This window comes from Streptococcus sp. V913 (assembly GCF_054353455.1).
Genome location: NZ_JBTHHX010000001.1, coordinates 57,008 through 114,678 on the forward strand (window position 1 = coordinate 57,008; position 57,671 = coordinate 114,678).

Annotated in this window: 55 protein-coding genes and 3 pseudogenes (1 of these 58 cut by a window edge); 40 read left to right on the plus strand and 18 right to left on the minus strand. The window is 39.6% G+C overall.

Annotated elements, in window-relative coordinates:
* From glyA to ACXYSL_RS00415, 23 genes and pseudogenes are all read left to right on the plus strand, one after another.
* Nucleotides 1-1,209: the 3' portion of a serine hydroxymethyltransferase gene (gene glyA, locus ACXYSL_RS00305; protein WP_458623630.1), read on the plus strand. It extends 48 nt beyond the left edge of the window; the window shows 1,209 of its 1,257 coding nt (coding positions 49-1,257); the start codon falls outside the window, past its left edge; it ends in the stop codon at nucleotides 1,207-1,209.
* Nucleotides 1,210-1,216: 7 nt separating this feature from the next.
* Nucleotides 1,217-2,191: a nucleoid-associated protein gene (locus tag ACXYSL_RS00310; RefSeq protein WP_176553060.1), complete on the plus strand. Its 975-nt coding sequence runs from the start codon at nucleotides 1,217-1,219 to the stop codon at nucleotides 2,189-2,191.
* A complete protein-coding gene (locus ACXYSL_RS00315) occupies nucleotides 2,191-2,805 on the plus strand; it encodes a lysozyme family protein (RefSeq protein ID WP_458623631.1) in 615 nt (204 codons plus the stop codon). Before ACXYSL_RS00310 ends, ACXYSL_RS00315 begins: the two co-directional genes overlap by 1 nt.
* Nucleotides 2,806-2,879: 74 nt before the next feature.
* Nucleotides 2,880-3,854, plus strand: coding sequence for a DUF1002 domain-containing protein (locus tag ACXYSL_RS00320; protein WP_458623632.1), 975 nt, complete (start codon nucleotides 2,880-2,882; stop codon nucleotides 3,852-3,854).
* Nucleotides 3,855-3,927: 73 nt separating this feature from the next.
* A complete protein-coding gene (gene rlmD / locus ACXYSL_RS00325; RefSeq protein ID WP_458623633.1) occupies nucleotides 3,928-5,298 on the plus strand; it encodes a 23S rRNA (uracil(1939)-C(5))-methyltransferase RlmD in 1,371 nt (456 codons plus the stop codon).
* Between the two features lie 212 nt (nucleotides 5,299-5,510).
* Nucleotides 5,511-5,939 carry an aminoglycoside 6'-N-acetyltransferase gene (gene aac(6') / locus ACXYSL_RS00330; protein WP_458623634.1) on the plus strand — a complete coding sequence of 143 codons (429 nt, stop codon included), beginning with the start codon at nucleotides 5,511-5,513 and terminating at the stop codon, nucleotides 5,937-5,939.
* Nucleotides 5,940-5,996: 57 nt separating this feature from the next.
* Nucleotides 5,997-6,605, plus strand: a complete 609-nt coding sequence (locus ACXYSL_RS00335; RefSeq protein ID WP_458623635.1) for a Type 1 glutamine amidotransferase-like domain-containing protein — start codon at nucleotides 5,997-5,999, stop codon at nucleotides 6,603-6,605.
* 177 nt (nucleotides 6,606-6,782) lie between these two features.
* Nucleotides 6,783-7,526, plus strand: a complete 744-nt coding sequence (locus ACXYSL_RS00340) for a lysostaphin resistance A-like protein (protein WP_458623636.1) — start codon at nucleotides 6,783-6,785, stop codon at nucleotides 7,524-7,526.
* A gap of 154 nt (nucleotides 7,527-7,680) precedes the next feature.
* The gene (locus ACXYSL_RS00345; RefSeq protein ID WP_458623637.1) at nucleotides 7,681-8,487 is read left to right on the plus strand and encodes an alpha/beta fold hydrolase; all 807 of its coding nucleotides are present in this window, start codon (nucleotides 7,681-7,683) and stop codon (nucleotides 8,485-8,487) included.
* 11 nt (nucleotides 8,488-8,498) lie between these two features.
* Nucleotides 8,499-8,630: pseudogene (locus tag ACXYSL_RS00350) on the plus strand (ADP-ribosylglycohydrolase family protein); the annotation flags it as partial.
* Between the two features lie 210 nt (nucleotides 8,631-8,840).
* Nucleotides 8,841-9,221: a GntR family transcriptional regulator gene (locus tag ACXYSL_RS00355; protein ID WP_458623638.1), complete on the plus strand. Its 381-nt coding sequence runs from the start codon at nucleotides 8,841-8,843 to the stop codon at nucleotides 9,219-9,221.
* The gene (locus ACXYSL_RS00360; RefSeq protein ID WP_195321432.1) at nucleotides 9,214-10,062 is read left to right on the plus strand and encodes an ABC transporter ATP-binding protein; all 849 of its coding nucleotides are present in this window, start codon (nucleotides 9,214-9,216) and stop codon (nucleotides 10,060-10,062) included. The genes ACXYSL_RS00355 and ACXYSL_RS00360 overlap by 8 nt, the downstream gene beginning before the upstream one ends.
* Nucleotides 10,062-10,691, plus strand: a complete 630-nt coding sequence (locus ACXYSL_RS00365) for an ABC-2 transporter permease (protein ID WP_458623639.1) — start codon at nucleotides 10,062-10,064, stop codon at nucleotides 10,689-10,691. The genes ACXYSL_RS00360 and ACXYSL_RS00365 overlap by 1 nt, the downstream gene beginning before the upstream one ends.
* A 43-nt stretch (nucleotides 10,692-10,734) precedes the next feature.
* The gene (locus tag ACXYSL_RS00370; protein ID WP_458623640.1) at nucleotides 10,735-11,589 is read left to right on the plus strand and encodes an ADP-ribosylglycohydrolase family protein; all 855 of its coding nucleotides are present in this window, start codon (nucleotides 10,735-10,737) and stop codon (nucleotides 11,587-11,589) included.
* 46 nt (nucleotides 11,590-11,635) lie between these two features.
* Nucleotides 11,636-12,202 (plus strand): hypothetical protein, encoded by a 567-nt coding sequence (locus ACXYSL_RS00375; RefSeq protein WP_458623641.1) that lies wholly within the window; start codon nucleotides 11,636-11,638, stop codon nucleotides 12,200-12,202.
* A 105-nt stretch (nucleotides 12,203-12,307) separates the two neighbouring features.
* A complete protein-coding gene (locus ACXYSL_RS00380; protein WP_458623642.1) occupies nucleotides 12,308-12,550 on the plus strand; it encodes a phosphohydrolase in 243 nt (80 codons plus the stop codon).
* Between the two features lie 262 nt (nucleotides 12,551-12,812).
* Nucleotides 12,813-13,199 carry a hypothetical protein gene (locus ACXYSL_RS00385; protein ID WP_000814116.1) on the plus strand — a complete coding sequence of 129 codons (387 nt, stop codon included), beginning with the start codon at nucleotides 12,813-12,815 and terminating at the stop codon, nucleotides 13,197-13,199.
* Between the two features lie 45 nt (nucleotides 13,200-13,244).
* Entirely contained in the window at nucleotides 13,245-14,126 is an 882-nt protein-coding gene (locus ACXYSL_RS00390; RefSeq protein WP_458623643.1) for a diacylglycerol/lipid kinase family protein, read from the plus strand.
* Nucleotides 14,127-14,165: 39 nt separating this feature from the next.
* Nucleotides 14,166-14,687: an RDD family protein gene (locus tag ACXYSL_RS00395; RefSeq protein ID WP_414335442.1), complete on the plus strand. Its 522-nt coding sequence runs from the start codon at nucleotides 14,166-14,168 to the stop codon at nucleotides 14,685-14,687.
* A gap of 176 nt (nucleotides 14,688-14,863) precedes the next feature.
* Nucleotides 14,864-15,726, plus strand: a pseudogene (locus ACXYSL_RS00400) (DUF4300 family protein).
* A gap of 93 nt (nucleotides 15,727-15,819) precedes the next feature.
* Nucleotides 15,820-16,140, plus strand: coding sequence for a hypothetical protein (locus ACXYSL_RS00405; protein WP_458623644.1), 321 nt, complete (start codon nucleotides 15,820-15,822; stop codon nucleotides 16,138-16,140).
* 38 nt (nucleotides 16,141-16,178) lie between these two features.
* Nucleotides 16,179-16,490 carry a hypothetical protein gene (locus ACXYSL_RS00410; protein ID WP_000351658.1) on the plus strand — a complete coding sequence of 104 codons (312 nt, stop codon included), beginning with the start codon at nucleotides 16,179-16,181 and terminating at the stop codon, nucleotides 16,488-16,490.
* A gap of 48 nt (nucleotides 16,491-16,538) precedes the next feature.
* A complete protein-coding gene (locus ACXYSL_RS00415) occupies nucleotides 16,539-17,342 on the plus strand; it encodes a hypothetical protein (protein WP_458623645.1) in 804 nt (267 codons plus the stop codon).
* A gap of 30 nt (nucleotides 17,343-17,372) precedes the next feature.
* On the opposite strand, the gene ACXYSL_RS00420 is transcribed toward ACXYSL_RS00415, so the two are convergent.
* Entirely contained in the window at nucleotides 17,373-18,392 is a 1,020-nt protein-coding gene (locus tag ACXYSL_RS00420) for a hypothetical protein (RefSeq protein ID WP_458623646.1), read from the minus strand.
* Nucleotides 18,393-18,642: 250 nt separating this feature from the next.
* Here ACXYSL_RS00420 and ACXYSL_RS00425 point away from each other — a divergent pair, with 250 nt between their 5' ends.
* From ACXYSL_RS00425 to ACXYSL_RS00460, 8 genes are all read left to right on the plus strand, one after another.
* A complete protein-coding gene (locus ACXYSL_RS00425; protein WP_458623647.1) occupies nucleotides 18,643-19,659 on the plus strand; it encodes a hypothetical protein in 1,017 nt (338 codons plus the stop codon).
* A 591-nt stretch (nucleotides 19,660-20,250) separates the two neighbouring features.
* The gene (locus ACXYSL_RS00430) at nucleotides 20,251-21,711 is read left to right on the plus strand and encodes an aminotransferase class I/II-fold pyridoxal phosphate-dependent enzyme (RefSeq protein WP_458623648.1); all 1,461 of its coding nucleotides are present in this window, start codon (nucleotides 20,251-20,253) and stop codon (nucleotides 21,709-21,711) included.
* Nucleotides 21,712-22,572 carry a polyamine aminopropyltransferase gene (gene speE / locus ACXYSL_RS00435; protein ID WP_009730144.1) on the plus strand — a complete coding sequence of 287 codons (861 nt, stop codon included), beginning with the start codon at nucleotides 21,712-21,714 and terminating at the stop codon, nucleotides 22,570-22,572.
* The gene (locus ACXYSL_RS00440; RefSeq protein ID WP_000088775.1) at nucleotides 22,569-23,828 is read left to right on the plus strand and encodes a saccharopine dehydrogenase family protein; all 1,260 of its coding nucleotides are present in this window, start codon (nucleotides 22,569-22,571) and stop codon (nucleotides 23,826-23,828) included. The genes speE and ACXYSL_RS00440 overlap by 4 nt, the downstream gene beginning before the upstream one ends.
* Nucleotides 23,828-24,955 (plus strand): carboxynorspermidine decarboxylase, encoded by a 1,128-nt coding sequence (gene nspC, locus ACXYSL_RS00445; RefSeq protein WP_458623649.1) that lies wholly within the window; start codon nucleotides 23,828-23,830, stop codon nucleotides 24,953-24,955. The genes ACXYSL_RS00440 and nspC overlap by 1 nt, the downstream gene beginning before the upstream one ends.
* Nucleotides 24,952-26,037 carry an agmatine deiminase gene (gene aguA / locus ACXYSL_RS00450; protein WP_458623650.1) on the plus strand — a complete coding sequence of 362 codons (1,086 nt, stop codon included), beginning with the start codon at nucleotides 24,952-24,954 and terminating at the stop codon, nucleotides 26,035-26,037. The genes nspC and aguA overlap by 4 nt, the downstream gene beginning before the upstream one ends.
* A gap of 9 nt (nucleotides 26,038-26,046) precedes the next feature.
* Complete coding sequence (gene aguB / locus ACXYSL_RS00455; RefSeq protein WP_458623651.1) at nucleotides 26,047-26,922, plus strand: N-carbamoylputrescine amidase; 876 nt, start codon at nucleotides 26,047-26,049, stop codon at nucleotides 26,920-26,922.
* A 144-nt stretch (nucleotides 26,923-27,066) separates the two neighbouring features.
* Nucleotides 27,067-27,804, plus strand: a complete 738-nt coding sequence (locus tag ACXYSL_RS00460) for a TraX family protein (RefSeq protein WP_458623652.1) — start codon at nucleotides 27,067-27,069, stop codon at nucleotides 27,802-27,804.
* Between the two features lie 45 nt (nucleotides 27,805-27,849).
* Here the strand turns inward: ACXYSL_RS00460 and ACXYSL_RS00465 are convergent, their stop codons facing one another.
* Nucleotides 27,850-28,659 carry a Cof-type HAD-IIB family hydrolase gene (locus ACXYSL_RS00465; RefSeq protein WP_458623653.1) on the minus strand — a complete coding sequence of 270 codons (810 nt, stop codon included), beginning with the start codon at nucleotides 28,657-28,659 and terminating at the stop codon, nucleotides 27,850-27,852.
* A gap of 253 nt (nucleotides 28,660-28,912) precedes the next feature.
* Here ACXYSL_RS00465 and ACXYSL_RS00470 point away from each other — a divergent pair, with 253 nt between their 5' ends.
* The 5 genes from ACXYSL_RS00470 (at nucleotide 28,913) to ACXYSL_RS00490 (ending at nucleotide 38,108) form a co-directional block, all read left to right on the plus strand.
* Nucleotides 28,913-29,134: a hypothetical protein gene (locus ACXYSL_RS00470; protein ID WP_007521927.1), complete on the plus strand. Its 222-nt coding sequence runs from the start codon at nucleotides 28,913-28,915 to the stop codon at nucleotides 29,132-29,134.
* A 52-nt stretch (nucleotides 29,135-29,186) separates the two neighbouring features.
* A complete protein-coding gene (locus ACXYSL_RS00475) occupies nucleotides 29,187-29,858 on the plus strand; it encodes a CPBP family intramembrane glutamic endopeptidase (RefSeq protein WP_007521929.1) in 672 nt (223 codons plus the stop codon).
* A 128-nt stretch (nucleotides 29,859-29,986) separates the two neighbouring features.
* Nucleotides 29,987-33,262, plus strand: coding sequence for an ATP-dependent nuclease subunit B (rexB, locus tag ACXYSL_RS00480; RefSeq protein WP_458623654.1), 3,276 nt, complete (start codon nucleotides 29,987-29,989; stop codon nucleotides 33,260-33,262).
* On the plus strand, nucleotides 33,259-36,912 hold the full coding sequence (addA, locus tag ACXYSL_RS00485) for a helicase-exonuclease AddAB subunit AddA (RefSeq protein WP_458623655.1): 3,654 nt from the start codon (nucleotides 33,259-33,261) through the stop codon (nucleotides 36,910-36,912). Before rexB ends, addA begins: the two co-directional genes overlap by 4 nt.
* Before the next feature lie 17 nt (nucleotides 36,913-36,929).
* A complete protein-coding gene (locus ACXYSL_RS00490; RefSeq protein ID WP_033585250.1) occupies nucleotides 36,930-38,108 on the plus strand; it encodes a hypothetical protein in 1,179 nt (392 codons plus the stop codon).
* 33 nt (nucleotides 38,109-38,141) lie between these two features.
* Here ACXYSL_RS00490 and ACXYSL_RS00495 read toward each other — a convergent pair whose 3' ends face one another.
* Nucleotides 38,142-38,498, minus strand: a complete 357-nt coding sequence (locus ACXYSL_RS00495; RefSeq protein ID WP_000560798.1) for a type II toxin-antitoxin system PemK/MazF family toxin — start codon at nucleotides 38,496-38,498, stop codon at nucleotides 38,142-38,144.
* A complete protein-coding gene (gene mazE / locus ACXYSL_RS00500; protein WP_033585252.1) occupies nucleotides 38,482-38,697 on the minus strand; it encodes a type II toxin-antitoxin system PemI/MazE family antitoxin in 216 nt (71 codons plus the stop codon). Before mazE ends, ACXYSL_RS00495 begins: the two co-directional genes overlap by 17 nt.
* A 212-nt stretch (nucleotides 38,698-38,909) precedes the next feature.
* Between mazE and ylqF the strand changes: the two genes are divergently transcribed.
* The 4 genes from ylqF (at nucleotide 38,910) to xerS (ending at nucleotide 43,728) form a co-directional block, all read left to right on the plus strand.
* A complete protein-coding gene (gene ylqF, locus ACXYSL_RS00505) occupies nucleotides 38,910-39,761 on the plus strand; it encodes a ribosome biogenesis GTPase YlqF (protein WP_000201289.1) in 852 nt (283 codons plus the stop codon).
* Nucleotides 39,748-40,527: a ribonuclease HII gene (locus tag ACXYSL_RS00510; protein ID WP_458623656.1), complete on the plus strand. Its 780-nt coding sequence runs from the start codon at nucleotides 39,748-39,750 to the stop codon at nucleotides 40,525-40,527. The genes ylqF and ACXYSL_RS00510 overlap by 14 nt, the downstream gene beginning before the upstream one ends.
* A 12-nt stretch (nucleotides 40,528-40,539) precedes the next feature.
* Entirely contained in the window at nucleotides 40,540-42,090 is a 1,551-nt protein-coding gene (locus ACXYSL_RS00515; protein WP_458623657.1) for a ClC family H(+)/Cl(-) exchange transporter, read from the plus strand.
* A 567-nt stretch (nucleotides 42,091-42,657) separates the two neighbouring features.
* The gene (gene xerS, locus ACXYSL_RS00520; RefSeq protein WP_458623658.1) at nucleotides 42,658-43,728 is read left to right on the plus strand and encodes a tyrosine recombinase XerS; all 1,071 of its coding nucleotides are present in this window, start codon (nucleotides 42,658-42,660) and stop codon (nucleotides 43,726-43,728) included.
* A gap of 84 nt (nucleotides 43,729-43,812) precedes the next feature.
* Here xerS and ACXYSL_RS00525 read toward each other — a convergent pair whose 3' ends face one another.
* The 14 genes and pseudogenes from ACXYSL_RS00525 to ACXYSL_RS00590 all read right to left on the minus strand — a co-directional run bounded on the left by ACXYSL_RS00525 (nucleotide 43,813) and on the right by ACXYSL_RS00590 (nucleotide 57,593).
* Nucleotides 43,813-44,454, minus strand: a complete 642-nt coding sequence (locus ACXYSL_RS00525) for a hypothetical protein (RefSeq protein ID WP_458623659.1) — start codon at nucleotides 44,452-44,454, stop codon at nucleotides 43,813-43,815.
* Between the two features lie 244 nt (nucleotides 44,455-44,698).
* On the minus strand, nucleotides 44,699-45,688 hold the full coding sequence (locus ACXYSL_RS00530) for a lipoate--protein ligase (protein ID WP_458623660.1): 990 nt from the start codon (nucleotides 45,686-45,688) through the stop codon (nucleotides 44,699-44,701).
* A 195-nt stretch (nucleotides 45,689-45,883) separates the two neighbouring features.
* Nucleotides 45,884-47,587 carry a dihydrolipoyl dehydrogenase gene (gene lpdA / locus ACXYSL_RS00535; RefSeq protein WP_458623661.1) on the minus strand — a complete coding sequence of 568 codons (1,704 nt, stop codon included), beginning with the start codon at nucleotides 47,585-47,587 and terminating at the stop codon, nucleotides 45,884-45,886.
* A gap of 43 nt (nucleotides 47,588-47,630) precedes the next feature.
* A complete protein-coding gene (locus tag ACXYSL_RS00540; protein WP_458623662.1) occupies nucleotides 47,631-48,674 on the minus strand; it encodes a dihydrolipoamide acetyltransferase in 1,044 nt (347 codons plus the stop codon).
* Nucleotides 48,675-48,893: 219 nt separating this feature from the next.
* Nucleotides 48,894-49,886 (minus strand): alpha-ketoacid dehydrogenase subunit beta, encoded by a 993-nt coding sequence (locus tag ACXYSL_RS00545; protein ID WP_458623663.1) that lies wholly within the window; start codon nucleotides 49,884-49,886, stop codon nucleotides 48,894-48,896.
* A gap of 15 nt (nucleotides 49,887-49,901) precedes the next feature.
* Nucleotides 49,902-50,870: a thiamine pyrophosphate-dependent dehydrogenase E1 component subunit alpha gene (locus tag ACXYSL_RS00550; RefSeq protein WP_458623664.1), complete on the minus strand. Its 969-nt coding sequence runs from the start codon at nucleotides 50,868-50,870 to the stop codon at nucleotides 49,902-49,904.
* Nucleotides 50,871-51,046: 176 nt separating this feature from the next.
* Nucleotides 51,047-52,387 carry an MATE family efflux transporter gene (locus ACXYSL_RS00555; protein WP_458623665.1) on the minus strand — a complete coding sequence of 447 codons (1,341 nt, stop codon included), beginning with the start codon at nucleotides 52,385-52,387 and terminating at the stop codon, nucleotides 51,047-51,049.
* A 41-nt stretch (nucleotides 52,388-52,428) separates the two neighbouring features.
* Nucleotides 52,429-53,697 carry a dihydroorotase gene (locus tag ACXYSL_RS00560; RefSeq protein ID WP_167265589.1) on the minus strand — a complete coding sequence of 423 codons (1,269 nt, stop codon included), beginning with the start codon at nucleotides 53,695-53,697 and terminating at the stop codon, nucleotides 52,429-52,431.
* A 12-nt stretch (nucleotides 53,698-53,709) separates the two neighbouring features.
* On the minus strand, nucleotides 53,710-54,174 hold the full coding sequence (locus ACXYSL_RS00565; RefSeq protein ID WP_001135762.1) for an NUDIX hydrolase: 465 nt from the start codon (nucleotides 54,172-54,174) through the stop codon (nucleotides 53,710-53,712).
* Nucleotides 54,175-54,183: 9 nt separating this feature from the next.
* Nucleotides 54,184-54,837, minus strand: coding sequence for a uracil-DNA glycosylase (locus ACXYSL_RS00570; RefSeq protein ID WP_458623666.1), 654 nt, complete (start codon nucleotides 54,835-54,837; stop codon nucleotides 54,184-54,186).
* 61 nt (nucleotides 54,838-54,898) lie between these two features.
* Nucleotides 54,899-55,591, minus strand: a complete 693-nt coding sequence (pynA, locus tag ACXYSL_RS00575) for a pyrimidine 5'-nucleotidase PynA (RefSeq protein ID WP_167265587.1) — start codon at nucleotides 55,589-55,591, stop codon at nucleotides 54,899-54,901.
* Between the two features lie 34 nt (nucleotides 55,592-55,625).
* Nucleotides 55,626-56,174: pseudogene (locus ACXYSL_RS00580) on the minus strand (hypothetical protein).
* Nucleotides 56,175-56,262: 88 nt separating this feature from the next.
* Entirely contained in the window at nucleotides 56,263-56,766 is a 504-nt protein-coding gene (locus ACXYSL_RS00585) for a hypothetical protein (protein ID WP_458623667.1), read from the minus strand.
* Between the two features lie 284 nt (nucleotides 56,767-57,050).
* A complete protein-coding gene (locus tag ACXYSL_RS00590) occupies nucleotides 57,051-57,593 on the minus strand; it encodes a ClbS/DfsB family four-helix bundle protein (protein WP_458623668.1) in 543 nt (180 codons plus the stop codon).
* Nucleotides 57,594-57,671: the final 78 nt, after the last annotated feature.

Below are 57,671 nucleotides of genomic sequence, written 5' to 3' on the forward strand. Positions count from 1 at the left end.
AATGCTATTGCCAAAGAAGAAGAACGCCAACAAAACAACATTGAGTTGATTGCTTCGGAAAACGTAGTTTCCAAGGCTGTTATGGCAGCTCAAGGGTCTATCTTGACGAATAAATATGCCGAAGGCTACCCAGGCCGCCGTTACTATGGTGGAACTGATGTGGTAGATGTGGTAGAAACTCTAGCCATTGAACGTGCAAAAGAAATTTTCGGTGCTAAATTCGCCAACGTCCAACCTCACTCAGGAAGCCAAGCCAACTGTGCGGCTTACATGGCCCTGATTGAGCCAGGTGATACCGTTATGGGGATGGATTTGGCAGCAGGTGGACACTTGACCCACGGGGCTCCTGTAAGCTTCTCTGGTCAAACCTACAACTTTGTGTCATATAGTGTGGATCCTGAAACGGAACTCTTGGACTTTGATGCTATCTTGAAACAAGCCCAAGAAGTAAAACCAAAACTAATCGTAGCAGGTGCTTCAGCCTATTCACAAATTATCGACTTTTCAAAATTCCGTGAAATTGCAGACGCTGTTGGAGCTAAGCTCATGGTGGACATGGCTCATATCGCTGGTTTGGTTGCAGCTGGTCTACATCCGAGTCCAGTGCCATACGCTCATATTACAACAACAACGACCCACAAAACCCTTCGTGGACCACGTGGTGGTTTGATTTTGACCAATGACGAGGACCTAGCTAAGAAAATCAATTCAGCTATTTTCCCTGGTATCCAAGGTGGTCCTTTGGAGCATGTTGTGGCGGCTAAGGCCGTTTCCTTCAAAGAAGTCTTAGATCCTGCCTTCAAGGAATATGCTGCTAATGTTATCAAAAACAGCAAGGCTATGGCAGCTGTCTTCTTGCAAGATCCTGATTTCCGTATCATCTCAGGTGGCACTGAAAACCACCTTTTCCTAGTAGATGTGACTAAGGTTGTTGAAAACGGAAAAGTTGCTCAAAACTTGCTGGATGAAGTCAATATTACCCTAAATAAAAACTCAATCCCTTACGAAACTTTGTCACCATTCAAGACAAGTGGAATTCGTATAGGATCTGCAGCCATCACTGCACGTGGATTTGGTGAAGAAGAAAGCCGTAAAGTAGCTGAACTCATCATTAAAACCCTTAAGAATGCAGAAAATGAAGCTGTCTTAGAAGATGTGAGAAGTGAAGTCAAAGCATTGACAGATGCTTTCCCACTATACGAGGACTAATACTTTTATGGACATTTATATTAAGAAAGCTATTATCCATCAGTTCAGCCCAGATGATACCGAGCTGTTCTTAGCGGATAAGTTTCTCAATATCACTCCAAAAATCGAAGAATACTTGCGCAAAAAAATCGAACGTGTGTATTCAGATGAAGCAAAGACTGGGATTTTCGAGGAAGAAAATCCCTTCTTCAATCACATCACAGATGATTTGTTGGAGACATCAGTAACACTGGCTAATCTCTGGAAAGAGGAGTTCAGCATTTCTGAAAATCTCAAGACCAATGACTTGGTTTTTGTTGAGTTTTCTAAAGAAGGTGTAGAGCATTTCGCTTTCTTACGAATTGCCCTGCGGGAAACCTTGACCCATCTTGGAGGAGAAGTTGATAATCCAATCAAGCTGACTCAGAATAACCTGCCTGGATTTGGAACGGGGGCTGATGAGGCCTTGGTGGTCAATCTTCAAAGTCGCAAGTACCACCTGATCGAGAAACGAATCAAGTACAATGGGACTTTTTTGAACTACTTTTCAGAAAATCTCCTAGCTGTTGCTCCCAAGATTTCGCCAAAGAAATCCATCAAGGAACTGGAAAAAACGGCTCAGAGAATTGCGGAGTCCTTTAACACAGATGATTTTCAATTCCAATCCAAGGTCAAATCAGCGATTTTCAACAATCTTGAAGAAAGCAACGAACTGTCTCCTGAGAAATTGGCGAACGACCTTTTTGACAACAATCTGACAGCTCGTTTGAGCTTTATCGATCAAGTCAAGGAAGCCGTACCAGAACCAGTCCAGTTCGATGAAATTGATGCCAGTCGTCAGCTCAAGAAATTTGAAAACCAAAAACTTTCCTTGTCAAACGGAATTGAACTCATCGTTCCTAATAATGTATACCAAGACGCAGAATCTGTTGAGTTTATCCAAAATGACAATGGAACCTATTCTATCTTAATCAAAAATATTGAGGATATTCAAAGTAAATAATGTTTAAATTTATAAGAAGAATGCTAGTGCTAGCAGTCCTCCTTTTTGCTGGATACAAAGCCTATCACATTCGTCAGGATGTAAAGCAAGTCATGACCTATCAACCTATGGTTCGGGAAATCCTCAGTGAAAGAGATACTCCAGCCAATGAAGAGTTAGTTCTCGCTATGATTTATACCGAAACGAAAGGAAAAGAGCGGGATGTCATGCAGTCTAGTGAGTCTGCTAGTGGCGCTACCAATACCATCAAAGACGATGCCTCTAGTATTCGCCAAGGGATACAGACTCTAACAGATAATCTCTATTTGGCACAGAGCAAAGGAGTAGATGTCTGGACCGCCGTTCAAGCCTATAATTTTGGACCTGCCTATATAGACTTTATCGCTCAGAATGGTAAGGAAAATACACTAGCTCTAGCCAAGCGTTATTCCCGAGAAACAGTCGCTCCAATCCTTGGGAATACCACGGGGAAGACCTACACCTATATCACCCCTATTTCTATCTTTCATGGAGCCGAACTCTACGAAAATGGAGGAAACTATTACTATTCTAGACAGGTACAACTAAACCTTTATATCATCAAATGTTTCACTTTCTTTTCAACATCTGGCTAGACCAGGTGTTTTTTGCTATAAGTTTTCTTTAAGATTGTTTTATTACCCTAGAAAAGTAAAGGAGGGAATATCCCATGAGAAAGAAATTCTTTCTAACAAGTGCTGCAGTTTTGTGGGCCGCAACAGCTATGACGAGTGTCCACGCAGCAACCGATGTTCAAAAAGTAATCGATGAAACCTATGTACAACCTGAATATGTTCTAGGTTCTTCTCTATCTGAAGACCAAAAAAATCAAACTCTTAGCAAACTTGGCTATGACGCATCAAAAGACACCAAAGATATCAAAACAATGACCCCTGATATCTATTCGAAAATTATGAATGTAGCTAATGATGCTAGCCTACAGCTCTATTCGTCAGCTAAGATTCAAAAGTTAGGTGATAAGTCGCCTCTAGAGGTCAAGATTGAAACGCCTGAAAATATCACCAAGGTGACGCAGGATATGTACCGTAACGCAGCGGTGACGCTGGGAGTGGAGCATGCCAAAATTACAGTTGCAGCTCCTATTCCAGTTACAGGTGAGAGCGCCCTAGCTGGGATTTACTACTCGTTAGAGGCCAATGGTGCTAAAGTACCGCAAGCTAATAAAGACCTAGCCCAAGAAGAACTAAAAGCCTTGTCCGATATCAATGCTGAAAACAAGGACAAGTCAGGCTACGATGCCAATAAGCTCAATGCGGCTATGACAGATATCAAGGCAGGAATCGCAAAGGCAAAAGAAGCCAAAGGAAGTCTGACAGAAGAAGATGTCCGCAAAATCGTTGAAGATACGCTAAAAAACTACAAACTCGATCAGGTTATAACAGGAAACCAGATCAATATCATCATCAATTTTGCCCTCAACCTCTCAAAGAGTGACATTTTGAACAATGCTGATTTTACTAAAACTCTAAATGACCTCAAGGAAAGTATCGTTTCCCAAGCTGGAGATAGTTTTAAAAATATCAACCTCAACTTTGATGCCAATAAAGCGCTAGAAGAGGGGGGCAACTTTTTTAGCTCCCTTTGGCAAGCCATTGTCAACTTTTTCAAGAGTTTTGGTGCTTAGGTCATTTCATGATATAATAGATGGTAACAGAAATGTTGCCGTCTTTTTTGTCGGCCGATAGAAAGTGAAGAGTATGTTAAAGAAAAATGATATTGTAGAAGTTGAAATTGTTGATTTGACCCATGAAGGTGCTGGTGTTGCCAAGGTAGAAGGTTTGGTTTTCTTTGTAGAAAATGCTCTACCAACTGAGAAAATCCTCATGCGTGTCCTTAAGGTCAATAAAAAGATTGGCTATGGAAAAGTTGAAGAATACCTTACTTACTCTTCACATCGTAACCAAGACCTTGACCTAGCTTATCTACGATCAGGAATTGCTGACTTGGGGCATCTTGCCTACCCAGAGCAGCTCAAGTTTAAAACCAAGCAAGTCAAAGATAGTCTCTATAAGATTGCTGGTATTACCGATGTAGATGTTGCTGAAACGCTCGGTATGGAAAATCCTGTCAAGTACCGAAATAAGGCTCAGGTGCCCGTTCGTCGAGTGAATGGTATCTTGGAAACGGGCTTTTTCCGTAAGAATTCGCATGATCTCATGCCACTCAAAGATTTCTTTATCCAAGATCCGGTGATTGATGAGGTAGTAGTAGCCCTACGTGACTTACTCCGTCGTTATGATTTGAAACCCTATGATGAGAAGGAACAGTCTGGCTTGATTCGTAACCTCGTTGTGCGTCGTGGGCACTATTCAGGACAAATCATGGTTATTTTGGTGACCACTCGTCCGAAAGTTTTTCGTGTTGACCAATTGATTGAACAACTAATCAAGCAGTTCCCAGAGATTGTCTCTGTCATGCAAAATATCAACGACCAGAATACCAATGCGATTTTTGGTAAGGAGTGGCGCACCCTTTATGGACAAGACTATATTACCGACCAGATGTTGGGAAATGACTTCCAAATCGCTGGCCCAGCCTTTTACCAGGTCAATACTGAAATGGCGGAGAAACTCTATCAAACGGCCATTGACTTTGCGGAGTTAAAAGCAGATGATGTGGTGATCGATGCCTATTCAGGGATTGGAACCATTGGATTATCCGTTGCAAAGCATGTCAAAGAAGTCTACGGTGTTGAAGTGATTCCAGAAGCAGTCGAGAATAGCAAGAAGAATGCTGCATTAAACAATATTACAAATGCTCACTATGTCTGTGACACAGCTGAAAATGCCATGAAGAATTGGCTCAAGGAAGGTATTCAACCAAGTGTTATCCTAGTGGACCCACCACGCAAGGGCTTGACCGAGAGCTTTATCAAAGCAAGCGCCCAAACAGGAGCAGACCGCATCGCTTATATTTCATGTAATGTCGCAACCATGGCGCGTGATATCAAACTCTATCAAGAATTGAGATATGAGTTGAGGAAAGTCCAGCCGGTGGATCTGTTTCCACAGACGCATCATGTTGAGGCGGTATCACTGCTTGTACGAGCTGAGGCATCAGCGAAGTAGAAGCAGATGTTCTGCCCATGGGATAGACGTCGTAGAGTAAGGAGTTTACGACTAAACGATACGATAACAGCGAGCCGCTGAGTGCGTGGCTCTGCTCTTCCGATCTGAGACAGTCGAAAAGTAGAAGGGGATGGTATTGGTATCAATCAATGAGTAACAAAGTAACAGCATGATTCGAAACATTTGCTTGTAATTTGCGGAGGAACATCAATATGGATGGAATAACAAAAGATTCTATAAAAACGGCTAAGCTAATGAAACAATTATGGCCCCAATTGACCGATAAAGAAGCTATTGATGAAGTAAAAAGATATACGAATGGCAAAAATACTACAATCTTTACTGAAGTTAAAGGTGACACAATTGTAGGTCTAGCACTATGTTCACTCAGATTTGATTATGTTGAAGGTTGTAAATATAGTCCTGTTGGATTCTTAGAAGGGATTATTGTCGACGAGGAATATCGTTTAAAGGATATTGCTAAAAATCTCTGTACAAAATGTGAGGAATGGGCGAAAAATAAAGGATGTAAGGAATTTGCAAGTGACTGTACTTTAACGAATACGGATTCTATAAGATTTCATCTCAATATTGGATTTCAGGAGGCAAATAGAATTATTCATTTTACGAAGAAATTATAATTTAGAAACGTGAATAAACTTGTTTAAACTTTATGTATCTTTAGAAAGTGTGTTAACTTGAAAGAACAAATTTTTTTGATGGGTGGGAATCCCCCAATAACGAAATATAGCATTGTTGATAAAATTGTATTATCAAGCAAGATTGAAAGAATTGTTATTTTTACAGTTTTTCGAGACAATTGGCAACCCTATATGAAAAAGTACACGGAAGTTTTTCAAAGTCAATTTCCTAATCTAAACACTGATTACTTACTCTTGGACACTGAGCAGATTGATCTTGATAGTTATCTAGATGCTGATCTAATCATCATCGGTGGAGGAAATACGGAAAAATATATAGCTACTTATGTCAATCAGGAGTTCAAAAATTATATCGATCATATGCTTAATAAAGGGGCAAAAGTTATAGGGTTTTCTGCAGGAGCCCTATTATTAGGAGAAAAAGTCTATGTCTCACCTAATGATAATTCAGATCATCAGATAAAGATAAAAAATGGATTAGGAGTCTTTAGTCAGTTTTTAATTAGTGTTCATTATGATTCATGGAATGATAAAGCAAATAAGGATAGAGCTGAAGAACTCATTAATGTTCCCATAATTCCACTAAATGATCATTCATGTCTTGTATTGGATAAACTTGGAAATATCATAGAGAAAATTGACTAGTTTTAATCATGCGAATCTGAATCTACGAAACTAAAGTATTGACGAAATGAATAATGAAAAGCCTTGATTGTAAGGCTTTTTTGTATTTTTGTGATAGAATATAGGTAGTTATAATCGAGAGCAACTAAGAAGCAGTAAAAATATTATTCATAAAATAATCAAGATAAGGGCGATAAAATGACAGAAATTGACAAAAAGAATTTAAAAAATTATCTTTGTTTTACATTTGGAATTACTTATATAGCTTGGGGGCTTCTTGCCATATTTACACAATCTTATATTTTGGGATTAGAGACATTTATAGGAAGAATATTACATATAGTTGGTGCACTTGGACCAGCTATTGCAAGTGGCTTTTATTTGAAAAGGAATAATATAAAATTTAAACATTTTGTATTTAGTAAGAAAGAAAATAGTAGAATTTATTTCATTATTCATTTGTTAGCAATTTTGATACTATTCTCTGTATCTTCCTTAGAATTAAACGGAGTATCCATTTATCTGATGCCACTATTCTTTATTCAATTAATTTTTTTTGGTGGCGGACATGAAGAGTTAGGATGGAGAGGTATACTACAACCTTTACTTGATAAAAAATATACTTATTGGCAATCTAATTTGATTGTAGGTTCAATCTGGGGAATTTGGCATCTGCCTTTATGGTTTATAGTTGGAGAAAGTCATCAAGGATTTCCTTTTATTTTATTTTTTATATATACATTATTTTTAAGTTTTGTTTTAGGGCTTCTTTACCGTCAAACGAAATCTGTGGGATACTGTATATTATTTCATGCGTTCGCAAATTTGTTAAATCTCTATTTTGTGTTAAAAATTAATCTTATTTTTATTATCATTTTTATTGGTTATTTGATTTATACTATATTGGCGAGTAATAGAATTAGTAAGGAAACAACATTCTAAAATTTAGATCAGGATATCCATTATTGAAAGTAACGTGTGGTCATTCTAGATAATCAATGTTAGAGACTTTTCTATTTGATGAGGCATCACTGCTTGTTCAAACTGATTTAACAAGTATTTATCTAGTGAAAGTTCTACAGTAAGGAGTTTAAACATGAAATTCCATGAATTTGGTGATAAGAATTTGCCTCCTATTTTACTGATACATGGTGGTGGTAGTTCTTGGTGGAATTATCTTCGTCAAGCACGGATCTTGTCGGAGGAGTATCGTGTCATTCTACCCACCTTGAATGGCCACGGCGAGGAATATCAACTTGATTATGTTTCTACAGAAGATTCTGCTTTGGAGATTCTAGACTATATCAAAGCAAACTGTGGTGGGGAATTGTTTGCAATCGGTGGTGTTTCACTTGGTGGTCAAATTGCCATGGAGCTTTTGTCTTTAGACAGTGAAATTGCTGAGAAGGCCATCATAGATGGAAGCCTTTGTATTCCTCAACCAAGGTTAGCTAAAATCAGCATCTTTCTAGTGTCTCTATTTGGTAAACTGATGTTCAATAAATTCTCTTGCAAACTTCAGTTAAGCATGATGAACAAACTCTATCCTAAACTGGCTTATCCAGAGGAAATAAAAGCTTATTATTTGGAAGATTTGCCAAGGACGCCTATCAAAACATTGGTGACCATTTACAAAACCTATATGGAGCGCTATAAGCTCAAGGACACGATTTCTGCAAGCAAGGCGCAGGTTCTGTATATCTATGGTGAAAAAGAATTGAACTATGTGAAAGAGTCAGCTAGATTGTTTCAGCAGCTACATCCAAATACGATTTTGTATGAAGCAAAGGGCTATAATCACGGCTATTTGTCAGCTTACCTGCCTCAAGAGTGGATTGATTTGGTGGCACCATTTTTAAAGAGTGAACCATTGGAAATGTGTAATGAATCTGATATGTCATAAGGAGGAATCTGATGCTAGGAGCAATTGTGGGAGATATTGTGGGTTCAGTTTATGAATGGAACAATATTAAAACGAAGGATTTTCCTTTATTTCGTGAGGATTGTTTTTTCACGGGTGATACTGTCATGACCTGCGCTGTTGCTAGTAAAAACATTAAAACTTTGTAGCAAAAAATTATAAAAGCCTTAATTGTAAGGCTTTTTGTTATATTAAAAATTAAAAATGAAAAGTAATTAAATTAATTGATAATATGGCTTATACAGATTTTAATTATTGAATTTGCTCAAGTGTTATGATATAATATAAACAGTTAGAACAGAAGTAACAGTTATATGACTAGGAGGATATGGAGGGTGAATATACAGATTAATAATTCAAGCGATAATCCGATTTATTTGCAGATAAAAAATCAAATAAAGGCTCAAATTATTTCGGGAGAATTAAAGGTTGGCGAGCAATTGCCATCAATCAGATTTTTAGCAAAAGAGCTTCGAGTGAGTATGCTAACTGCTAAAAGAGCTTTTGATGAACTCGAACTTGATGGTTTCATTAATTCAGTTCAAGGTAAAGGTAATTTTGTTGCGGCTAAAAATAAAGAGCTTATTCGTGAAGAATATTTGAAACGAATTGAATCAAAGTTGCAAGATATTATTGAGCTTTCAGCAATTGCAGGTGTATCCAATAATGAGTTGCTAGAGATGTTGAGTAGTTATATGGAGGGAAAATATGAGTGATTATGCTATCGAAATCAAAAACTTGGTTAAAAAGTTTGATGACTTTACATTAGGACCAATAGATTTTTCTATTCCTAAAGGGACTATCATCGGATACATTGGTCAAAACGGTGCAGGTAAAAGTACAACCATAAAATTATTGTTAGGGTTACTTAAGAAAGATTCAGGAGAAATTAAAATTTTAGGTTATGATAATCTTAACAGTCTTGAATTGAAAGATAAAATCGGAGTAGTGTTTGATGATTTATTAGTGCCGGAAGAAATGACACTTGTTGATTTGGAAAAATTTTGTTCGAGGGTATATTCAAAATGGGACAGAGAATTTTTCTATCAATTAAAAAAGAAATTTAATCTATCTGAAAAACAAACTATTAAAAGTTATTCTCGTGGAATGAGAATGAAATTATCGATGGCAGTAGCTTTATCTCATAATGCAGAAATTCTTATATTGGATGAAGCTACGAGTGGCTTGGATCCGATTGTAAGGGAGGAAATTTTAGATTTTCTTCTTGACTTTATGCAAAATGAAAATCATACAATTTTAATTTCGTCACATATCCTATCAGATTTAGAGAAGGTGGCAGATTATATTGCTTTTATCAATGATGGTAAAGTTCTTTTTGTTGAACCAAAGGATGAACTCAAAGAAAACTATGGTATCTGCACTTTATCTAATGAAGAAGTTGAAAATCTTGACGAGGAAGCCATAATTGGAAGAAGGATACACTCATTTGGACAAGAGTTACTTGTTAAAAGAAATCTTGTTCCAGATGGAATCAGATTACAAAAACCGTCTATCGAAGATATTATGATATATTTTGTGAAAGGAGGTAAAAGATAATGACTGCATTGATATTAAAAGATATAGCTACTTTAAAGAAAACACTACTATTAACAATTACTCTCAGTATTGCACTCATTGTGTATGGGGTATATGAAAATGAAATTTTTATGATACCGCTTATTTGTACAATGATACCGTTAATTTTAACTGCAATCGCTTTTGGTTATGATACGAAATCGAAATTTGAACAATTTGCCTTTTCAATGCCTGTAAAAAAGAGTAGCTTTGTACTAAGTAAATTGTTTTTTGCATTTGTTTTTGGGTTAGTCGGTTCAGTATGTTTATTTGTTCAATTGGTAATAAAAAATGAGATGTTAATAGACAGCATCATATTTATCTCACTAATTACATTAGTTGCAAGTATTTTGATATCAGCTATTCAACTTCCTTTTATCCTAAAGTACGGTGCCGAAAAAGGTAGGCTTATCATGGTTATAACATACTTTACAGTATTTGCTCTATCTAGTCTTTTTAAAGCAAAATCAGATTTACTGACTAATGTTGTGGAGTTTTTCTTAAAGAATTCGAGGGTAATAATTTTTCTTGGAATAGTCTTTGTTAGTATTGTTATCATAGGAATTGCTATAAAAATATCTATTTTAATTATGGAGAAAAAAGAATATTAGAGAAGTTGAGAGTGCATTATAAAAACTTAGAAGGAGAAATCTTATGCTAGGAGCAATAGTTGGAGACATTGTTGGTTCTGTTTACGAATGGGACAATATTAAAACGAAGGATTTTCCCTTGTTTAGGGATGACTGCTTTTTCACAGATGATACGGTGATGACCTGTGCTGTGGTAGAAGCAATCATGAACGGTGGACAGAAGGATGACTTTATTGATTCCATGAAGAAGTATGGTAGGATGTATCCTGATGCTGGTTATGGTGCTAGGTTTGATGCATGGATTCATAGTAATGACCGCTCCCCTTATAATAGCTTTGGCAATGGCTCTGCCATGCGTGTTTCTCCATGTGCTTGGGCCATGGATTGTAGTTTCTGTGCACGAACGGGAGCCTGGCCGTCCAGAAGAGCTCTCGCGCGACTTTCTGCAGAGGTGACTCATAATCATACAGAAGGTATCAAGGGCGCTATGGCGACGTCTGATGCTATCTTTATGTGTCGGTATTACTTCGGAGGCTACTGTGGCGACTACGAGCAACCAATCAACGATAACCCTATAGAGTGTAAGAGACTCATAAAAGAGCATATAGAGCAGCAGTATGGGTATAACCTTTCTCAATCACTAGATGAAATTCGACCTACGTACCGTTTCAATGAAACGTGTCAGGATACGGTTCCTCAGGCCATCGTTGCTTTTCTAGAAAGTACAGATTTTGAAGATGCGATTCGAAATGCGATTTCTCTTGGTGGGGACAGTGATACTCTCGCTGCAATTACAGGTAGTATAGCAGAAGCAGCTTATGGAATTCCTGAGTGGATCAAAGACAAGGCCTATAGCTATCTCGCTGAGCCTTTGAAAGAGGTGCTTAGACGATGGGAAGAAACGGTTGTAATAAAATAATAGATAAGCGTTATGCGGACCGATACTGAATGACGGAGGGTTATCGATGGTTATATTGGAATTGTACCAAAACAATTATTCAAAGGATTTAGTCTTATTTGAGACTTTAGAAGAAGGACGGGAATTTGTAACTCAAATCCCGGGATATACTTTAGAAAACGAAGATGGGTTTGAAGCGGAGTATGTGAAACCCAAACAATTGCCGGATTATATGGAAATTGTCTTCAACGGCAACAATGTCCCTTTATCTAGGTTTTCGTTTAATTCTGAAGAAAACGTGGACATTATTTGGAAAGAAATTTCGAATCTATCCGTTAAAAACGATAAAGTGGTCGAAGGAGCTACAAAAATCGATGCTTATGTCGTGAATAACGATGAAGTGAAAGCATATGTCGAAGCACGAGAAGCAAACTTCCGCAAGGCAAAAGCTTTCTTAGAAAGCAAAGGGTACGAAGTCGACAGAAGCTTTTTCGGAAGTGAAGACGGTGAAGCGATTATCTACAGAAAACGCGACACCGAAGATTGGCACTTCCTATGTCACTTAGACCCGTTGTTTGTAGAGATTGAAGATGTCGAAGGATATGTGAAAGAAGCGATGGAAGATATTCAATAGTCAACCAAAGTTCTTTGTGAGTGTATGCCACTGCTTTAGTAGACGGATTGAGCAGTAAAGAGAAACATCTAGCACTATCTAGCTTCTTAAGGAGAAATATCTATCATGAAAATGGAAATCGGGAAAACCTATCTTGTAAAAAAAGATATTTTTGGTTTAACAAAAGATGAACTTTGGACCTTAGTTGACAAGGGTTATCAGGCTTATTTTGGTGAACATAATTTCGTATTTGTCAATGATGATAAAGTGAAGGTATTTGCAGTTTTGAAAGATGGTTCAGAAGAAGATATGCAAATCTACCATCATATGGATGACTATTTTGAAGAAGTTAATCGTGAAAATTTCTAAAGAATGTGAGAAGAAAGTTGTATCTGTGAGTTTTAAATTTTGCTTAGCCCCAATCTATCACTACCAAGTACAGGGAATTAATTTTGGGATAGACGTCCTTACAGAGGTTTTTCCGATTATCAAAAAGATCTAGACTGAGACAAAGGTAAGGGCCCGCTGGTTAGGTCTTTTTTTCTGTTTATGTAGTATAATAAAAGGTGTAGGGATTCAATTTTTTAATAGGATTATTCTAAGAACGAAAACATCTAGAAAGAGAAAAAATATGAAGCAATCACTTGAATTTTTAAGAGAAAGAATCACCGATAAGATGCCCTTAGAGGAAATGGTAGCAATCTTTGAAGACTTGTGTCGTGAGCCTATTGAGGATGAGATGATTTTATTTGAAACAGGGACATTTACAGCTATATCTGATAAGCCAATGTTTCAACTATCTTTAGTAAGGCAAGCTCCAAATGAAGATGAAGAGTTTTATCAGGTTCACCTCGATATTTTCTATGAATCATGTCAAGAGAATGAAATATTTCATGAATCGATCTGGGATGAAGATTTAGAGGAAAATATCTTTGATTACATTAGAGCTTCAGAGGTGTTTGCCTATGCTAAAGAGCAGGAATACCAAGCGATCAAAATTTATATGGACCAAACTTGAGATGGTTAGTTAAAGTAAGAAAATCTAATGACAGGAGAACAATAAATGAAAAAAATTATGGTAATCATCAACCCTACCTCTGGAGGTGAAAAAGCTCTGGATTATAAGGTCAAACTGGAGAATAAAGCTAGAGACTATTTTGAAGATGTGGAAATTAAAATTACGGAGAAAGCACAAGACGCCACAAACTTTGCAGAAGAAGCTTCTCAGGAGCACTATGATGCTGTTCTTGTTTTTGGTGGAGATGGAACCGTCAATGAAGTAATTTCCGGTATCGCTGAAAAAGACTATATTCCTAAACTGGCGATTATCCCAGGGGGAACTGGAAATCTCATTACGAAACTATTAGAAATCTCTCAGGATATTGATAGTGCTATTGACGAGCTTGATTTCAGTTCTACAAACAAGATTGATATTGGAAAATCAAATGGAAATTATTTTGGTTATATCTTTAGTATTGGCTCTTTGCCAGAAGCCATCCACAACGTTGGGATAGAAGATAAAACAAAGTTTGGTATGCTCTCCTATGCGATTAATACCATGAAGTCTGTGGTTACAGATCAAGCATTTAACATTACAGTTGAGACTGATAATGGTAATTACATTGGCCCAGCCAGTCATGTTTTAGTTCTCCTCACAAATTATTTCGCTGACAAAAAAATCTTTGATGAAGACAAGGATGGCTATGCCAATATTTTGATACTAAAAGATGCCTCAATCCTTACAAAATTGTCAGTTATCCCTGATTTATTAAAAGGGGATGTCGTCGTAAATGACAATATCGAGTATCTGAAAGCTCGACATATTAAAATTTCTTCAGATGTTGAGTTGGAAACGGATGTTGATGGTGACAAATCTGATGACCTACCAGTAGAAATCAAGGTGCTAGGTCAGCATATCGAGGTCTATTCTCAACCGAAAGAATAAAACTTTTGAAAAGAATAGTAGATAACAAAGGAGGAGATGATGAGGAAGATTTTAGCAATTAATTCTATTTCGTTTAAAAAAAGAATGATTGAATTACTATTTGATTATCTTTTCATTCTAGCTTATTTAGCACTTCTGTTTTTGGGTTCTATGCTTTTTTACACTATTTTTTTTAATGGTATTCCAGAGTTTACAGAAATTCAGTCGCAGTGTCTTGTATTTTTTACCTCTGTTTTGCCAATCATTCTACTTTTTACATTCTTAGATTATACAAAAAATGGGAGTTTCGGGAAGGCGAAAGCAGGACTTCAATTAGTTTACAAGAAAAAAACAGTGCAAGCTAGCTTGCTTAGAAACACCATTAAATTTTTTCCTTGGCAAATAGGTCATATGGGCACGATACATGGTTTCTATAGTGAGTTTGATTCCTTATCTATTATTCTCTCGTTTTTAGCTACTCTCCTCGCAGTTGCCCTACTTGTAATGATGGTTTTCAGGAAGGATAAGCGACATTTAGGTGACCTTATAGCACATACACAGGTACAGCTAAAAGGTGGCTAAAATTAAAGATTTCATAGATATTTCACTTATTAGGGAGCGTGCTGTGTGCCAGCTTCCTTTTTAATGATTTAAAATCTACTTTATTCAGCAAAATGCTTGGACTTAAAATAAATTTGAACTATAATATAAGAGAAGCTAATCGACCTGAAAAATCTTAGTAAATAAGAAAATATTTTATGAAAGTATCTAAAAAAATCAGATTAATGAGCTGCTGTGGTTTAGCTTTCTTTACTTTAGCTGCCTGTGGTACAAACCAAAACCAATCTACGGAAAAACAGAATAGTTCAACTACTAAGGTGGTTAAGGAACCTATAGCAACCTCAATAGCAAGGAAAGTTCAGAAGAAGTTCGAAAAGCCTTGGCTGCACATTTGGATAAAGATAGTGTCGATGCATTTTTTAACCTTGTCAATGATTACAACGCGACTGTCGGTTCAGTAGGCTTAACTGGAGATTTTTCTACATTTACCAAAACAGACTATGATGTTGAAAAGATAAGCAATCTTTGGGCTCCTAAAAAGGGTGATTTTGTCGGTACCAACTGTCGTATTAACAGTTATTGTTTATTAAAAAATTCTATCGAAATTCCTAAATTAGAGAAAGATGATTCTCTCTTGTTTGTCGATAATGATGCCATTGACAAAGGTAAGGTCTTTGATGCAGAAGACAAGGATGCTTTTGATATTTTATTCTCAAGAGTCAAGACCGAAGCAACGACAGATGTTAAGGTGCATGCTGCTAAGATGGAACAGTTCCTTTCTCAATTCAAGTTTAATGAAAATGCTCGAATGCTGTCTGTTGTAGTTCATGATGACTTGGATGGTCAATCTCTCTTTATCGGTCATGTCGGCATACTTGTGCCAAGCGAGGACAGTTATCTCTTTGTCGAAAAGTTAACCTTTGAGGAGCCTTATCAAGCTATCAAATTTGCAACCAAGGAAGATTGCTACAAATATCTAGATACAAAATACGAAAACTATACAGGTGAAGGTCTAGCGAAGTCCTTTATTATGGATAATGATAAGTGGGTTCAACTCTAAAAATAGTATTTTGGGGATGATTTGCCTAAAGAGTGGGATAAGAAGTTACCAACCGAATGATAGTTAAATTGATATGATTAGAGGACAGCAAGCATGGATGAATATACATTAAGAGTTGTAAAAATTGATAAGGAAGCTATTTTTGAGTTTATCTACGAAACTTTTATATCGCAAGAGCAAGAACTACTGGATCTGTCGCCTGTGGATGTTATCAATGATTGTGCTATGGATTGGGAAAAGGGAGAGTTTATCTTTGCAGCACATCTTCAGGAAAATAGTCTGGGAGAATTTAATCCTCCTCCCAATGATATTGATATCCAAGATTTGCTGGAAAAACTACCTGTTACAACAGATTCTGTTCTTGGGCAAGAGAGGATTTATAGAGATTTTTCATTCGACCAATTAAAAAAATAATATAATAGAAGTAAATAAAATACTCATAAGGAGACACAATGGATATTAAAGATTTTACAGAAAAAGAACAAGAGATGATTAAAAAGGGACTCACTTTCTCTAAGCTTAACGATAAGGAAACTGCCGATAAGATTATCGCATTAATTCCTCAAGATATGATTAAACGGATTCCATTTTTTGTTAGAAAACATGCCATTACACGTACTGTTAAGAGAATCTCGCTTGAGTATCCAGAGTTGTATGCTGTAGCTGAACAAGAAGGCCAACTTCCTGAAAAGGAAGCTCAAGAATTGCGACAAATTCTTACAGATATTTTCCAAGAGAAAATGAACAAGCATAAGATTAAATAAGTTTTGAGATTTATCAATAAGATGTTGATTGAGCATTAGGAGTTGAGTATGGCTATTGATGGCGTTAAAATCATTGACAGTGATCAAGGTTATGACATTTACAATGAGGTAGTTGGTCGCTATAGAGATGGTGAACATGTAGCAAATATCATCAAGGATATTCTCGATGCGGAAAAAGATTACTGTCAAACAGACTTTTTTACAGAAATTTATTGGACAGCTCTTGCCTACTCACTGTGGAAGATTGGTCACCTGACAGACGACATCAGAGATAAAACATTAGAGCTTATCAAAAAAGGGGCTGATCCATTTTGGTTGGAAATAGATCCAAAGGCTTTGAAGCAAAGGCAAAAGGTCTTGGAAAAACTTGCAGTTCAGTTGCAAACTGAAAATCCTAGACCTCTAAAGGTCCCTAAAACCAAAACTAAACGCAAACCTTATTTTGAAGAAGGGGATATCCTTGCTGTTAAGTTCCAAGATGAGTATGGTCTTGTCTTTGTATCTATGGTTGATCAGAGTCCTAGAAAGCTTGAGTACCATCTGGCTTGCACGCGCCTCTTACAGACAAAAAAGCCCACAATCGATGATTTTTTGACCAGTCATATCTCCTGTAAGATGGACAATACAAAGTTTGCTCTCGTTACAGATTGCTGGTTCAATCACAAAGATTTAGGGCAATTATTAGATAATATTGAAAAAATTGGACAGGTGAAACTTAGACCTTTTAGTCTTTGGATGCTAGCACCAGCCCAAAATTTAGAAGATATTTATGAAGAAATCACTAGAGATATGGGCTCTTCTGGCCTTCGCATCGAAACCTATAAACTTGTCGATGATGTTTTTTCAGTTTAATGCTTATGTGATAAAGGGGAAAATGGTCAATCATTCCCACATACTGTGTTGAGCTCTAACACCATAACTATCTATGGAACCATCTGAATTGAACTTGGCTTCAATCCTGTATCTTTTCCAGAGGTCGTAATCTGCCGTTTGAATGGTTAGGATGTAGTTTGAGTCAGTCTCAGCGACATTGTAATCAGCAGGATTGACTTCAAAGATATCGATTAATTTTCTTGTTTGAAAATCTTGGAGCTTGAGATTTGCTAAACTGACATGATTGATAGAAATTCCCTGCAATTGATGGGTATCCTTAAGCGTTCTATAGTAGGTAATGACACAGTTTTTGAGTTGATCAGTATCTTTGCCAGTAGGAGTAAGGGTCATAAAACCATAGGACTGATCTTCACGCTTGATTTCGAGAAGCTGGCCGTAGTAGAAATGGTCGTTTTTTGGATTGGTGATAGGACTATCTGCACTTTTATCTTCGAAGGTGAAACCTTGATCTAAAAGCTCGGAAGCCTTGGTCTCTCCGATAATGACAGTAGTATTTTGAATGGTTACAGGAATAGGTTGAGCTGGAAGACCACTCATCATGATGCAAAACATAAAAACATAACTCGTTAAAAAAGCTGTCCCGATAAAAGCGTTGGTTGATGCATAGACATGACTGTTATGAGTGTTTTTTCTTATAGCTAGTACAACCAATTTGCCGATACTTTTTAAAACCATACTAACAAGCACAATGAAGAATTGTTTTTTCAAACATTCATAAATGGCTTGAGGAAAGCTATTACCATGATAGTAGAAACCAGCCAATACGAGTAGATTTACGATTAAATAGATCAGCAAGAACCAATGAATCTCTTTTAGGGCATTGGTATCAGTGATTTCTTCATAGTCAACGTGAATTCTTCCTTGAACAGCATGACCAAGTTTATAAATCCATTTGGGAATTTCCTTGCCTTTATTTACTGCGATTACAAGTCTGATATAGAGATAAATGGTAAAGGATAAGGATAGAAAGAAAAGAGCATAAAATCCTAAAACAATAGTAGTGAACATGGCTACTTCCCCCGTTTTTCAATTGCTAGAGAACAATTTTGTTAGCTTCATTATAGCACTTTCTTTGGGAACAGAGCTAGAAATATCAGAAATATTCTTAAAGATAAAAAGATGGGAATGATTGCCATTTATGCTTTACCGATTGTACTGATAGAAGGCGGCCCCTTCTTCTTAATGGTTTTATTGATTGGGAATTGGACATTAAAGAGAAAGATAAGATTTGAGAGAGAACATAAAGGAGTAGAGAGCCATGGGTAGAACGGTGATTATAGGTACTTTAATAGCTTTTGCAATCTTTAATCTGCTGCTAGGTCTGGGTTTTTATCTCTTTCTAAAAAAGGGGAAAGAGAATGGACAGTCATTGTACGAAACTCCTGTAAATCAACAAACTCGAACTGAAAAGCTGGGTCTAGGTGAGATTTTGGTCTACCTGTCCCTGATTGCTATTGCAGGAGTCTTTGCTTTTCAGACCTTAAATAGAGGTGGTGTTGGGAATTCTATTTTAGCCAAAATGATCCTCCTCCCAGCTATAATGGCTCTTTTCAATGCAAGAAAAAGGACTGGAAAGTCTTTACTTGCCCTCCTTATAACCTTTATGGTCTTTCTGGTAGGAGTCATGTTTAATCTCACGATTGGTTTGCCACCTCAAGCACCAATTTTGCAAATTAATGAAAGTAAAATCATTTTAGCAGAAACTAAAGCCAGTGAGCTGATGGATGCTGGTTTTGACATCTATGTAAGACAGGGCGATGGTGGTAGCGACTACGAAGAGCTCCTGACAGATGGCAGTTTCCAAAAGTATCCTGGAGATAAAACAGTTACCATCGAAAAAGGCTTCAGGCTTGATAGCAATGCTGTTCCTTACGCTCCCTATCTCCTAGCAAAAGATGGCATAGTACTGGGAAGTATTTCCTTTTACGGTGCTGAGGACCATGATGTGGCTATAGAAGATTCTAAGGTTATTCAGGTTCGATTTAACAAGGACAGTATTGAGGCAGCGAAAAAACATTCTATTACTTTCAAATTAAATGAACTTGACTTGACTACACGACTGGATGTTTCTCTTGTTCAAGAAACTTTCAAGAAGCATCTATGGTCAATTCCGCCATCAAATACAAGTGATGTCACTCAACTATGGTATGGATTAAAGTGGTCCAGCAACAGTGATTCGCTATTTTGGAATGAGTACTATGGTCTCATCCGCCTAGATGAAAATTATATGATGACTGATTTTGAACTAGCTGTTCAAGTAGCACGAGATAAGTAGATAAGATTTTGAATAACTGACTATACTTACGATTCAACAAAGGAACTAATCGATTTAGTTCCTGTTTTTGTTTTTTGATTTCAATTTTAAACGGTTTCTTTTTATTGTTGAATACTATTTCGCGAACAAAAAAAGAAATTCTTTAAAAAAGTTTCACAAAATCCTTTACAAGCTCTTGTAAACATGGTATAGTTATAAGGCTTAGAAAATGAGAAGATGTTTTCTAGCAAATATAAACCCGAGTAAAAAATGCCTACGGACAGGCAGGGTTGAATGCCGAAGCGTGGTTGAAAAGCCACATTATTGATAGGGTTAAAAGCCTACTTTTATAAGTTGATGTTAGGACGCTTGTCCTAATTCATAAATTTTAGTGTGGTGAAAGCACACGTCATCTTGTGAAACGATCAATAAAGTACGTAATATTTGCTACTAGAGAGTTAGGAAACATCGGGAACAGACATACTCAACAGAAACCAAAATAAACACGTCAGAAGATTGCAGAGCAGGTGAAAACCTGCTCTTTTTTCATAAGTCAACCTTTAGTCGCCTTTATCTTCTTGTGGTGCTAAAAATATGGTAAAGGAGTATGTCTTGAAGAAGTTAGATCAAAACCAAGCCCCAATTTACGAGGCTTTGGTCAAACTACGCAAGAAAAGGATTGTCCCCTTTGATGTGCCAGGTCACAAGCGTGGGCGGGGAAATCCAGAACTTGTTGAACTATTAGGGGAAAAATGTGTTGGCATTGATGTCAATTCGATGAAACCCTTGGATAATCTCGGTCATCCCATTTCGATTATTCGGGATGCAGAGGAATTAGCTGCGGATGCTTTTGGAGCTGCCCATGCCTTTCTCATGATTGGAGGAACAACCTCATCAGTTCAAACTATGATTCTTTCGACTTGTAAGGCAGGAGATAAGATTATTCTTCCACGAAATGTCCACAAATCTGCTATCAATGCGTTGGTTCTATGTGGTGCCATTCCCATCTATATCGAGATGAGTGTAGATCCTAAAATCGGCATCGCTTTAGGTCTTGAAAATGACCGTGTTGCCCAGGCCATTAAGGAACATCCAGATGCCAAGGCCATTTTGATTAACAATCCTACTTACTATGGAATTTGTTCAGACCTCAAGGGTTTAACGGAAATGGGTCATGAAGCGGGCATGCTGGTTTTAGTGGATGAAGCCCATGGAGCGCATTTGCATTTTACAGACAAATTGCCACTGTCTGCTATGGATGCTGGCGCTGATATGGCGGCGGTATCTATGCATAAGTCTGGTGGGAGTTTGACTCAAAGTTCGCTTCTTTTAATCGGGGAGCAGATGAATCCTGAATACGTTCGTCAGATTATCAATCTTACCCAGTCAACATCTGCCTCTTATTTGTTGATGGCTAGTTTGGATATTTCTCGACGGAACTTAGCTCTTCGTGGCAAAGAGTCTTTTGAGAAAGTCATTGAGCTATCCGAATACGCTCGTCGTGAAATCAATGCTATCGGTGGTTACTATGCCTACTCAAAAGAGTTGATAGACGGTGTGTCTGTTTGTGATTTTGATGTAACCAAGCTGTCCGTTTACACTCAGGGTATTGGCTTAACAGGGATCGAGGTTTATGATCTCCTACGAGACGAATACGATATTCAGATTGAATTTGGGGATATTGGCAATATATTGGCCTACATTTCAATCGGTGACCGCATCCAAGACATTGAACGTTTAGTTGGTGCTTTAGCTGATATCAAGAGACTCTACTCAAGGGACGGAAAAGATTTGATTGCTGGAGAATATATCCAGCCTGAGTTGGTACTGTCTCCTCAAGAAGCCTTCTATTCAGAGAGAAGAAGTTTGACCCTGGACCAGTCTGTTGGACAAGTCTGTGGGGAATTTGTCATGTGTTACCCTCCAGGCATTCCTATCTTGGCTCCTGGTGAACGCATTACACGTGAAATTGTAGACTATATCCAATTTGCCAAAGAACGTGGTTGCTCCCTCCAAGGGACGGAAGATCCAGAAGTCAATCACATCAACGTTATTGATAGAAAGGAGAACTAGATGGATTTGTGGTTTTCTGAAGTTCATACTCCAGATGTGAAATTGTCCTTGAGAACTGCCAAGCAACTCTACGCTGGTAAAAGTGAATGGCAGGATATCGAAGTTTTAGACACACCAGCTTTTGGGAAAATATTAATCTTAAATGGCCATGTCTTGTTTTCAGATGCGGATGATTTCGTATACAACGAAATGACGGTCCACGTTCCCATGGCTGTCCACCCAAATCCCAAGAAAGTCTTGGTTATTGGAGGTGGCGACGGTGGTGTTGCCCAAGTTTTGACACTGTATCCAGAATTGGAACAAATCGATATTGTAGAACCGGATGAGATGCTGGTTGAGGTCTGTCGTGAGTATTTTCCAGACTTTGCTGCGGGGCTAGATGATCCTCGTGTTACCATTTACTACCAAAATGGACTACGCTTTTTGCGAAACTGTGAAGATGACTACGATATTATCATCAACGATGCGACAGATCCATTTGGACATACGGAAGGGCTCTTTACCAAGGAATTTTACGGAAACAGTTTCAGGGCCTTGAAAGAAGACGGAATCATGATCTATCAGCATGGTAGTCCTTTCTTTGACGAAGATGAGTCAGCTTGCCGAAGCATGCACCGTAAGGTCAATCAAGCCTTTCCAATCAGTCGAGTTTATCAGGCGCACATCCCAACCAGTCCAGCTGGCTATTGGCTGTTTGGTTTTGCATCGAAAAAATACCACCCTGTTAAAGATTTTGATAAGGAAGGCTGGAAAAAACGCCAGCTTTTCACAGAATACTACACTGCAAACTTACATGTGGGAGCCTTTATGTTGCCTAAGTATGTAGAAGACATTTTAGAAGAAGAGGAAGGGAAAAAATGAGTCGTCTATTAGTTATCGGATGTGGAGGCGTTGCCCAAGTTGCTATTTCAAAGATTTGTCAAGATAGCGAAACCTTTACAGAGATTATGATTGCTAGCCGTACAAAGTCAAAATGTGATGATTTGAAGGCTAAATTAGAAGGCAAAACAAGTACAAAGATTGAAACAGCTGCTCTTGATGCTGATAAGGTAGAAGAAGTGATTGCTTTGATTGAAAGCTACAAACCAGAAGCCGTTTTGAACGTAGCTCTGCCATACCAAGACTTAACTATCATGGATGCTTGTTTGGCGACAGGTGTCCACTATATAGATACTGCCAACTATGAGGCTGAGGATACAGAAGACCCTGAATGGCGTGCTATTTATGAGAAACGTTGTAAGGAACTTGGTTTTACAGCCTACTTTGACTACTCATGGCAGTGGGCTTATCAGGAGAAATTCAAAGAAGCAGGCTTGACAGCTCTTCTTGGTTCTGGTTTTGACCCAGGTGTGACCAGTGTCTTTTCAGCTTATGCTTTGAAACACTATTTTGATGAAATCCACTATATCGACATTTTAGACTGTAATGGTGGAGATCACGGTTATCCATTTGCGACGAATTTTAATCCAGAAATCAATCTCCGTGAGGTTTCTGCACCAGGTTCTTACTGGGAAGATGGGAAATGGGTCGAAGTCGAAGCTATGTCTATCAAGCGTGAGTACGATTTCCCACAGGTCGGACAAAAAGACATGTATCTCCTTCACCATGAAGAAATTGAATCATTGGCCAAGAACATTCCAGGTGTCAAACGCATTCGTTTCTTTATGACTTTTGGTCAATCATACTTGACGCACATGAAATGTTTGGAAAATGTCGGTCTCCTTCGTACGGATACCATTAACTTTAACGGCCAAGAAATTGTTCCAATTCAATTTTTGAAAGCCTTGCTTCCAGATCCTGCAAGCCTTGGTCCACGCACGGTTGGTAAAACCAATATCGGTTGTATCTTTACAGGTGTCAAAGATGGTGTTGAAAAGACCATTTACATCTACAATGTTTGCGACCATCAGGAATGTTACGCAGAAGTTGGTTCACAAGCTATTTCTTACACAACAGGAGTTCCAGCCATGATTGGGACAAAATTAGTTATGAACGGAACTTGGAAACAACCTGGAGTTTACAACCTTGAAGAATTGGATCCAGATCCATTCATGGAAGCTTTGAATGAGTATGGTTTGCCATGGGTTGTGGTTGAGAATCCGCAAATGGTGGACTAATGAAGCTAGAACAAGTACCAACACCAGCTTATGTCATTGACTTGGCAAAGTTAGAAGCCAACTGCCGTATCCTACAATATGTACAAGAAGAGGCAGGATGCAAGGTTTTGCTTGCCCAGAAAGCCTATTCCCTCTATAAAACCTATCCCTTGATCAGCCAGTATCTATCTGGCACAACTGCAAGTGGTCTCTATGAGGCCAAGCTCGCTAGAGAAGAATTCCCGGGGGAAGTCCATGTCTTTGCGCCTGCTTTCAAGGATGCGGACTTGGAGGAATTGCTTGAGATAACAGACCATATCGTTTTTAACTCTGAGAGACAATTGCGTAAACATGGTGCTCGTTGTCGTGAGGCTGGTATTAGTGTTGGTCTCCGTATCAATCCTCAATGCTCTACTCAGGGAGATCACGCGCTCTATGACCCTTGTGCGCCAGGTTCTCGCTTTGGAGTGACACTAGATAAAATTCCTAGTGATTTGTTGGATTTAGTGGACGGACTTCACTTTCATACCCTTTGCGAGCAAGGTTCAGAGGATTTAGAGACAACCTTGAAAGCAGTAGAAGAGCAGTTTGGTTCTTACTTACATCAAGTTAAATGGCTCAATATGGGTGGCGGACACCACATCACAAGAGAAGATTATGATGTAGATTTGCTGATTTCTGAAATCAAGCGTATCCGAGAAACTTACAACCTTGAAGTCTATATCGAGCCGGGTGAAGCCATTGCGCTTAATGCGGGTTATCTAGCAACTGAAGTATTGGATATTGTCGAAAACGGTATGGAGATCTTGATTTTAGACGCCTCTGCGACCTGCCATATGCCTGATGTACTTGAGATGCCCTATCGTCCACCTTTGAGAAATGGATTTGAGGCGCAGAAAAAAGCCCATACTTATAGACTTTCTTCCAATACCTGCCTGACGGGAGATGTGATTGGCGATTATAGCTTTGAAAGTCCAGTTCAAATAGGAGACAGACTTTATTTTGAAGATATGGCCATTTATTCTTTTGTTAAAAATAATACCTTTAACGGTATTGGCTTGCCAAGTCTCTATCTTATGAACGAGCAGGGGGACTGCAGCTTAGTCAAAGCCTTCGGCTATCAAGACTTTAAAGGGAGATTATCATGATAGACAGTCCAAAAAAATTAGGCTTTCGTATGCCAGCAGAATATGAACCCCATCATGGTACCCTCATGATATGGCCGACTCGACCAGGATCATGGCCTTTTCAAGGAAAAGCTGCCAAAAAAGCATTTAGCCAGATTATTAAAACTATCGCTCAAGGGGAAAGAGTCTACCTTTTGGTGGAGCAGGACTATCTATCTGAAGCCAAATCCTATCTTGGAGACAAGGTCGTTTATTTAGATATTCCGACAAATGATGCCTGGGCGCGTGATACAGGTCCGACTATTCTCGTCAATGATAAAAGAGAAAAGTTGGCAGTCGATTGGTCTTTTAATGCATGGGGTGGTGCTGTGGATGGTCTTTATCAAGATTATGAAGCAGATGACCAAGTGGCCAGTCTTTTTGCTGAGGCCTTGGAAATGCCTGTTTATGATGCTAAACCTTTTGTACTGGAAGGAGGCGCGATCCATAGCGATGGTCAAGGAACCATTCTTGTGACTGAAAGTTGCCTACTCAGTCCTGGACGCAATCCTCATCTCAGTAAAGAGGAAATCGAAAACACCTTATTAGAAAGCCTTGGCGCTGAAAAAGTTATTTGGCTTCCTTATGGTATTTATCAGGACGAAACCAATGAACACGTTGACAATGTTGCTGCCTTTGTTGGTCCTGCGGAACTTGTCTTGGCTTGGACAGATGATCAAAACGATCCTCAGTATGCCATGTCTGCAGCTGACCTTGCCCTTTTAGAGAAGGAAACGGATGCAAAAGGTCGTCCCTTCACTATTCATAAGCTTCCTATCCCAGCTATTTGTCAGGTTGTCTCTAAGGAGGATTTACCAGGCTATACCTATGAGGAAGGGGAAGAGGAGCGTTATGAGGGCGAGCGTCTTGCGGCTTCCTATGTCAATTTTTATATTGCCAACAAGGCTGTCTTAGTTCCACAGTTTGAGGATGTAAACGACCAAGTGGCTTTAGATATTCTCAGTAAGTGTTTCCCAGACCGTAAAGTTGTCGGTATACCAGCCAGAGATATTCTCTTAGGTGGTGGCAATATCCACTGTATCACCCAACAAATCCCAGAATAGGAGAGAAAAATGAGAAATGTGAAAGTTGCAGCGATCCAGATGCAATGTGCCAAGGATGTGGCAACAAATATCCAAACAGCGGAACGTTTAGTTCGACAAGCTGCAAAGCAAGGAGCCCAAATTATTCTCTTACCTGAATTATTTGAACGTCCCTATTTCTGTCAGGAACGCCAGTATGACTACTACCAGTATGCCCAGTCGGTGACAGAAAATACAGCTATTCAGCATTTTAGGGTGATTGCTAAAGAACTGCAGGTTGTTTTACCAATCAGTTTCTATGAAAAAGATGGTAATGTCTTGTATAACTCTATTGCCGTTATTGATGCAGATGGTGAGGTTCTTGGCGTTTATCGAAAGACCCACATACCAGATGATCATTATTATCAAGAAAAGTTTTACTTTACGCCTGGTAACACAGGTTTCAAGGTCTGGGACACTCGCTATGCTAAGATTGGGATTGGTATCTGTTGGGATCAATGGTTCCCTGAAACAGCGCGCTGTCTTGCATTGAATGGTGCTGAATTGCTCTTTTATCCAACAGCCATCGGTTCAGAGCCAATTCTGGATACAGACAGTTGTGGGCACTGGCAACGTACCATGCAAGGGCACGCAGCAGCGAATATTGTCCCTGTCATTGCAGCCAATCGTTACGGTTTGGAAGAAGTCACTCCTAGTGAAGAAAATGGTGGACAGAGTTCCAGTCTTGACTTCTACGGTTCGTCCTTTATGACGGATGAAACAGGAGCTATTTTAGAGCGAGCTGAAAGACAAGGTGAAGCTGTTCTGTTAGCGACTTATGACCTTGATAAGGGAGCAAGCGAGCGCCTCAACTGGGGACTATTTCGAGATAGAAGACCAGAAATGTACAAACGAATTACGGACTAGAAGGTATCTTTCATAATAAATTTTTGATATTCACGCCTGTCTTACAAAAATGTAAGATAGGCTTTTTAAATGTAAGATAGGTGTACGATTATGCGTGGAAATGTATGCTATACTCTATGTAGATCAAAAAGAAAGAGGTTTATTATGAAAAAATGGAATGCGACGCAGTTGAAGTACCTGATGGCGGCAGTAATGATTCTAGACCATATCCCTCATATTACAGGAATCGTTTCTCCTATGTGGGAAGGTATTCTTCACGCCTTGACTCGTTGTGTGGGAGTTTGGTTTGCCTATATGGCTATGGAAGGATTCATCCATACTCGAAATCTGAAAGACTATCTCATCCGTCTCTGGAGTTGGGCTCTTATCATGTTCGCGGGTAATAGCCTACTCAATGCCCTGTTTGCCTCTAAGGGAGTAATGGTCACTAATAATATTTTCTTTACTTTGGCCATCGGTGTCACCATGCTTTGGATTGGTTTTCCCAGAAAAGAGCTGGATAAAAAAGAGAAATTGTGGCGTCGGATTGGAGTTGCTGGTCTCTTGATTTTCGGTTGTCTTTTTACTGAGGGTGGCATCACCATGCTACCATTTCTCTTGATTAGTTACTCTTTTCGAAATCGTAAGGGATTGCGAAATCTCCTCTATACTCTCCTTTGGGGCTTCCTATTAGTGACTTCTATCCAAATCTATGACACATGGTATCAAACACTGGAAATGATGCTTTACAACTCTGACTGGCTCTTTATCACTGTCTTTCCTTTTATGGCCTTGTATAATGGGGAACGCGGTGAACAAACTATATGGAATAAGTATTTCTTTTATATTTTCTACCCGGCTCATCTATGGCTCATAACTTTGATTGCTTATTTGGTTAAGTAACAAAAAAGCAAATAGCAGTATTGACTGTCTATTTGCTTTTATTTTTTATAAAATATACTTCTCAATCGCGCGTGCAACGCCTTCTTCTTCATTGCTGGCTGTAACGTCATTGGCTAAGGATTTGACATGGTCGCTGGCATTTCCCATAGCAATGCCAAGTCCTGCAAACTGAAGCATTTCGATATCGTTATTGGCATCACCCATGGCCATAATTTCTGAGGGCTCGATCTTCAAAATAGCAGCTAGTCGAGAAAGAGCAGTAGCCTTGGTAGTTCCAAGTGGCATGGCTTCATAAATGACAGGCTGCGAACGAACTCCACTGAATCGTTGGCAAAGTTCCTTGGCAAAACGCTGCTCAAAATCGTCTGTTTGCTCTTTTGTTCCTAAAAACATTCCTTGGAACATACGATATTTACCACTGGTGGCTTCATCAAGGGAAATTTCAGTCAGATTTGAAAAGACTAGCTTGGCATCATTTTGAACGATTTGATTAGGCTTGCCACCGAGGACAAAATAATGCTTCTCATCAAAAAGAGTCAACTGGACGTCGCTTTTTTCTGCTAAGTCATAGAGGTATTCAATGTCAGATGGACTGAGTTCTTGCCAGTCAACTAGACTCCAGTCACTGGTCTGATGGGTTGAGCAACCATTATTGACAATGACGTACTCGTTCTGTAGGTCAAGTCCTAGTTGTTTATAGTAGGGGAGGACACCGAAAAGCGGGCGACCTGTACAGAGAACCAGTTTGACACCTTTTTCAATGGCTTGGTGAATGGCAGTGATGTGGGCTTGCGGGATTTCCTTGGCTTCATTGAGGAGGGTTCCGTCCATATCCAAGGCTAGTAGTTTAATCATAAGACTTCCTTTTCTAGGTGTTTTGCTTTTATTATAGCATATTTTGAGGGAAATAGGGATTACTATGTCAATTTAGGACGTTTGGATGACAATTCAAGATTTGAAGAGGATATTTTGTAAAGATATGCTATACTAAAGTTGTCAAAGTTGCAACTAGACAAATATTAAAAAAACTAACTTAAAATAGTTTTTTATAAGTCGGTATGAGTAGCAGATTACTCAACTAATCTGAACAATAGTGGAGGAATACATCATGGTTTTAATGAAAAAAAATATAAATCTAACAAATGAAGAATTAGAGATGATACAAGGTGGAGCAAATCGATATGGTAAAGAGGCTAATGGTTATTACGGTTGGCAAATGGCGTCGGTATTGACTATGCCAGTTCATGGATTTTGTCCCAGTGGCACTTATGATTTAGGATATATTGGCGGAGGCAATCATCTTTGCAAAGGAAGTGCTGCGAGATTTTAAGTAAAATTTATTAGTAATATGAAGAAACAAGGGGAGAAAGCTGAGGCATAGTATGAAAAAACGAATTATTCAAATTTTACTAGCATTATCCTTAATTTTTTACAAATCAACTTGGTTTCGGTGGATTTTTAATCACTTTGCAGCTAGATTTGTACCTGCTAGTCGAGAATATTTCTTACTTCTTGCTTTTTTAGAGCTCAGCGTAACTCTTCTAACAGTACTTTATTTACTAGTGTTCGAAGGTAAAAAAATGCTGGAGTTGAAATGGAAATGGAGATATCCAGTTTATTTGCTTCTTGCTTATGGAGTCAATTATCTTTCAGATTCTGTGTTTTCTTTTTTAACCCCAGCAACGTCCAATCAAATCGCTTTAAATGAATTGATTGAGATGACAGGTCGACAAGAGTTACTATATTTTTTGATTCTTACTTGTCTACTAGGACCAATTGCAGAAGAAATGGTTTATCGGGGAGTTCTTATGAATACTTTTTTGAAAGATTCACCTTGGTATGGAGATGTTTTACTATCGGCCTGCGCCTTTGGCTATGTGCATGTCAGTTCAGGTTTAACACCACTCGCCTTTTTCACCTATGCAAGTGGAGGAGCGATTTTAGCATTACTCTACCGAAAAACTCACTCTCTCTATTATCCCATTTTGCTCCATTTCATGGTTAACATTACAGCATTTTGGTACTTATGGATAAATCTATTTTCAGCAAGTTAGTGCTTATCATTCAATGCCGGAACTTTCCGGCATTTTTTCTTCAGAAGTTTTAAGAACTCTCTATTTATAGGATTAGCAGTCAAAAAATGGTATAATAAAAGGTAATGAAAAATTCCAACGAGGCAGAGATGAAATTACTTTATACTGATATTCGGACTTCTTTGACAGAAATCTTGACCAGAGAGGCGGAAGAGTTGGTTGTTGCTGGTAAGCGGGTTTTCTACATTGCTCCCAACTCTCTTTCTTTTGAAAAGGAACGTGCCGTGCTGGAATGCTTGTCCCAGCAGGCTTCTTTTGCGATTACCGTCACGCGCTTTGCTCAGATGGCTCGTTACCTGGTTTTAAATGACTTGCCTACAAAGACCAGTCTTGATGATATCGGTCTTGGGATGGCCTTTTATAAATGTCTTGCGGAACTGGACTCCAAAGAGTTACGAGTTTATGGTGCGATTAAACAGGACCCTCAATTTATCCAGCAGCTGATTGAACTTTATCACGAGATGACAACTGCTCAGATGAGCTTTTTGGACTTGGAAAGTTTGACCGATGAGGACAAGAGAGCAGATTTACTCTTGATTTTCGAGAAAGTAACAGCCTATCTCAATCAAAGTCAGTTGGCTCAGGGAAGTCAGTTGTCCCATTTGATTGAGGCTATTGAGAATAACAAGGTAAGTAGTGATTTCAGTCAACTTGCCTTGGTTATTGATGGATTTACCCGTTTTTCTGCTGAGGAAGAGCGTGTAGTGGATCTACTCCATCGCAAAGGTGCCGAGATTATTATTGGTGCTTATGCAAGCAAGAAGGCCTATACCAGTCCGTTCACTGAAGGCAATCTCTACCAAGCCAGTGTGGAATTCCTCCATCATTTGGGGGCAAAATACCAAACCCCTGCTCAAGACCGTTCTCAGACGCATGAGAAGATGGATAGCTTTGACAAGGCCTCTCGTTTGCTGGAGTCTTCTTATGACTTTTCAGAACTCACTTTAGATGTCGATGAGAAGGACCGTGAAAATTTGCAAATCTGGTCTTGCTTGACACAAAAGGAAGAGTTGGAGTTGGTGGCTCGCGCTATTCGTCAGAAATTACATGACTATCCAGAACTGAGTTACAAGCATTTTCGTATTTTGCTGGGGGATGTGGCATCTTACCAGCTATCGCTGAAAACTATTTTTGACCAGTACCAGATACCGTTCTATCTTGGTAGAAGCGAATCCATGGCTCACCACCCTTTGACTCAGTATGTCGAATCTATTTTGCGTTTGAAACGCTATCGTTTTCGTCAAGAAGATTTGATTAATCTCCTCAGAACTGGTTTGTATACTGACCTTAGCCAGGATGATATTGATGCTTTTGAGCAATATCTCCGCTATCTTGGCATCAATGGATTGCCAACTTTTCAGCAGCCCTTCACAAAATCCCACCACGGAAAATTTGATTTGGAACGTTTGAATGCCATTCGTTTGCGAGTTTTGGCTCCTCTTGAAACCTTGTTTGCCAGCCGGAAACAGAAGGCTGAAAATCTCTTGAAAAAGTGGAATGCTTTTCTAAAAAGCGCTGCCTTAAGCAAGCAGATGCAATACTTGACAGCTACTATGGAAGCTCTAGAACAGGAAAGACAAGCCGAAGTTTGGAAAGCTTTCAGTCATGTTTTAGAACAATTTGCGACAGTTTTTGATGGTTCACAAGTTAGTCTGGAGGACTTCCTAGCCTTGTTCCATTCAGGGATGAGTTTATCTCAGTATCGCACTATTCCAGCGACAGTGGACACTGTTCTGGTGCAGAGTTACGATTTGATTGCACCACTGACAGCTGACTTTGTTTACGCTATTGGGCTGACTCAGGATCATTTACCAAAAATTGCGCAAAACACCAGTCTATTGACAGATGAAGAAAGACAAAGCCTAAACCAAGCTACTGAAGAGGGAGCACAATTACTGATTGCAAGCAGTGAAAACCTCAAGAAAAATCGCTATACCATGCTTTCTTTAGTCAACTCTGCTCGTAAGCAGTTGATTTTGTCAGCACCAAGTCTTCTCAATGAAAACGAGAGCAAGGAATCTGCCTATCTTCATGAACTGGTGAGTTTTGGATTTAGCCGAATAGAAAAGAGAATGAACCATAAAAAACTTAGCAAAGAAGATATGGGTTCTTATCACAGTCTCTTGTCTAGTCTCGTTGCCTATCATCAGCAAGCTACTTCTAGTGAAAATGAACAAGATGTGACCTTTGTCACGGTCTTGGCGCGTGTCATGGGGAAAAAACTTGACCAAAAAGGCCTTGCGAATCCTGCCCTCCCAACAAGTCCAAGCAGCAAGCCATTAGCAAAGGATACCTTGCAGGCTCTTTATCCAGTTGACAAGGAGTTTTACCTGTCCACCTCTGGTTTGACAGAGTTTTATCGCAATGAATACAGTTATTTCCTCCGTTATGTCTTAGGTTTGCAGGAAGAATTGCGCCTTCGTCCAGATGCTCGCAGTCACGGGAATTTCTTGCATCGTATTTTTGAACGTGCCTTGCAGTTACCTGACGAAGATTCCTTTGACCAACGTTTGGAACAGGCTATCCAAGAAACTGGTCAGGAACGAGAATTTGAGGCTATTTATCAGGAAAGTTTGGAAGCCCAGTTTACCAAGGAAGTTCTGCTTGATGTGGCCCGGACTACTGGCCACATCCTTCGTCATAATCCAGCTATCGAAACCATTCAAGAGGAAGCAAGATTTGGCGGCAAGGACCAGGCCTTTATTCAATTGGACGATGGTCGCAGTGTCTTTGTGCGAGGCAAGGTTGACCGTATTGACCGCCTGAAAGCTGATGGAGCGCTAGGAGTGGTGGACTACAAGTCTAGTTTGACCCAGTTCCAGTTTCCTCATTTCTTCAATGGGCTTAATTCCCAACTGCCAACCTATCTTGCTGCCCTAAAAAGAGAAGGGGAGCAGAACTTTTTCGGCGCTATGTACTTGGAAATGGCTGAACCCGTCCAATCTCTGCTGACCGTTAAGAGTTTGGCTGGAGCAGTAGCAGAAGCCAGTAAGTCTATGAAATACCAGGGACTATTTTTAGAAAAAGAAAGCAGTCATTTGGGCGAATTTTATAACAAAAACAAAGCCAATCAGCTGACAGACGAGGAATTCCAACTCTTACTGGACTATAATGCCCACCTGTACAAGAAAGCAGCTGAGAAGATTTTAGAAGGCCAGTTCGCTATCAATCCATACACAGAGAACGGAAGAAGTATTGCCCCATACGTCCAGCAACATCAGGCAATTACAGGATTTGAAGCCAATTACCATTTGGGTCAAGCTCGTTTCCTAGAAAAGTTAGACCTAGCGGATGGCAAACGTCTGGTCGGAGAAAAACTCAAGCAAGCTTGGTTTGAAAAAATGAGAGAGGAGTTGAATCGATGAAGCCCATTTCCTTTTTAACTGAGGAAGAAATTCAAAAATTGCAAGAAGCAGAAGCGAGTTCGAGCAAGGAACAGAAGAAAACTGCCGAGCAAATCCAAGCTATTTATACTGCTGGGCAAAATATCCTAGTCTCAGCGTCTGCTGGTTCAGGGAAAACCTTTGTTATGGCAGAGCGCATTCTGGACCAATTAGCCCGTGGTGTCGAAATTTCTCAACTCTTTATCTCGACCTTTACCGTCAAGGCTGCCACTGAACTAAAAGAACGTTTGGAGAAAAAAATCAGCCAACAAATCCAAGAAACAGATGATGTTGATCTCAAACAACACTTGGGACGTCAGTTGGCAGATCTGCCAAACGCGGCCATCGGAACTATGGACTCCTTCACACAAAAGTTCCTCGGCAAACATGGTTATCTGATTGATATCGCACCGAACTTCCGTATTCTACAAAATGAAAGTGAACAGTTAATCTTAAAAAATGAGGTTTTTCATCAGGTTTTTGAAGATCATTACCAAGGTGAAAATAAAGAGAGCTTTAGTCGATTGGTCAAGAATTTTGCTGGTCGAGGCAAGGATGAACGTGGTCTTCGTCAACAAGTCTACAAAATTTATGACTTTTTGCAATCTACTAGCAGCCCTCAGAAATGGCTTCAGAATTCTTTTCTCAAAGGATTTGAAGAAGCCAATTTTACTAGTGAGAAAGGAAAACTGACTGAGAAAATCAAGCAGGCGCTCTGGGATTTGGAAAGCTTTTTCCGTTATCATCTGGATAACGATGCAAAGGAGTTTCCAAAAGCTGCCTATTTAGAAGCTGTTCAACAGGTTCTGGATGAAATTGGCTCCTTAAATCAAGAGTCCGATAGCCAGGCTTATCAAGCAGTGCTTACGCGTGCTGTCGCCATCTCGAAAGAAAAAAATGGTAGAGCTCTAGCTAATTCTAGTCGTAAGGCCGATTTGAAACAACTGGCTGATGCCTATAACGATGAGAGAAAGGCCCAGTTTGCAAAACTTGGACAACTAGCAGACCAGATAACGATTCTCGACTATCAGGAGCGTTATCATGAAGACACCTGGGATCTAGCTAAAACCTTCCAAACCTTTATGAGTGATTTTGTGGAGGCTTATCGTGAACGTAAACGCCAGGAAAATGCCTTTGAATTTGCTGATATCAGCCATTATACCATTGAGATCTTAGAGAATTTCCCACAGGTTCGCGAGGCTTATCAGGAACGATTCCACGAAGTCATGGTCGATGAGTATCAGGATACCAACCATATTCAAGAACGAATGTTGGAATTGCTGTCGAATGGTCACAATCGCTTTATGGTTGGAGATATCAAGCAGTCCATCTACCGTTTTCGGCAGGCAGATCCGCAGATTTTCAATGAGAAATTCCAACGCTATGCGCATAATCCTCAAGAAGGCAAGTTGATTCTACTCAAGGAAAATTTCCGTAGTAGTTCAGAAGTGCTATCGGCAACCAATGATGTTTTTGGACGCCTTATGGACCAAGAGGTCGGCGAAATCAACTATGATAGTATGCACCAGCTTGTTTTTGCCAATAACAAACTAACTCCCAATCCAGAAAATAAGGCAGAATTTCTCCTCTACGATAAGGGCGACAGCGGGCAAGAGGAGGAAGAGAGCCAAACAGAAACTAAACTCACTGGGGAAATGCGCCTAGTTATCAAGGAAATCCTGAAGATTCATCAGGAAAAAGGTGTTGCCTTTAAAGAAATTGCTCTTTTGACTTCTAGTCGCAGTCGAAATGACCAGATTCTCCTCGCCCTGTCTGAGTACGGAATTCCAGTTAAAACCGACGGTGAGCAAAACAATTATCTCCAATCCCTAGAAGTACAAGTCATGCTGGACACCATGCGCGTCATTCACAATCCCCTGCAAGACTATGCCTTGGTGGCTCTGATGAAGTCTCCTATGTTTAGCTTTGATGAGGACGAGTTGGCACGCTTGTCCCTTCAGAAAATAGAAGATAAGACCCAAGAAAATCTCTATGAGAAACTTGTCAATGCTCAAAAACAAGCAGCTAGCCAGAAAGAGTTAATTCATGCAGAACTAGCTAAAAAACTCAATCAATTCATGGTTATTTTGGATTCTTGGCGCTTATATGCCAAAACTCATTCCCTCTATGACTTGATTTGGAAGATCTACAACGATCGTTTTTACTATGATTATGTTGGAGCCTTGCCTAACGGTCCTGCAAGACAGGCCAATCTCTATGCCCTAGCTCTGCGAGCAGACCAGTTTGAAAAAAGTAATTTCAAAGGCTTGTCTCGTTTTATTCGTATGATTGATCAGGTTTTGGAAGCCCAGCATGATCTCGCAAGCGTAGCTGTCGCACCACCTAAAGACGCGGTGGAGCTCATGACCATTCACAAGAGTAAAGGTCTGGAGTTTCCTTATGTCTTTATCCTCAACATGGATCAAGATTTTAATAAGCAAGACTCAATGTCTGATGTTATTCTCAGTCGAAAAAATGGGCTTGGTGTCAAATACATTGCCAAGGTGGAAACAGGAGCAGTGGAAGCACACTATCCTAAAACCATCAAACTCTCCATTCCCAGCCTTACCTATACGCAGAATGAAGAAGAACTGCAATTGGCTAGCTATTCAGAGCAGATGCGTCTGCTGTATGTTGCCATGACACGGGCTGAGAGAAAGCTTTATCTTGTCGGTAAGGGCTCTCGTGAAAAGCTGGAAGCCAAGGATTATCCAACAGCTGAAAACGGGAAACTAGATAAACATACTAGACTTCAAGCCAAGAATTTCCAAGATTGGATCTGGGCTATTACTAAAGTATTTGCCAAGGACAATCTCAACTTTAGCTATCGTTTTGTTGGTGAAGACCAATTGACTAGAGAAGCTATCGGAGAGTTGGAAAACAAGAGTCCTCTACAAGATAGCTCTCAAGCAGACAACCGCCAGTCAGAGACCATCAAAGAAGCTCTGGAAATGCTGAAAGAGGTGGAAGTTTATAATACTCTTCACCACGCAGCTATTGAGCTTCCTAGTGTTCAAACCCCAAGCCAAATCAAGAAATTCTACGAACCCGTTATGGATATGGAAGGGGTAGAAATTACTAATCAAACTCAATCACCGGAAAAGCAAATCAGCTTTGATTTACCAGATTTTTCAACTAAAGAAAAGGTAACAGGAGCTGAGATTGGTAGTGCTACCCACGAACTCATGCAGAGAATTGACCTCAGCCAGCGACCAACGCTTGCTAGCCTAACAGAAACACTTAAACAAGTTCAGACTAGTCCAGTTGTTAGAGATAGGATCAATCTTTCTAAAATCTTAGCTTTCTTTGACACAGCACTTGGTCAGGAAATTCTCGCTAATACTAGCCATCTTTACCGCGAGCAACCTTTTTCTATGCTCAAACGAGAACAAAAGAGTCAGGAAAACTTCGTTGTCCGTGGGATCTTGGATGGCTATCTGCTTTATGAGGATCGCATCGTTCTTTTTGACTACAAGACTGACCGTTATGATCAACCAAGTCAACTCATAGACCGCTATCGTGGCCAGTTAGCCCTATATGGTGAGGCCTTATCACGAGCTTATTTGATTGAAAATATTGAGAAATACTTGATTTTACTCGGTAAAGACGAGGTTCAAGTTGTAAAAGTATAACCTAGAAAGGAAACCTCATGACACTTCCGGTTAGAAAATCCCTGCACGATGCGGTTTTACAGGCTTCAAAAGCCGATACTTGGGATCAAGCTACCAAGGAATGGAATGAAGTTTCCTTGATTTTTAATGGCATTGGTCGTAGTAATTGTGTTTGCGGGAACGCCATAAAATACGCCTACGAACTCTTTAATGGTGTCACAGGCCAACGCCTCTTTCCAATCGGCAGTGACTGTGTTCGTCATTTTCATCGAGTGACTTTAGACCAGCAACTGGAGGAGGAAGAAAGACTACTCAGAAAAGTTGAAAATCTAACTAAAAAGGCTCAGAAAAAGGAAAAAATCAAGGTTAATAAAAGCGACTTTGACGAACGACTTCTAAAATGGTTTTGGGAGAAAGGTGTTTTCAAAGCCAATCGTGGCAATCAATTCTCGCCTGAGAAAGATTATCGGCTCTTCCTAGAAGTCTTTCAAGGAGGAAGTTGGACCAAGGCAGAGCCAAAGAAGAAGGCCCGTATGGAAGAAGTGCTGGAAAAGTGTATCAAACCTTTTCTACTTGGTAAGTCCGATGACCAACTCTACCTTGTCAAATTAGGCAAGGAGAAAATCGACTACGAGCAGCATTTACGGATTCAAGCAGAGAAAGAACGCAAGAAAAGAGATAAAATCGCCAAGCAATACGCTGACAACCTCATTCTTGCCATGGGACCTGCAGAACGCGCTTATCAAGATTACTTTGGCTTTACAGAAACCTTGACCCAAGAAGAACGAAAATGGGAGAAAATCCTCTTTGGTAAAAATAGAGACGAACGGGCTATCAAGGCTAAACAAAACCAAAAGGAGCTGGAAAAGGATCAGCGTATTGCAAATCAAGATCCTATTGAACGAAAGCAGAAACAGACTTGGCTTCTTAATTCCTATTTTCGTGATTTGCCTGATGAAAAAGCCAGATTTTCTCGACTCTTACTAGAGTATCGAAAAAGTGGAGAAGTACCCTTTTCAGATGGTTACTTATCTGAGCATCTCATTGACTTTTTCTACAAGATGAAGGCCTTTGAGTTTGAGATTGCTCCAGAACAAGTCCGCGATTTTCTAAAAGAATGCCTTCAAGCAGAGGATCTATCATCAGCACAAGAAAGCTGGATTAGAGGGATTCTCCTCAATTGTCTTCATCCGTTCTTAAATAGGTTACTCATATAGAAAAAATCCTACCTTGTCTATGCATGGTAGGATTTAAGTATCTCCAAAGATGTACTGGTAAAGTTGGACGACTTTCTGAAAACATTGTGTGTCCATTCTTGTTATTTTTTGAGCATTTCGCATCCGAAAATCAAAGGTATACAGTTGAAATGGATTGACAGCGCCATCTACCTTATCCGACGAGACAGGAACGAGCAAGCCTTTTTCTGCCAAACGTTGTTGGCCATGAGTGATGGGACAGACAGCCACAAAACCAGTTTGCAAGGCATATTCTCTCCTAGAAACAACCAAGGCTGGTCGCCTTTTCTGAATTTCTCGACCGACTGATGGATCAAAGTCCAGCCAAATGATATCCTGCTTTTCAGGAATATAGTCAGATTTCGCTATCAAGTGACCTTACCCCTTCAAAATCATTTGTCATTCTCAAATCAGTAATCCCATCAAAAGGATCTTTCATTTTTGGAGCTAAGACAATGACTCCGTCAATCCCTTTGTAGACAACCATTTCTTGACCTTCTGTCATCCCCAAATTTTTCGGAATAGTCACAGTGAGAGAATTTCCTACCTTCCGAGTCTTTACTGTATTCATTGCTCTACCTCCACGAATTAGTATACACTAAGTATATACCTGTTAGCAAAAAAAGTCAAGTAAATCGTGACTGGCATCAAAGATGTTTCGGACCAATACTATTTGTCATTTATTGTGGTCAAAGCCTGTGCAAAAGTTCCTAATTTATGATAGAATAGATGGTAAGAGAGAAAACGTTTTTACTACGTTTTTTTAGTCGGAAAGGGAAATTTATGGCTACAATTCAATGGTTCCCGGGACACATGTCTAAGGCTCGGCGACAAGTTCAGGAGAATCTAAAATTTGTTGATTTTGTGACGATTTTGGTGGATGCTCGGCTACCTTTATCTAGTCAAAATCCTATGTTAAACAAGATTGTGGGTGATAAACCAAAACTCTTGATTTTAAATAAAGCGGACTTAGCAGATCCAGCAATGACCAAAGAATGGCGTCAGTATTTTGAATCACAGGGAATTCAAACTCTGGCTATCAACTCCAAAGAGCAAGTTACTGTAAAAGTTGTGACGGATGCTGCTAAAAAGCTCATGGCTGATAAGATTGCTCGCCAGAAAGAACGCGGTATCAAAATCGAAACCTTGCGTACCATGATTATCGGAATTCCAAATGCCGGTAAGTCAACTCTCATGAACCGTTTGGCTGGGAAAAAGATTGCGGTTGTCGGCAACAAACCAGGTGTTACCAAGGGGCAACAGTGGCTCAAAACCAACAAAGACCTTGAAATCCTAGACACACCAGGGATTCTCTGGCCTAAGTTCGAAGACGAAACTGTCGCTTTGAAACTAGCCCTAACAGGAGCAATTAAAGACCAGTTGCTTCCTATGGATGAAGTGACCATTTTTGGTCTCAATTATTTCAAAAAACATTATCCAGAAAAGCTAGCTGAACGCTTCAAACAAATGAAGATAGAAGAAGAAGCACCTGTTATCATCATGGATATGACCCGTGCCCTCGGTTTCCGTGACGACTACGACCGTTTTTACAGTCTTTTCGTGAAGGAAGTTCGTGATGGAAAACTCGGTAACTATACCTTAGATACATTGGACGACATTGATGACGACGATTAAAGAAATCAGAGAACTTCTTGCCACTGTTAAAGAATTAGACAATCCTCTTTTTCTAGAATTCGAAAAAGATCCTCGTTCTGGAGTTCAAAAGGAAATCAGCAAGCGTAAAAAAGCCATTCAGGCAGAACTGGATGAAAACCTTCGTTTGGAATCCATGCTTTCCTATGAAAAAGAACTTTATAAGCAAGGAGTGACCTTAATAGCAGGTGTTGACGAGGTCGGCCGCGGTCCTCTTGCTGGACCTGTAGTCGCTGCAGCGGTAATCTTACCTAAAAATTGTAAAATCAGAGGCCTCAACGATAGTAAAAAAATCCCCAAAAAGAAACATTTGGAAATTTATCAAGCCGTTCAAGACCAAGCTTTATCAATCGGGATTGGTATCATGGATAATCAGGTCATCGACCAAGTCAATATCTATGAAGCTACCAAACTAGCCATGAAGGAAGCAATCTCCCAGCTCAGTCCGCAACCTGAGCACCTCTTGATCGATGCCATGAAACTGGATTTGTCGATTTCCCAAACAGCAATCATCAAAGGAGATGCCAACTCCCTCTCCATCGCAGCAGCATCTATAGTGGCCAAGGTGACACGGGATGAATTGATGAAAGAATATGATCAGCAGTATCCTGGATATGATTTCGCTGCCAATGCTGGATATGGAACAGCTAAACATTTAGAAGGTCTCGAAAAACAAGGAGTTACTCCCATTCATCGGACCAGTTTTGAACCTGTCAAAACACTGGTTTCAACTAAAAAAGACAAGTAAGAGGAAATGATTATGGAGGAACAGTCAGAAACATTCAGTTCCAAGAAAGAATTTGCCTTTGCCTCAAGCACCATATTATCCCAAGTTGGACGAGGAATCATTGTTGGTCTCGTCGTCGGGCTAATCGTCGGATCTTTTCGTTTCTTAATCGAAAAAGGCTTCCACCTGATACAAGGACTCTATCAAGATCAAGCGCACCTAGTGCGCAATCTTTTTATCATTAGTCTATTTTATTTAATTGTTAGCTGGCTCAGTGCCAAACTAACTCGGTCAGAGAAAGATATCAAAGGTTCAGGAATTCCTCAAGTCGAAGCTGAACTAAAAGGTCTCATGACTCTCAACTGGTGGGGCATTCTCTGGAAAAAATATATTTTAGGTATTCTTGCAATTGCCAGTGGACTTATGTTAGGACGAGAAGGGCCAAGTATTCAACTTGGAGCGGTTGGTGGTAAAGGTATTGCCAAGTGGCTCAGATCCAGCCCAGTAGAGGAACGTTCCTTGATTGCAAGTGGGGCTGCTGCAGGACTAGCAGCTGCCTTTAATGCACCAATCGCAGGTCTCCTCTTTGTTATAGAAGAAGTTTACCACCATTTTTCACGCTTTTTCTGGGTCTCAACTCTAGCAGCTAGTCTCGTATCAAACTTTGTCTCACTACTCATATTTGGCCTAACACCCGTACTGGATATGCCAGACAACATTCCTCTCATGACCCTAGACCAGTATTGGATTTACCTCCTTATGGGAGTTTTTCTCGGGCTATCAGGTTTTCTCTATGAGAAAGCTGTACTCAATGTCGGTCGAGTTTATGACTGGATTGGTCAAAAAATCCATTTGGATAAAGCTTATTATCCAATCTTGGCCTTTATCCTCATCCTACCAGTCGGGATTTTCTTGCCACAAATCCTTGGTGGTGGGAATCAGGTCGTTCTTTCTCTAACTGAGCAAGATTTTAGTTTCCAAGTTCTATTAGTTTACTTTTTGATCCGCTTTATCTGGAGCATGATTAGTTATGGAAGTGGCCTTCCAGGAGGAATTTTCCTACCAATTTTGGCGCTTGGTTCCTTACTTGGTGCCCTAGTTGGCGTCATTTGTGTTAATCTTGGACTTGTTAGTCAGGAACAATTTCCAATATTTATTATTTTAGGAATGAGTGGCTACTTTGGAGCAATATCCAAGGCTCCCTTAACTGCTATGATACTCGTAACTGAGATGGTAGGTGATATTCGCAATCTCATGCCACTTGGTTTAGTGACCTTAGTCGCATACATTGTCATGGATCTACTCAAGGGTGCTCCAGTCTATGAGGCCATGCTAGAAAAAATGCTGCCAGAAGAAGCAACAGACGAAGGAGAAGTAACACTAATTGAAATTCCTGTTTCAGATAAAATAGCAGGAAAACAGGTTCACGAGCTCAACTTGCCACATAACGTACTCATCACCACCCAAGTCCATAATGGTAAGAGCCAAACAGTTCACGGCTCAACCAGAATGTATCTTGGAGATATGATTCACCTAGTTATTCCAAAAAGTGAAATTGGGAAAGTCAAAGATTTGTTATTGTAGAAGTTTTTACATAATTTATGTTATGTGAAAATGAATTTCTTAATTAAATACACTAGAAAACCGATTCTCAGTAATGAGATCGGTTATTTTTTCCTGTAAAGCTATTTCACATACAAGTAATTGAACTTTGGTAAAAATAAGACTATAATTAAGTTAGAAATGATAAAGCATAAAGCTAGAAAGGAGTTTACTGTATCAAATCTGAACAGTAAGATTAAAATCATGAAAAAGAAAACAATAGCAATTATACAATGTATTTTGTATCTCATAGCTCCTTATATAGCTCTTCAGTTATGTAGAATGAACAGAAGTTTCGTTACTGATTTTTATTTTCCTTATTCTGCTGACTATTTCATTCTGGTTTAGTATTTGGAAACTAGAAAAAGCACTAGATAATGATTCACAATAATAACTCCAAAGACTTAGATCTGTGTATGTATTTCGTAGATCTAAGTCTTTTTCTATTCTTTGAAAACTCCCATAACATCTTTCCGAAAAACTATAATTTTCTTGAAAAATATATAAGTCTATGCTATACTACTAGTAGACTAATTTAGGGAGAAAATCATGAAACGTGAGATTTTACTAGAACGAATCGACAAACTAAAACAAATCATGCCCTGGTATGTTCTGGAATACTACCAATCTAAGCTTGCTGTTCCTTATAGTTTTACAACCTTGTACGAATATCTCAAGGAATATGATCGATTTTTCAGCTGGGTTTTAGAGTCTGGGATTTCAAATGCTGATAAAATTGCTGATATTCCTTTATCTGTCTTGGAAAACATGTCAAAGAAAGATATGGAATCCTTTATCCTTTATCTTCGAGAGCGTCCTTTGCTCAATGCTAATACAACCAAACAAGGCGTTTCACAGACAACCATCAATCGAACCTTATCAGCACTTTCCAGTCTTTACAAATATCTAACTGAGGAAGTTGAAAACGACCAAGGGGAACCCTATTTCTATCGCAATGTAATGAAGAAAGTTTCAACCAAGAAAAAGAAAGAAACACTTGCTGCTAGAGCTGAAAACATCAAGCAAAAACTTTTTTTGGGTGATGAAACTGAGGGGTTTCTAACTTATATCGACCAAGAGTACCCTCGACAACTCTCAAATCGCGCTCTCTCATCATTCAATAAAAATAAAGAACGTGATTTAGCTATTATTGCCCTTCTCTTGGCGTCTGGTGTCCGCTTATCTGAAGCTGTTAATCTGGATCTAAGAGATCTCAATCTCAAGATGATGGTTATTGATGTCACTCGAAAAGGTGGCAAACGTGACTCGGTTAATGTCGCTGCTTTCGCCAAGCCTTATCTAGAAAATTATCTCGCCATTCGGAATCAACGCTATAAGACAGAAAAAACAGATACAGCACTCTTTCTGACACTCTACCGAGGTGTTCCCAATCGTATCGATGCTTCCAGTGTTGAAAAAATGGTCGCAAAGTACTCTGAGGACTTCAAAGTTCGTGTAACACCCCATAAACTCCGCCATACCCTAGCAACTAGGCTCTATGATGCAACTAAATCTCAAGTTTTGGTCAGCCATCAGCTAGGCCACGCAAGCACACAAGTCACTGATCTCTATACCCATATCGTTAACGATGAACAGAAAAATGCGTTGGATAGCTTGTGAGATACATAATATAAATTATGTAATATCTTTAGTCTAGAAAAAGAGCGTAGATCTTTGATAGAATTTTACGCTCTTCTATTCTCTCTATAAAAACTCAATCCAATAATTTCTGTGGGGTTCGATAATAACTGGCTTCCCCCAAAATGATTTTAGATAGGCCAAGTTTGCAGGGGTGATCGGTCCTTTTTCACCATTGTACTTCTCTGCACTCTCTTCCGTTAAAAAGCATTTAACTGCTTCATATGGTGTACCATCGCTCGCTATTCGATCAATCCCTAAATAAGCAATCTCATCACCGGCTTTTGGAAAATCTCTAAATAGTTTACCAATAAAATAAACCGTCTTATCTTTCATTAATTCATAAGCCTTACTATTTTCTAGTCTGTTATTCGCTACAGCGTACATAATACAAAAACTATCCACGATATCTTTCAAAGGCATTAATTCTTCTTTATTGACCATAATTTCGTCGGGAGCAAGCCCACCAATGATTAAGTTTTTATAGTGAGGTTGCTGAATGATATTATCTAAAGCCATTCCTAATGGTAGTTGGACAGCTTGATAGCCTAATGGTTCTAGCTCTTGATTTTTCTGGTCATGGTGTCCTTGTGTGATACTGATATTTAAATCATAAGGACTGGTAGATTGTTGCTTCTTAAAAAAAGCCACTACGATACGATCTAACTGTTCAAATAGACCAAGATTTTCAACTGGAACTTTCATCATTGAATTTGATCCCCTTTTTGCTTCAGACTTCCTCTATATTCTACACTCATTATTTTTGAATATCAAGTTTAAGATAAAAATGTCTGGGACAAATGTCTAACTTTAAATATAAAAAGCGAACAAAATCAGTTATCTGACACTCAGAATTCTGTCTTGTTCGCTTTTTTGTCTAATCTATCGATTTTTAAAATTTATAATAAAGAATTTCTAAAATCAAAATCTTTTTGTCCCAGCCTCTTTTAATTTATTCAACCACAGCCTCTGCAATTTCTTCTGCAGTAATTCCTGCGAAATAACGGCCTAAATTAATCGTTTGAAGGGCTTTAAGGACATCTTCGCGTTCGTATTTCACGCCGCGAAGGACATCTTCTACAGCTGCAACGTCTTCGATACCAAAGAAGTCACCATAAATCTTGATATCTTGGATTTTTGATTCGAGAACATTGGCAAAGATTTCGACTTTACCACTAGTGAATTTTGTACCACGACGGACGTTAAACTCAGGTGATTTACCATAGTTCCAGTCCCAAGTTCCAAACTTGGTATCCTTGATGCGATTGATTTCAGCCAATTCTTCCTCAGAAAAAACGTATTCTGTCATTTCTGGGTACTCTTTTTTCATGTATTCCAATAGCAAATCACGGAATTCTTCAACTGTGATCTTTTCTGGTAATTCATCGATAATATTGGTTACACGAGCACGGACAGATTTCACACCTTTTGATTCAAATTTATCTTTTGAAACCTTGAGGGCGTTAGCAAGGACTGATAAATCAACGTCAAATAACAAGCAACCGTGGTGCATGATACGCCCATTAATATAAGCTTGGGCATTACCACAGAATTTTTTGCCATCAATCTCAAGGTCATTACGGCCTGTGAATTCAGCCTTAACACCTAGTTGAGCCAAGGTATTGATAACTGGAGTTGAGAAGCTCTTGAAGTCAAAGGCCTTGTTTTCATCTTCTTTTGAAATGATGGTGTAGTTGAGGTTGTTTAAATCGTGATAAACAGCTCCACCGCCACTGATACGGCGGACTACCTCAATACCATTTTCTCGAACATAATCACGGTTGATTTCTTCGATAGTATTCTGGTGACGTCCAACAATGATAGATGGCTTGTTAATCCAAAGAAGGAAGATTTGATCCTCATCTAGTAAGTGTTTAAAGGCATATTCTTCCAAGGCGATATTAAATGCAGTGTCGTTTGAATGATTGATAATGTATTTCATAGTATTTCCAAAAATTTAGTTTTTAAATTCTGTTTATAGCAATCCAATTTTCTAAAGTGGTAAAAAGAAATGTAACGTGTTATCGTTACATTTCTCGGAAAAATTGAGACAAGAGGCTCAATTTTTAGGCATGGAACTCTAGTAGAGGTCGCTGCCGTCCGTACTACTTTAAGAAAATTTAGTTGAAAAACTTATTTATTTTTTCTTTGGTGAATGGATGGCCATTCCTAGAACATCTGCAAATGCTTCGTACATCACTTCAGAGTAGGTTGGGTGTCCGTGGATGGTCTTAAGCATTTCTTCAACAGTGATTTCCATTTCGATGATGCTTGATGCCTCATTGATCAATTCTGCGGCTGCAGGACCGATGATATGAACACCAAGGATTTCTCCGTATTTCTTATCTGCAATGACTTTTACGAAACCTTGAGCAGCATCCGATGCAATAGCACGTCCATTCGCAGCAAAGTTGAATTTACCGATGGCTACATCGTATTTCGCACGAGCTTGTTCTTCAGTTAGACCTACTGCTGCTACTTCAGGAAGAGTGTAGATGGCTGCAGGAGTCAAGTTAAGTTTCGCTACAACGTGATTTCCTTTAAGCGCATTTTCAGCTGCTACTTCACCCATACGGAAGGCTGCGTGGGCTAACATCTTGGTACCATTGATATCACCTGGTGCATAGATACCTGGAACAGAAGTTTCCATGTATTCGTTGACCTTGATGCGACCACGATCCAATTCAAACTCAACTTCGCCAATACCTTCAAGGTCTGGAACACGACCGATTGAAAGAAGTGCTTTGTTTGCGATGATATCGTCTTTTCCTTCAACCTTGATACGAAGTTGACCATTTTCCTCGATGATTTCTTGCAGTTTTGTACCTGTTAAGATGGTCATACCTTTACGCTCAAGAATCAAGCGAAGATTCTTAGAAACTTCCGCATCCATAGCTGGAACGATACGGTCCATCATTTCAATAACAGTTACTTTTGAACCAAATGTCATGAAGGCTTGGCCGAGTTCGATACCGACAACCCCACCACCGATGATTACGAGGCTCTCTGGCACTTCGTTCATTTCAAGAATGTCATCACTTGTCATCACAAGTGATGATTCCATACCAGGAACGTTAATCTTGCTGACTTTTGAACCACCAGCAAGGATGATTTTCTTGGTTTCAAGCAATTCTGAACCATTAACTAAGACATTCTTGTCTTTAGTGATGGTACCAATTCCTTTATGAACAGTAACTCCGTAGCTACGAAGAAGACCTGCAACTCCACCAACCAAAGTATTAACAACCTTAGACTTGGTTTCAAGGAGTTTGTCCATATCAACAGTGAAGTTTGGATTTTCTATGACGATACCACGGCTTGCTGCATGACCGATATTTTCGATGATTTCAGCGTTGTGAAGGTAGGTCTTCGTTGGAATACAGCCACGGTTCAAGCAGGTTCCACCGAGTTCTGATTTTTCAACAAGGGCAATCTTACCACCAAGTTGGGCAGCTTTAATGGCTGCAACATAACCAGCAGGACCTCCACCAATCACAACGATATCAAAAGCATCATCGCTCTTACCATCGTCGTTTGAGGCACTAGCTGCAGGTGCAGGTTTTGATTCTGGCGCAACTGTTCCAGCAGTTGGGATGTTTTCCCCTTCTTCGCCAAGGTAACCGATAACTTCAGTTACTGGAACAGTTTCACCATCTCCTTTGAGGATGGCAATCAAGTATCCATCTTCTTCGGCTTCCAATTCCATGCTGACTTTGTCAGTCATGATTTCCAAAAGGATTTCTCCTTCTTTTACAAATTCTCCGACTTTTTTATTCCATTGGACGATTTGTCCTTCTGTCATATCCACGCCGGCTTTTGGCATAATTACTTCTAAGGCCATGTCTTACTTCCTTTATCTAAATCTCTAAAATACAATAGCTGACTTAAACCAACATTGAGATTGGATTCTCAATCAAGGCTTTCAAGTCTTTCATAAACTTAGCACCAGCCATACCATCTACGACACGGTGGTCAATAGTTAAACCAAGACTCATGATTGGGCGAATGACAATCTCACCATTGACAACTACAGGTTTCTCAACTGTTGAGCTCACCCCGAGGATAGCTGAGTTTGGTTGGTTAATAATCGGACCAAAGGACTGAACGCCAAACATTCCCAAGTTACTGATTGTGAAGGTTGAATTTTGCAGTTCGCTTGGAGCCAATTTACCATCCAGAGTACGACCAATCACATCCTTGAAGGCTACAACCAACTCTGAAAGACTCATCTTTTCAGCATTATACACAACAGGTGTCATCAATCCGTTATCCATCCCAACTGCCATAGCAAGGTTGACATAGTTGTGAGTGACAATGGTCTTACCATCTTCAGTCAATGAAGCGTTGATGTATGGGTGTTTCATCAATGTCTTAACAACAGCCAGTGAAAGAAGGTCTGTAACCGTTACTTTCTTACCAGTTGCTTCCATGATTGGATCAAGAACCTTCTTACGAAGGGCCAACATTTCTGACATATCGACATCGTAGTTGAGTGTGAAGGTTGGCGCAGTTAGGTAGGATTCAACCATACGTTGGGCGATAACCTTACGCATTGGTGTCATTGGAATACGCTCAATCTCACCATAAGGAGTGATAGTATCTGGAACTTCTTCCACTTTTTCGATTTGAGCAGGAGACTTGATGGTATCGTTTTCGATATTTTCAGGAAGCAAGGCCAAAACATCCTTCTTCATGATTTTACCACGATGACCCGTTCCTTGGATTTCCTGCCAAGCAATGTTATGTTCGAGGGCAATTCGTTTTGCAAGTGGCGAAATGCGAACCACGTTTGTGTCTTTATAAGTTTCCACGTCTTCTTTGTGGACACGACCGTTTGCACCTGAGCCAGAAACGTCGTAGAGATTGATCCCTAGATCATCCGCTAACTTTCTAGCCGCAGGAGTCGCTCTTAGCTTGTCATCAGCCATGACCTCTCCAATTCTATACTAAGATATTAAGGACGAAGAGGGCAATGAAAAAATAGGAGATTGACGATGTGTTCGATGAACACAAGGAAATCTATCTTTTTTTCGCAGACCTCCGTCCGAATTCAATTACAACTCTACAAGTAACTTGGACACGGAACGTGTCTTAAGTTACTAAAGTTAAAAATCTCTAAAATCTTACATAATTTAATTTATGCAAGATTATTCTTTGTTATATGTCTTACGGACTGCTTCTTTGATGCTTTCAACTGTTGGAATCATTGCATTTTCTAGATTTTGTGCGTAAGGCATTGGCACATCTTCTCCGGCGCAACGGCGGATTGGTGCATCTAGATAGTCAAATGCTTCTGATTCTGAAATAATTGCTGAAATCTCGCCGATATAGCCACTTGTTTTGTGGGCATCGTTGACCAGAACGACCTTTCCAGTCTTCTTAACTGAGTTAATGATGATATCCTTATCAAGCGGTACAAGGGTACGTGGGTCCACAATTTCAACCGAAATTCCTTCTTCTGCCAATTCTTCAGCTGCTTGAACCACACGGCGAAGCATTTTTCCATAAGTAACAACTGTTACATCTGTACCTTGGCGTTTGATTTCCCCAACTCCAAGTGGGATTGTGTAGTCTGGATCAACTGGCACTTCCCCTTTTTGGTTAAATTCTGACTTGTACTCAAGAATGATAACAGGATTGTTGTCTCGGATAGAAGACTTAAGAAGTCCTTTCATGTCCGCAGGTGTTCCAGGTGCCACAACCTTAAGTCCAGGAATGTGAGTAAACCAAGACTCTAAAGATTGCGAGTGCTGGGCTGCAGAACCGACACCGTTACCAGCTGCACATCGAACTGTCATTGGAACCTGACCTTTACCACCAAACATATAACGTGTTTTAGCAGCTTGGTTGACGATATTGTCCATGGCTATAACCGAGAAGTCCATAAAGGTCATATCAACGATTGGGCGAAGTCCTGTCATAGCTGCTCCCGCTGCTGCTCCAGAGATGGCAGCTTCAGAAATCGGACAGTCACGGATACGTTCTGGACCAAATTCTTCGAGCATTCCAACAGAAGTTCCGAAGTCTCCTCCGAAGACACCGACGTCTTCTCCCATCAAGAATACATTTTCATCGCGACGCATTTCCTCAGACATAGCAAGGATAATGGTGTCACGGAAGGACATTGTTTTTGTTTCCATTTTATCTCTTTCTCCTTAGTCTGCGTAAATATCTTCAAATGCCGATTCTAGTGGTGGGAATGGGCTTTCTTCTGCAAATTTAACAGAGGCTTCTACTGCTTCCTTGACTTGTGCTTGAATTTCTTCCAATTCTTCTGCACTTGCAATATTGTTTTCAATGAGGTATTTTCGAAGATTTTCGATTGGGTCTTTTTGTTTCCACAATTCCACTTCTTCACGGGTACGATATTTACCAGGGTCAGATGATGAGTGGCCAAGCCATCGATAAGTTACACTTTCAATCAAGACTGGGCCATTGCCACCACGAACATGGTCTACGGCTTTCTTAAATCCTTCATAGACGTCGATGACATTGTTTCCATCTTCGATGAACATTCCAGGAATTCCATAAGCTGCGCTACGATGATGGATATGTTCCACGTTAGTCATTTTCTTGATATCCGCAGAGATCCCATAACCGTTGTTAATGCAGTAGAAAATAACTGGGAGTTTCCAAATAGAAGCCATGTTCACTGCTTCGTGGAAAACACCTTCGTTGGTCGCACCATCTCCAAAGAAGCAGACGACGATTTTATCAGTATGTTGCATTTGCTGACTAAGGGCTGCGCCAACAGCGATTCCCATACCACCACCAACGATACCATTGGCACCGAGGTTACCAGCATCAAGGTCGGCAATGTGCATAGATCCACCTTTACCTTTACAAGTTCCAGTGTATTTGCCAAGGATTTCAGCCATCATTCCGTTGAGGTCAATTCCTTTGGCAATAGCTTGTCCGTGACCACGGTGGTTTGAGGTAATTAGATCATCTGGATTGAGAGCCAACATAGCACCCACGTTAGCTGCCTCTTCTCCAACAGAAAAGTGCGTCATTCCTGGCACTTTTCCTTTCTTTACTAATTGTGCAATTTTTAAGTCCATACGACGGATTTCTTCCATCTTACGGAACATCTCTAGCAAAAGATTTTTATCTAAAGTTGACATAATCTTGCCTTTCTAACATTGTTCTTACCTTACTATTCTACCGTTTTTACTATACACTGTCAAAGTATTTGTTAAGAAAAATTCACAAAACACAAAAAAGAAACCCCGAAAAAACAGGGATTTTCTTTAATTAGATTATTTTTTCACAAACTTGTTTTCAATTTATTTTCCAAAAATTAGTTGATTTTTTTCATAATCGTTTGCAAGCGCCATTGATAGAGTATAGCACTAACGACTAAACTCGCTATTAAACCAATCCAGTAAGAATAGGCTCCCAAAGTTGTTACTTGGTCTAAGAATAAGCCTAATGGAATGGACACCGCCCAGTAAGCAATTACTCCAAGATAAAAGGGAACAACCGTGTCCTTATAACCTCTGAGAATTCCTTGCAAAGGAGCTGCAACAGTGTCAGCTAACTGGAAAAATAGACTATAAGTTAGAAAGGTAGATGTTAATTTAATGAAGTCAGGATTATTTCCATATAAACTGGCTACGACATCTCTCAAGATATAGAGGAAGCTTAAGGTAAAACCTGCAAATATCAAGGCTATCCAACGACCAATTTTGATATAGGTCTTAGCATCATCAAAACGCTTAGCTCCAACCTCATAAGAAACAACTATGGCCATGGCAGAAGAAATACTCATGGGAAAAGCATACATGAGTGTCGAGAAGTTCATGGCTGACTGGTGACTGGCAATAATCATAGACGAAAACTTAGCCATAATCAAACCAACGACAGAAAAAATAATCACCTCAGCAAAAACAGTTCCACCGATTGGTAGACCTAAGCGAATCCCTTCTTTAATCTTTACTAGATCAAGCGGAAGCGGTTTTTCCAAATGAAACTCTTTTAACTTTTCTTGCTTTAAAAGAATGATGACAGAGATTCCGAGAAGACACCAGTAAGCCAGGGAAGTACCTAAGCCTGCTCCTGCTCCACCTAACTCTGGAAACCCAAAGGCACCGTAGATCAATAAATAGTTAAATCCACAATTTAAAGGTAGCAGTAAGAGCATGAGATACATAGATAGTTTGGTCAAACCAAGAGAATCTAACAATGACCGAATGACACTGAAAAGCAACAAGGGAATAATTCCAATAGACAAGTACCAAAGATAGGAAACTGCAACTGCCGCCACCTGAGATTCTAGTCCAATATGGTTTAAGACAGGCGGCGCTAAGAATACTACCATGCCAAGCAAAACCAAAGACAGTCCGAAAGCCAAGTAGATAAATTGGTAAAAGTCAGATGCAACTTCTTCCTTTTTACCTCGTCCTAGATGATGGCCTATAATGGGAACCATGGCCGAAACAATCCCTGTTAAAAAAGTAAAGAAAGGATTCCATAGACTCGTTGCAGTTGATACTCCTGCCAAGTCCATGGTATTGTACTGCCCCGTCATGGTTGTATCGACAAAAGAGGCAGAATAATTGGCAAACTGATAAATCAGGATAGGGAAAAATATCTTAAGAAATAAGATAAACTTATCTTTAAATTGATGGGTTGGATACATGAACGCTCTCTATTCTTTTCAATTTAAGAGCAGAGTCCCATCTAGTTTTGATAGACGATTTGTCCCTTACAGATAGTATACTTGACCTGCCCTTTTAAAGTTTCCCCGATAAATGGAGAATTAGCTGATTTTGAAGCGAAGTTTGGACCAACAGTACGATCAGCCTTGTCATCAAAGATAGTGATATCCGCTGGACCATTTTCAGCTAAGTAGCCTGCTTCAAAGTTATAAAGTTTGGCTGGATTGACAGTCATTTTTTCTAGCAATTCCATTAAGCTTAGCTCACCAGCTTCCACCAAATAAGTCAAGCCGAGAGATAGAGAGGTTTCCAAACCAGTCATACCAGATGGCGCTTTGGTGATATCTTCTACATTTTTCTCATCTGCATGGTGAGGCGCGTGGTCTGTCGCAATCACAGTGATGACGCCTGACTTGAGGCCCTCGATAACGGCACGGCGGTCTGACTCCAAACGAAGCGGAGGGTTCATTTTGGCATTGCTACCTTGAGTTAAAAGAAGAGTTTCTGTCTTAGAAAAATGTTGTGGTGCCACTTCTGCTGTGACTTGGGCCCCCAAACCTTGAGCAAACTCTACTACCTTGACACTTTCTTCCTTAGATAAATGCTGGATGTGAACATGGGCCTTAGTTGCATGGGCAATCATGACATCACGCGCAATCATAGCGTATTCTGCTACACCTGTCGCACCACAGATCTTGAAGTGGTCTTTAGCGATGTTTTCGTTGAAGCCAAGAATTCCATTCAAACCAGGATCTTCCTCGTGAAGACAAACAAAGGTACCTAGTTTCTTGGCGTTTTCCAAGGCTTCTTTGAGAACCTTGCTACTTTCAAGCGGGATACCGTCATCTGAGAAACCAACTGCTCCAGCTTCCAAAAGTGCCTTAAAGTCAGTTAAGTCTTGGCCATTAAAATTCTTAGTAATGGTCGCAACCGTCTTAACATTGATTTTCTCTTTAGCAGCTGACTGAAGAACTTCTTGCAAAGTCTCCACGTCTGAGATGGTTGGATTGGTATTAGCCATCATGACGACCGTTGTAAAACCACCTGCAGCGGCTGCTAGAGCACCAGTATGGATATCCTCCTTGTGGGTCTGACCAGGTTCACGAAAATGAACATGAATATCCACGAGTCCAGGCGCAACTACAAGCCCAGTAGCATCAATCAGTTCTGCTCCTTCTTCCTTAATTTCAGGCGCAATTTTGACAATTTTCCCATCTTGGACCAAAACATCACACACTTGATCCAAACCAGACTTGGGATCCATTACACGACCATTTTTGATTAGTAACATCTGCTTTCTCCTTTATTCATAGAAATCAACTTGAGTATCCAACAATTTATCCCCATCATAAACAAACTTAGCTGAAAAGAAGGGTTTGTCCTCTAAAAGCCACTCAACAAAGGTGTGATCACCCTCCCAAGTCGGCTTGCTCAAAACTTCATCATAGGGAACCCATTCCAGCGTCCCCTCATTGCAGTCAATCAAGTCCCCCTCAAACTCCGTTACCTTAAAAACATAGGTGTACCAGTCTAAATCAGGCGTGAACTCAGGAAAAGTGATAACGCCTTTTAGCACAGGCTTACCTTTCAAACCTGTTTCTTCGAAGATTTCACGCGCTGCGCATTCTTGAGGTGTCTCCCCTCGCTCTAACTTACCACCCACACCAATCCATTTGCCTTCATGGACATCATTCGGCTTCTTATTACGATGCAGCATGAGCAGTTCTTTTCCGTTATCAATGTAGCAAATCGTCGCTAACTGAGGCATATTCTCTCCTTATCTAAGCCAATCAATTGGCACTTGTCCTGTCTCTTTTAAAAATGCATTAGCCTTAGAAAAAGGCTTGGAACCCCAAAATCCTCTGAAAACAGATAAAGGACTGGGATGGGCTGATTCGATAATCAAGTGGTGAGGATTGGTAACCAAGGACTTCTTCTTGCGTGCATAAGCGCCCCAGAGTACAAAGACCACTGGCCTATCCAGATTATTGACAACCTGAATCACAGCATCTGTAAAAGGCTCCCATATCAGCCCAGCATGACCATTGGCCTGGCCGGCAGGAACGGTCAAACAGGCATTGAGAAGTAAAACTCCTTGCTCAGCCCAAGCTGTCAAATCATGAGATTTCTTAACGCCAAGATCATCTGCTAATTCTTTCAGAATATTTTGCAAGGATGGCGGAGCTGGAATGGTATCCGGTACAGAAAAACTCAAACCCTGCGCCTGACCTTGCCCGTGATAGGGGTCTTGCCCTAGAATCACCACCTTAACTTCTTCAAGCGGTGTAGTCAATAGAGCCTGAAAAACTTTTTCCTTGGGTGGATAAACAGTTCCCTGAGCATAGACCTGGTTCATAAATTGATTGATTTTCCCGAAATACCCCTCAGGTAATTGCTCCTTAATCAAAGCATGCCAAGATGAGTGTTGCATCGCCAACTCCTTCGTTTTTACTGCTTCTATTATAGCAAAAAGTGGCTATCTAAACCACTTTTTACAGTTTATCCAAACAATCCAGCAAGTCTTGGTAAGAATGAGCTTCATAAGTCGGCTGGGCTTGTGTATTATTTTCCAGATGATGGGGATTGTACCAGATAGTATCAATACCAGCATTATTGCCACCTTGGATATCGGCGGTTAGAGAATCTCCAATCATCAGCGCCTTTTCTTTGATGAAGCCTTCAATCTGTTGACCGATTTTTTCATAGAATAGTGCGTCAGGCTTTTGTGTTTGCAATTGCTCGGAGATAAAGACTTGGTTGAAATAGGGAGCCAGACCAGATTGAGCCAAACGTCCTGTCTGAATGGCAGTAATCCCATTTGTCGCAGCGTATAGCTCATAATCTCTCTCGATGAGGCTGTCCAAGAGTTCATGAGCACCCGAAAGAGTTTGCCCCTGTTGGGCTAAGTAAAATTGGTAACGCTGGGCAAGTAACATACCGTCTTTTTCCTGTCCGAAATAGGCAAATAAACGAGAAAAGCGCGTGTTGACCAGCTCTTGTTTACTAATTTTCTTTTGCTCCAAGTCCTTCCAGAGAGCATTGTTCATTGGAACGTAATAGTCTTTGTAGGCTTGAATATCCGCAACTCCTTCTTCTTTTAGAAGTTGCGTCAGAGCCACATCCTCAGCAGTATCGAAATCAAGCAAGGTATGGTCAAGGTCGAAGAGTAGAAATTTGTAGGGCAATTTGAAGTTTTCCTTTCTATGTGAGAACAAGTTACTAGTATTTATTAGGGAAATATTCTTTTCCCAACTGCCATAAATACTGATCAATCTCTTTAAGATTAAATTCTTCTAATCCGTAGTATTCTCTAAAAGCAATAATTATATTTTTAAATTCTTGATAATCTTTTAGGTCTGCATTCTTAAGGTTGAAAAATTTATCTGTTTTTCTAAAATATTTTAATACCTTTTCTACATAGCTATCATAAATAGGGTATTCGTTAGGATTATGATGAGAACAGTATTTGGTAGAAAAAGAATAAAACTTTCTAGTGACTCCATTAATAGTAACATTTTGAATTTCCTTGACTAAAGTTACATCACCTTGTCTCAACCTCTCATCAATTTTAAGACTTAGAATATGTTCTGCAACTGGATAAACTGAAAAAATATTGGTAAAAGCTCAAAAAATAATTTATCTAAAGCATCTTCTTGCAACTGATAATTTTTAAGATTTTTCCACGTTTTCAAGTATTTTCCTACTTCAATGGCTGACGGTTTAGATATAACAATATCTGATTTCTGTCTTCTTATAGTTAATTTGCATACTTACCTCACTTAAAGTAGTTGTTAAAATAATTGATAGATTTATTATAGCATATTACAAAACGAATGGGTAAGCTCTTTATTCGTCTCTACCCCAACTCCTTGGCTATTCTGCTTTTTTCAAGTTTTCCCTTAGTAATTCGTTTCCATAAAACAAGTGGGTTCAAACTATAAGATAGACGTACAAGGAAATAATTAACCCATTCGATAAGGGCAAAAAGCTGTATTAGTGTGGCTATAATACCCACTTGGACACTCGGTGTATTCCAGACAATAAAAGGAAATCCTGAAATAAGTAAAACAAAGTCTAGTATTCTGAAACCACCATATAATTTGGGGACACTTCTACTACCAAACTGAGGTTTCGACAGTCTTCTAATCAAGATTGCCCAGTAAATTGAACCTTGAAGTAAAATAAATGTCAGTAAAGACAAAGGATAGAGAATGGTTGCTAGACTATTCCAATCACCAAGTCGATTTTTCAAAAGGAAAAAACAAAACCAAAAGGATAGGACCGCTGTGAACTCTCCCAAACAAAGGGACACCAACTCTTTTCTAACTTTCTTTTTTTGTATTTTCATCATCTCACCCATCTATCTATCATCCTATATCAGAAAAAAGCCATTCGAGGCATTTTCTAGTCAAGATTTCTCAGAATCAAGACATTCTAAGCATCGAACAGCTCTATTACTTTAATATAAATGCAATTCTAAGTTTAGAATTACATTTATATATGTGTTTTAGATCTGTTCTAAATCTATGACAGCCTTAAATTTTAATTTTTGAAGGATTCTAAAGCTAGAAGAGCTCTAAAATCACGAGCACTAAGCTATTCGAAACTTAGAAGAACCTTTGGTGAATTTCAATAGAACTTCAACTAGCTACTCTTACAATTTCTCTGATGAGCTTTGAGTTTTTTCATAGCCCAATCATAGTGACTGGATGTGGCACTCACAAAGTAGGAGCCTAAACTTGTCCCTCCTGTACACTTATAGACACCTTTGGTAAAGAGTTCGTCATTGCTAAAGTCTTCCAGCAACTCTAACACCTCTCTATGCGATTGCTCTAGTAGCCTAGTCGCTTCTTCTAAAGACGTTTTCTGGTGCTTCTTCCAAATAGCGACATTCATTCTCCCATAAGTTTTCCAATTATAAGGTTCAGGGAGAAAAGGTCTTTCATGACCCTTTTGATTGGAATGTATCCAGGTCAAAAGAAACTGATGCCATTCACAGAGATGGATCAGAACATCTCTTAGATTTTTATCTCTTTTCCAGTGAGCTTCTTTTTTCTTTTGGTCTTTTGAAAAATCAAAAGGAGTCTGTAGTTCCTCTTCACTTAATTTAGATATAAAGTGATTGAGCTTTTCATAGTTTTCCTTAGAGGCTAGCACTAATTCCTCTTTCGTTCTTGGTCTAGGCATAGGAGTTCTCCCTTCATTTTTAAGTTGGATATGCTATTTCCTCACTTCATTATACCATAATCAAAATGCAGTCCTTCA

Bases quoted from the DNA above. Each gene is read 5' to 3' on its own strand.
- ACXYSL_RS00310 (WP_176553060.1), top strand. From the start codon at position 1,217: ATGGACATTTATATTAAGAAAGCTATTATCCATCAGTTCAGCCCAGAT.
- ACXYSL_RS00315 (WP_458623631.1), top strand. From the start codon at position 2,191: ATGTTTAAATTTATAAGAAGAATGCTAGTGCTAGCAGTCCTCCTTTTT.
- ACXYSL_RS00320 (WP_458623632.1), top strand. From the start codon at position 2,880: ATGAGAAAGAAATTCTTTCTAACAAGTGCTGCAGTTTTGTGGGCCGCA.
- rlmD (WP_458623633.1), top strand. From the start codon at position 3,928: ATGTTAAAGAAAAATGATATTGTAGAAGTTGAAATTGTTGATTTGACC.
- ACXYSL_RS00340 (WP_458623636.1), top strand. From the start codon at position 6,783: ATGACAGAAATTGACAAAAAGAATTTAAAAAATTATCTTTGTTTTACA.
- ACXYSL_RS00345 (WP_458623637.1), top strand. From the start codon at position 7,681: ATGAAATTCCATGAATTTGGTGATAAGAATTTGCCTCCTATTTTACTG.
- ACXYSL_RS00360 (WP_195321432.1), top strand. From the start codon at position 9,214: ATGAGTGATTATGCTATCGAAATCAAAAACTTGGTTAAAAAGTTTGAT.
- ACXYSL_RS00365 (WP_458623639.1), top strand. From the start codon at position 10,062: ATGACTGCATTGATATTAAAAGATATAGCTACTTTAAAGAAAACACTA.
- ACXYSL_RS00370 (WP_458623640.1), top strand. From the start codon at position 10,735: ATGCTAGGAGCAATAGTTGGAGACATTGTTGGTTCTGTTTACGAATGG.
- ACXYSL_RS00375 (WP_458623641.1), top strand. From the start codon at position 11,636: ATGGTTATATTGGAATTGTACCAAAACAATTATTCAAAGGATTTAGTC.
- ACXYSL_RS00380 (WP_458623642.1), top strand. From the start codon at position 12,308: ATGAAAATGGAAATCGGGAAAACCTATCTTGTAAAAAAAGATATTTTT.
- ACXYSL_RS00385 (WP_000814116.1), top strand. From the start codon at position 12,813: ATGAAGCAATCACTTGAATTTTTAAGAGAAAGAATCACCGATAAGATG.
- ACXYSL_RS00390 (WP_458623643.1), top strand. From the start codon at position 13,245: ATGAAAAAAATTATGGTAATCATCAACCCTACCTCTGGAGGTGAAAAA.
- ACXYSL_RS00395 (WP_414335442.1), top strand. From the start codon at position 14,166: ATGAGGAAGATTTTAGCAATTAATTCTATTTCGTTTAAAAAAAGAATG.
- ACXYSL_RS00405 (WP_458623644.1), top strand. From the start codon at position 15,820: ATGGATGAATATACATTAAGAGTTGTAAAAATTGATAAGGAAGCTATT.
- ACXYSL_RS00410 (WP_000351658.1), top strand. From the start codon at position 16,179: ATGGATATTAAAGATTTTACAGAAAAAGAACAAGAGATGATTAAAAAG.
- ACXYSL_RS00415 (WP_458623645.1), top strand. From the start codon at position 16,539: ATGGCTATTGATGGCGTTAAAATCATTGACAGTGATCAAGGTTATGAC.
- ACXYSL_RS00420 (WP_458623646.1), bottom strand. From the start codon at position 18,392: ATGTTCACTACTATTGTTTTAGGATTTTATGCTCTTTTCTTTCTATCC.
- ACXYSL_RS00425 (WP_458623647.1), top strand. From the start codon at position 18,643: ATGGGTAGAACGGTGATTATAGGTACTTTAATAGCTTTTGCAATCTTT.
- speE (WP_009730144.1), top strand. From the start codon at position 21,712: ATGGATTTGTGGTTTTCTGAAGTTCATACTCCAGATGTGAAATTGTCC.
- ACXYSL_RS00440 (WP_000088775.1), top strand. From the start codon at position 22,569: ATGAGTCGTCTATTAGTTATCGGATGTGGAGGCGTTGCCCAAGTTGCT.
- nspC (WP_458623649.1), top strand. From the start codon at position 23,828: ATGAAGCTAGAACAAGTACCAACACCAGCTTATGTCATTGACTTGGCA.
- aguA (WP_458623650.1), top strand. From the start codon at position 24,952: ATGATAGACAGTCCAAAAAAATTAGGCTTTCGTATGCCAGCAGAATAT.
- aguB (WP_458623651.1), top strand. From the start codon at position 26,047: ATGAGAAATGTGAAAGTTGCAGCGATCCAGATGCAATGTGCCAAGGAT.
- ACXYSL_RS00460 (WP_458623652.1), top strand. From the start codon at position 27,067: ATGAAAAAATGGAATGCGACGCAGTTGAAGTACCTGATGGCGGCAGTA.
- ACXYSL_RS00465 (WP_458623653.1), bottom strand. From the start codon at position 28,659: ATGATTAAACTACTAGCCTTGGATATGGACGGAACCCTCCTCAATGAA.
- ACXYSL_RS00470 (WP_007521927.1), top strand. From the start codon at position 28,913: ATGGTTTTAATGAAAAAAAATATAAATCTAACAAATGAAGAATTAGAG.
- ACXYSL_RS00475 (WP_007521929.1), top strand. From the start codon at position 29,187: ATGAAAAAACGAATTATTCAAATTTTACTAGCATTATCCTTAATTTTT.
- rexB (WP_458623654.1), top strand. From the start codon at position 29,987: ATGAAATTACTTTATACTGATATTCGGACTTCTTTGACAGAAATCTTG.
- addA (WP_458623655.1), top strand. From the start codon at position 33,259: ATGAAGCCCATTTCCTTTTTAACTGAGGAAGAAATTCAAAAATTGCAA.
- ACXYSL_RS00490 (WP_033585250.1), top strand. From the start codon at position 36,930: ATGACACTTCCGGTTAGAAAATCCCTGCACGATGCGGTTTTACAGGCT.
- mazE (WP_033585252.1), bottom strand. From the start codon at position 38,697: ATGAATACAGTAAAGACTCGGAAGGTAGGAAATTCTCTCACTGTGACT.
- ylqF (WP_000201289.1), top strand. From the start codon at position 38,910: ATGGCTACAATTCAATGGTTCCCGGGACACATGTCTAAGGCTCGGCGA.
- ACXYSL_RS00510 (WP_458623656.1), top strand. From the start codon at position 39,748: ATGACGACGATTAAAGAAATCAGAGAACTTCTTGCCACTGTTAAAGAA.
- ACXYSL_RS00515 (WP_458623657.1), top strand. From the start codon at position 40,540: ATGGAGGAACAGTCAGAAACATTCAGTTCCAAGAAAGAATTTGCCTTT.
- xerS (WP_458623658.1), top strand. From the start codon at position 42,658: ATGAAACGTGAGATTTTACTAGAACGAATCGACAAACTAAAACAAATC.
- ACXYSL_RS00525 (WP_458623659.1), bottom strand. From the start codon at position 44,454: ATGATGAAAGTTCCAGTTGAAAATCTTGGTCTATTTGAACAGTTAGAT.
- ACXYSL_RS00530 (WP_458623660.1), bottom strand. From the start codon at position 45,688: ATGAAATACATTATCAATCATTCAAACGACACTGCATTTAATATCGCC.
- lpdA (WP_458623661.1), bottom strand. From the start codon at position 47,587: ATGGCCTTAGAAGTAATTATGCCAAAAGCCGGCGTGGATATGACAGAA.
- ACXYSL_RS00540 (WP_458623662.1), bottom strand. From the start codon at position 48,674: ATGGCTGATGACAAGCTAAGAGCGACTCCTGCGGCTAGAAAGTTAGCG.
- ACXYSL_RS00545 (WP_458623663.1), bottom strand. From the start codon at position 49,886: ATGGAAACAAAAACAATGTCCTTCCGTGACACCATTATCCTTGCTATG.
- ACXYSL_RS00550 (WP_458623664.1), bottom strand. From the start codon at position 50,870: ATGTCAACTTTAGATAAAAATCTTTTGCTAGAGATGTTCCGTAAGATG.
- ACXYSL_RS00555 (WP_458623665.1), bottom strand. From the start codon at position 52,387: ATGTATCCAACCCATCAATTTAAAGATAAGTTTATCTTATTTCTTAAG.
- ACXYSL_RS00560 (WP_167265589.1), bottom strand. From the start codon at position 53,697: ATGTTACTAATCAAAAATGGTCGTGTAATGGATCCCAAGTCTGGTTTG.
- ACXYSL_RS00565 (WP_001135762.1), bottom strand. From the start codon at position 54,174: ATGCCTCAGTTAGCGACGATTTGCTACATTGATAACGGAAAAGAACTG.
- ACXYSL_RS00570 (WP_458623666.1), bottom strand. From the start codon at position 54,837: ATGCAACACTCATCTTGGCATGCTTTGATTAAGGAGCAATTACCTGAG.
- ACXYSL_RS00585 (WP_458623667.1), bottom strand. From the start codon at position 56,766: ATGGGTGAGATGATGAAAATACAAAAAAAGAAAGTTAGAAAAGAGTTG.
- ACXYSL_RS00590 (WP_458623668.1), bottom strand. From the start codon at position 57,593: ATGCCTAGACCAAGAACGAAAGAGGAATTAGTGCTAGCCTCTAAGGAA.